Genomic DNA, 55,742 nt, shown 5'->3' on the forward strand with positions numbered 1-55,742 from the left:
GTCGACGGCCTCGGTTTCCATGCGGCTCTCGATGTTCGAGAACCGCGCGGCCATGCTCTTGATAGAGACGCCGATCGTCTCCAGCGCCAACGCGACGCGGCGGTCGCTCTCCACCTTGGCCTCGCGCAGCGCGGTATCGTAACCGCTGCGATAGGCGTGGGCCTCGGCTTCGGCAATCTTCTGGGCGACTTCCGCGGGCGTCGCGGGGCGCTCGCGCACGGGGGCCGCGAAGTCGGTGTCGAACAGGAATTTTGCGGGTGAGGCCATCAGTACACCAGCTCGTCGTCGGCGCGGTTCTTGGTCAGCGTGATTTCGCCCTTGGCAGCGAGGTCCTTGGCGAGATTGACCAGCAGCGCCTGCGCCTCGTCGACGTCGCGCAGCCGCACCGGTCCCATTGCCGCCATGTCGTCGAGCAGCATCTTGCCGGCGCGCGAGGACATGTTGCCGAGGAAGAAGCCGCGGACCTCTTCGTTGGCGCTCTTGAGCGCGATCGCAAGCTTGTCCTTGTCGACATTGCGCATCAGGGTTTGCGCCGAGCCTGAGTCCAGCTTGATCAGGTCGTCGAAGGTGAACATCAGCGCCTTGATCCGCTCGGCGGATTCGCGGTTCTCTTCTTCCAGCGAGGTGATGAAGCGGGTTTCGGTCTGGCGGTCGAAATTGTTGAAGATTTCGGCCATCACCTCATGGGCGTCGCGCCGCCTGGTCTGCGACAGGTTCGACATGAATTCGACGCGCAGCGTCTGCTCGACACGCTCAATGACTTCCTTTTGCACCGCTTCCATTTTCAGCATGCGGTTGATGACGTCGAGCGCCATGTCTTCGGGCAGGATCGCGAGCACGCGCGCCGAATGCTCCGGCTTCAGCTTCGAGAGCACGACCGCAATCGTCTGCGGATATTCATTCTTGAGATAGTTCGCGAGCACCTCTTCCTGGACGTTGGAGAGCTTTTCCCACATGTTACGGCCTGCGGGCCCTCGAATTTCGTCCATGATGCCGACGACCCGCTCGGGCGGCAGGTATTGCTGCAACAGCCGCTCGGTGGCGTCGAAATTGCCCATCAGTGCGCCGGATGCCGACATCCGCGACACGAATTCGAGCAGCATGTCCTCGACGGTGTCGGCCTCGACCGTGCCGAGCGTCGACATGTGGACCGACAATTCGCGCACCTCGTCGTCGTCGAGCAGCGACCAGACCTTGCCGCCATATTGCTCGCCGAGCGCCAGCATCAGAATGGCCGCGCGCTTTGGCCCCGGAAGAACAGGGGCGTCCTTGGCCCTGTTGCTCGCACGCGCCGCGAGCGAGGAAATCACGCTCGTGATGTCATTGGTGTTGTTGGTTTGTTGCAGGGCCATTCCGGATCACGCGGCGGGTTCGGAGAGCCATTGGCGAATAATGGCTACAGTTTCGTTGGGATTGCGCTCGGCGAGTTCGCCGACGCGATGAACGGATTGGGCGTGGACCTGCCCCTGGACCTGGGCCACGTCGATCAGCGCGGCGGTGTTGTTGACGCCGGGAACGAGATTCGGACCGCCGCCGCCGGGCGCGGCAGCTTGCGCGCCGCTGCCGTCGACGATTGCGGGCAGTTTTCCCTCGTTGGCGACTGCCGCGATTTCCTCATCGGCAATGATACGTTTGACCAGCGGGCGGACCACCATGAACAGCACCACGATGCCGAGCATCATCATGACGCCGAGCTCGATGATGTACATCACGTCGTCCTTGGTGAATTGCAGCATCCCGAGCAACCCCGCCGGCGGCTCCAGCGGTGCCACGGCCGGCGCTTCGGCAAATCGCAAATTGACGACTTCCACCTGGTCGCCGCGCTTCTGGTCGAAGCCGATCGCCGAGCGCACCAGCGCGGCAATCCGGTCGAGCTGTTCCTTGCTGCGGTCCTGATAGACCAGCTCGCCCTTGTCGTTCTTGGTATAGGTGCCGTCCACCAGCACGGCGACCGAGATACGGTTGACCCGGCCCGCTTCGGTCACTTCGGTCTTGGTGGTGTGGGAAATCTCGTAATTGTTGGTTTCCTCGGTCTTCTTGCTCTGGTCGCGCGCAACCGGCGCATTGGCTGGATTGTTGGCGCCTGGAAGCTCGTTGCCGACCGAGACCTGGCCGTTGTTTTCGGCCGTGGCGCTGGATTCCTCGCGGGTTTGGCTGGAGCGCAGCACCCGGCCTTCAGGATCGAACTTGTCGGAGGTCTCGGTGATCTTGTTGTAGTCGAAGTCGGCCGAGAGCTGGACGCGGGCGCGGCCTGAGCCGACCACCGACGAGACGATCGCTTCGACCTCGTTGCGCATCCGCTTTTCGAAACCTGCCCGCCGCTCGTCGCCCGCGGTGTTGTCGTTGGGCCCGCCTGCGCCATCGGCGAGAAGCTGGCCGGCCTCGTCGATGATCGACACCCGCTGCGGCTTCAGGCCATTGACGGCGGAAGCGACCAGATGCCGGATCGCCCTGATCTGTTGCGGCTCCAGGCTGCCGCGCACCCGCACCACGATCGAGGCCGACGGTTCGGGGGTTTCGCGCGCAAACAGCGGCCGCTCGGGGAGGACCAGATGAACGCGCGCGGCCTGGACGCGGTCAATGGCGCGAATGGTGCGTGCGAGTTCACCCTCCAGCGCGCGCAAATGGTTGATGTTCTGGACGAAACTCGTGGTGCCGAGCGCATCCGACTTGTCGAAAATCTCGTAGCCGACGCCGCCGCCCTTGGGCAGGCCGCCCTCGGCGAGCTTCATGCGCAGCCGCGTGACCTTGTCCTTCGGCACCATGATGATGGCGCCGTCATTGCGGAGTTCGAAAGGAATGGCCTGGCGTTCCAGGTCTTTGATGACGGCGGAGGAATCCTCGAGGCTGAGGTCGGTGAAGAGGGTGGTCATCTGCGGCGTGGTGACGCGCATGATGACGAACGCGAAGAAGCCGATCAGTGCGGCTGTCACCGCCACCATCGCCATCAGCCGCGAAGCGCCCAAGCCTCTCAGAAAGCCTACGAGACTCTGCAAACCAACCGCCCCTCAAGATTCGGTCCCAAGTCGGGATCGGACCACTGGGCAATTATTGCCTACGGTATGGTTTCGATATGGTTAACGAAGGTTAAGAGCGGGGGCGAAAGTTCGAAATGGCAAAAATCGGCTTCGCAAGGCGACGCCGATTTTCTTCAAAATGGTCGCTTTGGGTGACGACTACTGGCGATACTGCTGGATTCGCGTGGTCCGAAGCCCCGCAAGGCCGTGCTGATCGATGGAGAACTGCCAGGAGAGGAATTCGTCCACGGTCAGCGTGTAGCGGCTGCAGGCTTCCTCGAGGGACAGGAGGCCACCGCGAACTGCGGCGACGACTTCGGCCTTGCGACGGATCACCCATCGCTTCGTTCCCGGCGCGGGCAGATCCGCGATTGTCAACGGACTGCCGTCGGGCCCGATGACGTATTTTACCCTCGGGCGATGGGGCTCTGTCATGGCGTACTCACAAACTCTCAACCACTGAACTCACGTGATCAAGCTACGCCCGGCGACTTAAAATTTGGCTAAGCCCAAGGCTCTAATGCGAATCTCCTTCAAAAAGGGCGGCGCCGGCGCGGTCCAAGCCACGCGCCGGCGCCTTTTTAACCGAATCTTAAATCCTGGACCGCTTCCGCGCGGCTAATCGATGATGCTTTCGACCTGGTTGACCGTGAAAGTCTGCCCGCCGATCGACAGCAGCGGCGGCGACTGGGTGAGATCGACCGACGAGACCACGCCCGCGACCGAGGTGGTGACGGCCACCGTCTTGCCGTTGGAGTCCTTGGTGGTCGCCGTAAGCGTGTAGTTGCCGGCGGGGAGCTGGCTGCCGTCGGTGCCGAGCCCGTTCCAGTTGAAGGTCTGGTTGTTGCCGGCATTGGCGGCAAAGGTGTTGGTGTAAACGGTCTGGCCCGAGCTGTTGGCGATCGAGATGTTGACATTGGAAGCGGTGGGAATGTTGAGCTCCCAGGTGGCCTGGTTGTTGCTCAGCGCCGCGGTATTGCCTTTGACAACCGCGGTCTTGCCGACGAATTGCAATGCCTGACTGGATTGGGCGGTCTGCTGCAGCGAGACCAGCGTTGACAGCGAATCGTTGGTGTTGATCTGCTGCTGGACGCCGGCGAATTCGACGAGCTGCTGGGTGAACTGGTTGGTGTCGAGCGGGCTCAGCGGATTCTGGTTCTGCAATTGCGTGGTCAGGAGTTGCAGGAAGCTCTGAAAGTTGCCCGCAATCTGCGTGTTCGCCAGCGCGTTGGCGGACTGGGCCGCGCTGGTGCCGGACGATGATGTCTGTGGCGTCGTTCCTGAAACAACGGTCATATCGTTCTCCTGTTACTCATTACACTCTGATGTCGACGCCGCCGCTCGGTCCGAGCGAACGGCCGTAGCTGCGGCCCGCAGCCGCCGCCGGCACCGCATCTTCGTCGCTGATGACCAGCCGCTGGGCGTTGGGGTTGTTGTCGTTGGCGTTGTTCTGGCCGGAAGAAGACTGGTCGCGCAGGGAAAACTGCAGGCCGCCGCTGTCGGTCTTCAGGCCGGCATCGCTGAGCGCCTGCTGCAATTGCGGCGCGTCCTGGCGCAACATCGACAGCGTTTCAGGCTTTTCGACCGTCAGGTGCGAAGTGACCTGGCCATTCTGATCGATCTGGACGCGAACGTCGATGCGGCCAAGATCCGCGGGATCGAGCCTGATTTCAAAGCTGCTCTTGCCGCTCTTGACGTTGGCGGCGATCTCGACGGCAAGACCGCTGAGCGGAACCGCGCCGCTGGTCGCGGCTGTCGCGGTCAGGTTGTTTGTCGAAATGAGGCCCGATGCCGAATTGAGCTGCGGCGGCACCGCGCCGAGCGCTTGCGCCGAAGGATCGGCCATGTCGGCTGCGGCATGTGCTGTTGTCGCCGCGGTCGCCGCATGGTCGCGGCCCGATGCCGCCGGCGTCGTCGCCGCGGCCGAATCCGCAGGGGCGCTCTGGACGGCGAAATTCGCCGTCTCCGGCTTGCCTGATGTCGGCGTCTGCGCGGCCGCCGCGCTTTGCGTCGAATCCACAGATGTACCGGCCGCGTTTGCGTTTGCGGATGGCGCGCTGGCCGTAGAGCCTGTGGTGCCTGTCGTTGTGAGTTGCGTCTTGCCTTGCGTCTTCGGTGCGACGGGCGCGGTCGCGGCGACCGCCGTCGTCAAGGCGGACGCGTCTGACGGCGCCGTGCTGCCTGCCTGCACGTCGGCGTTGACAGTGACGGTGGGCGTGACGACGGCAACCTTTGGCGCGGTTTGCGCGGCGGCAGATCCGCTTGTTGGCGTCGTCGTGCCGGGATCGGTTTTGCCCGGGTCGGATGGTGCAGACGGCGGTGAAAGCGTTTGTGTGCTCGCGGCGATTGCGGCAGCCGCAAGCGCGAGCGGCGCCGTCGGGCCTCCCGTCGTCGGCGACGTCGAAGGCGTGTTGGTTAAGGGCGTAGATGTGAGTACCGGAGCGGCAACCGGCGTTGGCGTGGTCGGGGTGTTACCGACCTGTTGCGCAAGGAGGGCCGCGTCCAGGGTGGTCGCATCCGCTTCGGTATCGTCGCCCTGGGAATTCTTATCGCCGGATTTCGATGCGCCCGACGTGGTTGTCGAGGTCGTGGTCGTCGTGGTGGCGGTGGATGGGCTGGTGCTGTTGGCGGAAGCGCCGTTATCATTGTTGTTTCCGTCGGCGCTGCCGGACGCGCCGGCGTTGGAGCTGGCATTGGCTGACGAAGTGTCATTGCCGCCGTTACCGGAATCGCCGCTTGCCTGCGACGAGTTGGGCGCGTTGTTGTTGCTATTGTCAGCCGGCGCCGCATTGTTGTCGGCATTCGGATTGTTGTGGTGCGCAGGCGGCGGCTTGTTGGCCTGCGGATTGTTGTGATGCGCGTTCGGCGGCGGCGAGGCGTCCGCATTGTTGTGCTGGGGCGGCGAAGGGGCTGCCGCACTGGAGTCACTCTGCGTGTTCTGGCTGACCAGGTTTCCAAACAGATCCTTTGCCGGGGGCGTGCTGGAACGCGTCAGCCATGACGGCGCAGCCTGGAATGCGGCATTGGCTGAAGCATCTGGGGTAACACTGAGCACAGGACGGCCTCCGACGAAGGAACTCGAAAGAATAGTCAGCAAGGACCGGGCCATTCCGCAGCTATCAATAATATTTAATTATTTCAATGCCTTATGGATTTGACCGGGTCTGCATCCGGCCACGCCGAACCCCGTCTTTTCTGCCCGGCGGCAAGATTTGCCTTATCTGATCGGCCGCCTGTGGCCATGATTGCTTCGCGCTATATCGGCCTATATTAAAGTGCAGCTTTCCGGCGGCCCCAATGGGGGTCAGCCCCAGGGAAGCGCCCGACATTTTCGACCGCCGCCGCGGTGACATCGGTGACTTGGACAACCATGCGCAACAGTCTGGATCTCGAAGGCCGTCCCCAGGATACCCGCGTGGTCGTCGCCATGTCGGGCGGGGTCGATTCGTCGGTGACAGCGGCACTGTTGAAGTCGCAAGGCTACGACGTCGTCGGCATTACGTTGCAGCTCTACGACCATGGCGCGGCGACCCATCGCAAGGGCGCCTGCTGTGCGGGTCAGGACATTCACGACGCGCGCAACGTCGCCGAGCGGATCGGCATTCCGCATTATGTGCTGGATTACGAAAGCCGCTTCCGTCAGTCGGTGATCGACAACTTCGCCGAGAGCTATGCCTCCGGCGAAACGCCCGTTCCGTGCATCGAATGCAACCGTTCGATCAAGTTTCGCGACCTGATGGAGACGGCGCGCGAACTCGGCGCATCCGTGCTCGCGACCGGACACTACGTCGCCTCGCGCGCCACGGCTGACGGCTCGCGCGCGCTGATGTGTGCGGCCGACAGCGATCGCGATCAGAGCTACTTCCTGTTTGCGACCACCCGCGAGCAACTTCAGTATCTGCGTTTCCCGCTTGGCGACATGACCAAGCCCGAGACCCGCGAACTGGCGCGGCGCTTCGGCCTTGAAGTCGCCGACAAGCACGACAGCCAGGATATCTGTTTCGTGCCGACCGGACGCTACACCGACGTGATCGGCCGGCTGCGGCCGAACGCAATTGAGCCCGGCGACATCGTCGATCTCGACGGTCGCGTCATCGGCCACCATCAGGGCATCGTCCATTTCACCGTTGGCCAGCGCCGCGGCCTTGGGATCGCCTCCGGCGCGCCGCTCTATGTGGTGAAGCTCGATGCCGCACACCGCCGCGTCGTCGTGGGTCCGCGCGAGGCGCTCCGGATGGATCGCATCAGCCTGCGCGATGTGAACTGGATCGGCGATGGCCCGATCGATCGCGCGGTCGGTAGCGGCCTTGAGATTTTCGTGCGCGTTCGCTCGACGCGCGCCCCGCAGCCGGCATGGCTGCGCGCGACCGGCGACGGCTACGCGGTCGAACTCGTCGCCGGCGAAGAGGGCGTTTCACCCGGCCAAGCCTGCGTGTTCTACGATGCGCCATCGGGCCGCGCGCGTGTGCTCGGCGGCGGCTTTATCCAGAGCGCCAGCGCGACAGGAATGAACGACAGGACGGCGAGGGGAGCCGTGACGCCGCTCGAAGCGGTGCGCGGATAGAACTCTTAAAGGCGGGGGCATGGCGTCAGATATCGACCGCGAAGGGGTCGCGAAGGCCTATGGGCGATGGGCGCCGATCTACGACCTCGTCTTCGGTAAAGTCTTCGATCATGGCCGCCAGTCGACGATCGCGGAAGCCGACCGGATCGGCGGGCGAATTCTCGATGTCGGCGTCGGCACCGGATTGTCGCTGTCCGACTACGCCGCGACCACGAAAGTGTGCGGCGTCGATATTTCCGAGCCGATGTTGCGCAAGGCGCAGCAGCGGGTGCGTTCGCTGAAACTGACAAACGTCGAGACGCTGGCGGTGATGGACGCCAAGAATCTGGCTTTTGCGGATTCGTTCTTTGATGCGGTGGTCGCGCAATATGTCATTACCGCGGTTCCCGATCCGGAAGCGACGCTTGATGATTTTATCCGCGTGTTGAAGCCAGGCGGCGAACTCATCCTGGTCAATCATATCGGCGCCGAAAGTGGCCCGCGCCGCGCCTTCGAACTCGCGTTTGCGCCGCTTGCCCGCAGGCTCGGCTGGCGGCCCGAATTTCCGTGGGAGCGGCTGGTGAAATGGGCGGCCAAACATGGCGGTGTGAGCCTTGCCGAGCGGCGGCCGATGCCGCCGATGGGGCATTTCTCGCTGATCCGTTATCGAAAGGCCTGAAATCGTGACCTTGGGATCGCGGAACCAGCGTGCGTGACGCCCGTTTTCTTGGGATGACGAAACACGCGCTTGTTCTGACGTTCGGATTGATGGCCTCGATGCAGGCTGCGGCCGCCCAGGCGCCGCCAACGGTGACCACGCCGCCGCCGCCGACCGCCACAGCTTCGACCGATAACTGCACGCCGATGGCAAAATCGGGCGTGCCGCGCCCCAACCATGAGCCGGGCACCACGACCGGACAGGCCGGCGAGCCGCTGGCCGACAAACTCGCCAAATCCAACGGCGTGCTATGTCCGCCGTCGGGCGTCGACCCGCAAATGCGCGCCCCGACGCCGGATGGCGGGAACACGCCGGTCATTCCGCCGCCCGGCAGCCCCGGCGGCAATCCCGGCGTCCAGCCGAAATAGTGCGCCGCTTCAGGCGCTTCGGGGTGGATTCGCGCTTTGCTTGACAGGGCCGGGAGCTACTTCTTATATGCCGCGCGCTCGCGACTGCGGTTCATATATAATGTCCGCGTTGCCTGCACCGTGGCGGGGTAGCTCAGCTGGTTAGAGCACGGGAATCATAATCCTGGGGTCGGGGGTTCGAGTCCCTCCCCCGCTACCAAACGGCACGATTTTGTGCGCGAAACAACGATCTTGTGCGAGTCCGCGCGAACTGTGGTAGCGCCCGAACATGTTGCGTCAGAGATCGGCGAACACCTGATGGCGTTTGCTGCCAAGTGCACGGAAGCGCTCTCGGACGATCGAAACGATCCATCAAGCCGACTTGAATGCCACGCCGGCGATCGCATCAGCTTCTGCGCCTTTCCTCGCCGCTTCGTCGCGAACCGCGGCTGAGACGCGACCATCGCCGCGGCGAATTTCACGCACGATGCCATCGCCCATAGCGCGATGCGGTAGAGTTTTCGGCCGTTTGATCGATCATTCACCTGACGCCGTCGGCCAGATGACGGCCAGCGAACATACCCGACCGGGCTGAGTGGGCTTGGGCGCGCTTTTACTTTCGAATTAGGTTTCGAAATACTTTCGCTTTTGGTTGCATTCGCGCGTTTACGAAGATACGGTTCCAGAAAAAATCCATTTACAGGGGAGGGGAATCTTATGCTTCCGCGAGTTTCATCCTCGACGTCGCGCCGCCAGGTTCTCAAAATTGCGGCTGCAGGTGCGGCAAGCTCGATAGTGGGCATCCCGCGCGCACGTGCTGCCACAAAGAGCCTGACGCTTATTCACGAAAGCTCATTCATCAAGAACTTTGACGCTTACTTCCAGAACACGCTGGCCCCGGCGTACGAAAAACTTACGGGCGTCAAGGTCGGGTACGAGCTGGCGAGCGTTGGAAGCCTCCAGACGCGGCTCACCACCATCATCGAAACCGGCCACGGAGCCGACATCGCGCTGAATTTCTTCAATTGGCCCTTTCTCTACGATGAAAAATACATCGACGTCAGCGAGATCGCGGAGGCTGTCGGCGCGGCGCAAGGCGGATGGTACGAACCCGCAAAAGAAGCCTGCGTCGTCAACGGTAAGTGGAAGGCAGTGCCCTTCGGCAATGTAGGCCAGCTGATGAACTGGCGAATGGATTGGTTCAAGGAAGTCGGCTTCGAGAAGTTTCCAGACACCTGGGATGAATTGCTCGAGGCCGGCACCAAGCTCAAGGCGAAGGGGCATCCCTTTGGCTTCGAGCTCGGTCATGGCTTCGGCGATAATCACGGCTGGATCTATCCGCTGCTATGGTCTTTTGGAGGCCACGAGGTCGAGCCGGACGGCCAGACAATTGTGCTCGACTCTGACGAGACCGCGCGTGCATTGGACTTCGCGCGCAAGTTCTACCAACAGACCATGCTGGAGGACTGCCTGGGCTGGACCGATGTGAACAATAACAAGGCCTGGCTCAGCGAACAGATATCCTGCACCAACAACGCCGAAAGCATCCTTTGGGTCGCCAAGCGCGATTTTCCGGAGATTGCGAAGGTCACCGGTCAGGCGCTGAACCCGACCGGTCCAAAAGGCCGCTTTCACTTGCTCAACTCTTGGAGCCATTCGATCCTCGCATCGACACCGGATCATGAGGCGGCGAAGGCATTCTTGAAGTGGTTGAGCGAAAAGCCTCAGTTGGGACCCTGGTACGCAGCAGCCGAGACCTATTATCAGCCGTTCCTGCATGGATACGACGATGCGCCGATGTGGTCTGCCGAGCCGCGCAATTTGCCTTATCGCGACGCGCTCGCGACCGCCCATCTCCCTGGCTGGCCAGCTCCGGTGAGCCGTGCCCAGTCGGAGGTGATTGCGAAATACGTCGTCATCGACATGTTCGCCAAAGTGTGCTCCGGCACGTCGACAAAGGACGCCATCGCCACGGCGACGAGACAGCTCAAACAGATCTACGGCCAGGGCTGACATGACAGCGATCCTGGAAGCCGTCGGATCGCGGCCGCTCCGGCTTCGAGACGCAGTCTCGCGATGGCTTGACCATGAGGCGGTGTTCAGCTGGGTGTTGATGGCATTGCCGCTGACCTTCTTGTTCGCTCTGGTCGGATATCCCTTCCTGTACGGCGTTTATCTTAGTCTAGAGAGCCGTCCGGTAGCTCAGCCGGGCGTGTTCATTGGCCTGCAAAATTTCATCGAGGACGCGAAGGATCCGGTTTTCTGGCAGGTGACGTGGAACACCATTATCTACACGGCAATCTCGACGGCGCTCAAGATGGGGGGCGGGCTGGCGCTGGCGCTGGTGATGAATCAAAACTTTCCGATGAAGAACTTGGTCCGCGCCGCTCTGCTTCTGCCATTCATCGTGCCGACGGTGCTAAGCACAATCGCCTGGATGTGGATTCTGGATCCGGCGTTCAGCGTTATCAATTGGGCGTTGGTGCATTCGGGTTTGTCCAAGTCGCCCGGCCCGTCGTGGCTCGGCAACCCGGTTCTAGCGATGGCTTCGATCATCACGATCAATACCTGGCGGGGTCTGCCGTTCTACGCCATCACGTTGCTCGCCGGCCTTCAGACCATCCCGCAGGATCTCTATGAGGCGGCCGTGATCGACGGAGCAAGCAGGCGGGCCCAATTCTGGTACGTTACTTTGCCTTTGCTGAAGCCAGTGATTTTGATCGTCACCATTTTCTCGGTCATCTTCACATTCGCCGATTTTCAGCTCGTTTACGTGCTCACCCGCGGCGGGCCGGCGAACGCCACGCAGCTATTCGCCACCTACGCGTTCGACATTGCCATGAGCGGCGGCCAACTCGGCCGCGGTGCGTCGGTGGCACTCGCCATGCTGCCGCTTCTTGGATTGCTGATCATCGCTCTGACGGCCTACACGCGGAGCCGCGAATGATCGGACATCGCGGATCCAACTCCCGTATGCTGAGCCTCTGGCTCCCGCTTGGCTTTTTCGTGCTGATGGCGCTCGGTCCCTTTTATTGGATGCTCATCACCTCTCTGAAGCCGAACGCAGAGCTTTATAATACGCGCATGATGCCGTTGGTCGTCCACCATCCGACTCTCAAGCACTACGTAGATCTCTTGACCGAGACCAGCTTTCTCACCTGGACCTACAACACAACGGTTGTCGCTGTGCTTTCGACAGCGATCTCGCTGGTGCTGGGAATCATGCTGGCCTATCCGTTGGCGCGGATGCGGTTCGCGGGCGCGGGACTCATCGCGGCGACAGTGGCGGCGACCTATCTCGTACCCCAACCCTTTCTGTTCATCCCGCTTGCCGACATCATCAACAACTTAGGGCTTTCCGACACACTGACATCCGTCATTCTCACTTATCCGACGATGCTGATACCGTTCTGCGCGTGGCTGCTCATCGGATATTTCAAGACGGTACCACGCGAGCTGGAGGAGGCCGCGCGCATCGACGGGGCGAGCCGCTGGCAGACCATGGTGCGGGTTGTGCTGCCTCTGTGTATCCCCGGCTTTATTTCGGCGGGTATCTTCGCCTTTACGCTATCGCAGAATGAGTTCCTTTATGCGTTGATCTTTCTGAATAAGACCGATGTTCGCACAGTCCCCGTTGGCGCGATAGCTGAACTTATCCGCGGCGACGTGTTCTACTGGGGCCAGCTGATGGCGGCTGCTTTGCTCGGGTCACTGCCCGTCGCCTTCCTCTACTCGTTCTTCGTAGAGCACTATGTTGCCGGCCTGACTGCCGGATCGGTAAAGGCTTGAGATATCACCTTTGCCGAGCAGATGAAGCGCCCAATCAATCTTCCCGAGGATGATAGATCTTCGCTAACATCAACGGACGCTGAAGGCATCAAAACACTCCTTTGAGCATGAAGCATCCACTCCCGGACCGGATGCGCGCAGGATCTCAGCCTCGACCATGACTACGTTTGGAAGATCGCTTCCGAAGAAGCCTCGCGGCCAATTCCTGGCCCGCTCGAATCAGATTGTCCATCGCCTGCGCGAACAGGCGGGCGTCCCGCACCGCCAGCCACTGGTTGAGCATGCCGACGAAACTCGTGTAAATAAAATTGGCGAGCTCCATGATCTGCGCCTCATCCTCGGGGCGAACATCCGTCGCCGCGCGCAGCCAGTCGGCGTAGAGCAACAGGAATTCGTGATCCTTCTCCCGCGCCATGTGCTCCGCATGGGGGTGTCGAAGGACGTAGAGCGTCATCTCCTGAAGGGCGAGCTGCTCGCCGGGAGCTTTTTCGATCTCGCTCCAGATGAACCGCAGAAGATCCGCGATGCGATCGTGCAGTGTTTGGGGTGCAGAAAATTGCTTCGCCAGCGTGGCGCGATAATTGGCGACGAGAACCTCCATGACCTTAAAAAGGATCTCTTCCTTGTCGTGGAAATGGTAGTGCAGAGTTGCCACATTGACGCCCGCAGCTTCGGCGATCTTGCGTGTTGTGGCGTGGTAGACACCGTCACTGATCATCACCTTGAGCGCCGCATCGATGATCTGCTCGCGTCGGCCGTCGCTGTTGGGACGTGCGAAGCTCTTTCTTATGACACGCTGATTCATGGCGGTTATGTTGCTTTGCAGTGTCAACAAATCAAGTTGTTTTGGAGTCTATGGGCGGCGATATTCCGCTCCTTTACATCATGATCTGCGCTGCCGCGCGGCAGCAATAATGGCCCGCGCTTCGATTGTGTTCCCGCTGGCGGCGGGCCCGACTGAATCGATGGACACTGAGACCGCCGGCACTGCCTCCTGCGATGGATTACAACGAGAACGATAGTCCATTCCTCGTAATCCGAGAGCCGTTGCCCCAAGCTTGGCTGGAAACCCGACGCGTCGAGCACGAAGAAAACGCTAACCGCTGACCTTTAAGCCGCGCTGTTTGAGCTGCCATGCGAATGACATTGACTCAAGAATGATCAAATCGTACGATTTGGTCAAGTGATTGGATTTGACAAGGTCCAACACGTGGCGGGAGGAGACAGCATGAAGAACGTGAAGAAGCGCCTGCAGGCTTTTGATCGCGTGGCTCGCGATCCGGCCTGATCAAAGCCGAGCGACGCATAGGCAGCGGAGCGGCGATCACAAGACCAACCGACTAATCTGAAAAAAAGCAGCAGCCCCTTTTCTTGACGGGTGCGGAGGGCGCTGCCGAGGCGACGCTGCACGCAACGAGGCGCGTACGAGCGCCTTCGAAGTGCCATGGGAGGAGGAGCAAATGAAAGCACTAATGGGCATTTTTGGAGTTTCCCTGATCGCAGTTGTCGCGGCGTTCTCGATTGCCCCGGCCATTGCCGGAGACGACGTCCAGCTGTTACCCCCGGAATTACTAGCGCCGACAACCGACAAGAAGACTCCGCCGGACAAGTACAAAAAAGCGCCGCCTTGGACGATCGGAATGGTGTTTCCCGGAGTTGGAAACACGTGGATCATTCAGATGGCCGAAGAAACCAAATATGAGGCGGCACACACTCCGGGGATCAAGCAGTTCATCTTTACGGAGGCCAATTGGGATCCGACAAAACAGGTTGCGAACATGGAGGACATGATCTCGCGCAAAGTTGACGCGATAATCATTGCGCCCATAGCGATGCCTCTCCTGAAGAAGCAGGTCGACGCGGCGCTGGCGGCCGGCATTCCTGTAATTAACCTGGGATGGAGCAAGGGCGCGCTCCCCAGCACCGTCGAGGTCATGGGCGGTGGCGGCCCGTTCGGCGAAGTTGGTGGAAAATGGCTCAGAAATAAACTTGGCGGCAAGGGCACGGTCTGGGCTTTCCGTGGGGTCGCCGGCGTTCAGGAGGAGACGGACCGCTATGAAGGGTTTAAGAAAGCGATAGCAGGTTCAGATATCACCATAGGCGCGGAAGTCTTTGGCGACTGGAATTATGCGAAGGCCAAGGGGCTTTGCGAAAATCTCGTTCTCTCGGGTAAGCCGGTGGATGGCATCTGGTTTTCCGGCGCCGAAATGACTCGCGGTTGTATCGATGTCTTCAAGGAGGCCGGCAGGCCGCTCGTGCCGATGACAGGAGAAGGCAACAACGGCTTCCTGCGGGCGTGGAAGGAGTCGAAGTTGGACAGTGTTGCCGCGGTGTTCACGCCGGAGCTCGGTCCTGCTGCGTTGCGCGCGACTGTAGCCATTTTACAGGGGAAGTCCTTGTATGATCACTACTTCTCGGATCCCGCACCAATTACGAACGTAAACCTCGACAAGTATTATCGGCCGGATCTGAACGATGCCTTCTGGATGCCGTCCGAGCTGCCCAAGGCAGAAATCGAAAAAATGTTCAAGAAATAAGAGCGCGCGAGGGCGATGATCACGCCAGTGGCGCACTCTTCTCCCAGGAACGCGCTTGTCGCATTCCAGTCTGTCAACAAGAGCTTCGGGTCGACCCGGGCTCTTGTTGACCTTTCTTTGCAAGGATCTGCGGGCTCGGTGCATGCGATCACTGGCGAGAACGGTGCTGGAAAATCAACCCTCATGAATTTGCTTGCAGGTGTTCATCAACCCGACTCGGGCGAGATTAGAGTTCGCGGCCAGGCCCTCAGAATCGAAAGCCCAGCCCAGGCGCAGCGCGCTGGCATATCCACCATATTCCAGGAGCTGTCTCTCGTCCCCAACCTGACGGTCGCCGAAAATCTCTTTCTCGGCCGGGAGCCTCACCGAGCGGGAATCGTCGATCGTTCTTTCATGCGCCGTCGTGCGGAGCAGGCCCTCGACCTGGTCAAATGTCGCTTGGACGTGAACACCTTTTGCCAAACCCTTTCGGTGGCGGAGCAGCAGCTCATTGAAATCGCAAAGGGATTGATGGCGGATGCCGACGTGTTCATTCTCGACGAACCGACCGCCGCCTTGAACGGACCGGAGGTCGACACGCTTGGGGATCTCATCCACTCATTAAAGACAGCTGGCAAACTGATTTTTTATATAAGCCACAGGCTTGAGGAGATATTCCGATTCAGTGAGGCCGTTAGCGTCTTGAAGGACGGCAGACTCGTTGGGACATTTGAGACAAGCGAACTTACGCAGGACGAACTGATATCGCTCATGGTTGGTCGCCCGCTTGGGCAGCTGTTTCCTCTCCGCAATCCGCACCCAAGTCACCTCGGCTGTGCCCTGGAAATTTCGGAACTTGTAGCTTCAGATGCCGAACACGCCGTCTCGTTTGGGATCAATCGTGGCGAGATTCTGGGGTTTGCAGGGCTGCAGGGTCAGGGGCAGCGTGAGATCATCAGGGCGGTTGCCGGGGTGGAACCTCACGTCCGCGGGCTCGTCAAAAAACGCAGTCCCAGCGACGAATTGCAAAGCGTCGATCTGTCAATCGTCGCCGTTGCTCGCTCGGGTATCGGCTTTATCCCGGAGGACCGAAAGTCCGAGGGGCTCTACTTGTCGCTTTCTATAGAACAGAATGTCGCGCTCGGCATGCTGCGGCAGCTCGCGATGTGGCGCCGCGCTCGTGTGAGGAAATCAGGTATCGCTGATCTTTTGTTGCGGATGAGAGTTCGCGCCAATGATCAAGGGCAACCCCTCTCGTCTCTGTCTGGCGGTAATCAGCAGAAGGTGATGTTGGGGCGATGGCTCGCGTCCGAGGTCGATGTCCTGCTGGTTGAGGAGCCGACGCGCGGTGTGGACGTAGGCGCCAAATCCGAAATCTACGCGCTCTTGCGCGAGTTCGCCAATTCCGGTGGCGCAGTCCTCATTGTCTCAAGTGAACTGACCGAGATTCTGGGCCTATGCGACCGAATCCTCGTAATTCGCGATGGCAAAATCACCGCCGAACTTGATGGCGTCGGGGCGAGCGAGGAGGAGATAATGCGCTACGCGCTGGCCGGATCGGAGGCCGAGGCCAGGAAAGAGCTGTGATGGTCGCTTCAATTACGAAGTCCAGTCGAAGCGGCCTCCGCCTCGCCACGATCTCGCTTCCGGCCCTGCTTTTCGTGGCGCTTTCGTTTCTGTCGCCAGCCTTCCTGAGTGTGCAGAATCTGAGCAACGTCAATGGCCAGATAGCAGCACTCTTGATCGTCTCACTAGGGCAGCTCGTTGTAGCCCTGATCGGAGGCATCGATCTTTCCGTGGGGGCCGCTCTCAGTCTAACGACAACGATCATTGTCTCGGTAAGTCCGGATCTCGCGCTCGCGGCCGCCTTGCTCGCCGGCGCCGCGATCGGCCTTGTCAATGGAATAGGGATAACTGTCGCTGGCATACATCCGCTCATCATGACAATGGCGTCGATGACGTTCCTGCAGGGACTTGCGCTCCTGATACATCCCGTACCCGGCGGAACCGTCCCTGACTACCTTGCCGGTCTGGCATGGACCTCGGCGGCAGGCGTACCCGCCGCGTTCTTCTGGTGTGTTGGTGCGGTGATGATCGCGTCGTTCGTCTTGTCGGCGACGCGCTTCGGGTTGCGCCTGTTTGCAATCGGCGCCAATCAGGCCAGTGCGGCCCGCAACGGAATTGCGGTCAGATGGTACAGCGTTGGATGCTACGTGATCTGCTCTGTGACCGCGACGGTCGCAGGCATTTTCATCAGCGCCCGAGTCTCATCGGGAGATGCTACGGTCGGAGCTCCATTCGCTTTGGATTCGATCACCGCAATAGCTATGGGAGGAGTCCAGTTGGCCGGGGGTACCGGCAGCGTTGCAGGTGTGGTCCTTGGCACCATCACGTTGGGTTTGCTGACGAACGGAATGAATCTAGTCGGGATTTCTCCATTCCTGCGCACCGCTGCAACGGGATTCTTGCTGCTTATCGCAATCAGCATGCAGCGCCGAAGTGTGATCGGCGTGTGAGCGATATGACCACCAATTCGTTCCCTCGGGCGGTTCATCCCCGCAGAATAGCGCGCTTGCTCTTGAGCGTTCCGCTTGCTTACGCCGGAACAGCCGCCTTGTTGGTGTTTGCCTATGTGACCAGGCCGGCTCTCGTTTCACCTGTGTTGCTCTTGCTCATCGTTCGCCAGGCTGCTCCGTTGGCTATCGCCGTCCTTGGTCAATCGGTTTGCATGAGGGTTCTTTCACTCGATCTTTCGGTCGGCGGCGTCATTCTCGCAGTCAGTTACATCCTCACGAGCGGCATTCTGAGATTTCCCGAGCCGGTGCTGCTGATCGTTTGCGTGCTCTTCGGAGCAGCCGTCGGCGCCGCAAACGCATTCTTTATCACGCGCATCAGAGCATCATCCGTCATCGTGACTCTGGCGACCGCCCTGATCTTAAGTGGTGTCGTCTTTTCGCTCAGCCAGCTGCGTGCGCCCGGGGAAGCTCCAGCCATCCTGCGTTACCTAGGGCAAACGAGAATAGGCATTGTGCCGATCTCTCCGCTATTTTGGCTCGCGTTATTCGTTCCGGTCGCGCTATTTCTCCGCATGTCAGTGTTTGGGCGCTATGTGGATGCAATCGGCGCCAACCCACGGGCAGCTTTGATGTCCGGCATTCCCTATGTTCGTATCGTGACGATTGCGCATATTGCGTCGGGCATTCTCGCGGTTTTCAGCGGTTTCGTGCTCATCGGCTTTGTTGGGGCCGGCAGCCTGGATATCGGTCGTGACCTGCCCTTGAATTCGCTCGTTGCAGTTATTCTCGGTGGAGTCACCTTTGGCTCGGGCAAGGGAGGTTCGCTCGGGCCCGCTGTGGCCGCTTTCATGCTCACGTTCAGCTTCAATCTGCTCACGAGCCTTGGCATCGGCGAGCCGGGGAAATTGATGTTGCAGGGAGCGATCATTGCCCTTGCCGCCACACGGCGAAGTCCTGACTGAAACAAGTGAAGATGGAGAGACGCATGCCGCGCGTGATGATGGAAGCCGAGCCGTTCTTTTTCGATGGCAATGATATTGCCGTGCTCGTCTTGCATGGTTTCACGGGGACCACGCAGAGTGTGCGCTATTTCGGGCAGGAGCTACACCGGAAGTATGGCTTCACAGTCCGAGGTCCGCGCCTCGCTGGACACGGCACCACACCCGATGACATGGAAAAGACCGGCTTTCACGATTGGGTCTCTTCGTGCGAAGAGCCACTCCATGAACTAGCCGCAGGTGGCAAATCCGTTTTTGTCGCAGGCTTATCCATGGGCGGTACCCTGGCGCTCAACCTGGCTGCACGCTTTTCCACGATCGTCCACGGCATTATTCCCATAAACAGTCCAGTCGGCATTTTCGAACCGCCGCTCGCGGAATTGGTCCTGAGCAAATCGGCTCCGGCGCGGGTCCCGGGAATAGGTTCGGATATAAAGGATTCGAGGGCGTCCGAACTCGCCTATTCAGAGCTGCCCGTCAGCTGCGCACGCGAGGTGTTTATTCTGGTTGCGGCGACTTCGGCACTTCTTTGCAGGGTAACTTGCCCAGTCCTTGCGATGCACTCCCGAGAAGACCATGTGGTGCCTCCGCGAAATGGGCAAAGAATCCTCGAGAGCGTTGGGTCCGATGACATAAGGCTGTTGTGGCTCAACAATTCCTATCATGTCGCAACTCTCGACAATGACAGGGATCTTATCGTCCAGCGCGCCGGGCGATTCATTGAGGAAGTAAGCGGATAGCCATCCATGAAAAAGAGCGCGACAGCCTTACGCCGTCTCGTCCCTTCGCCATCCGTTGGCGCGCGCCGAGCGAGTCCAAGAACCGGACGCGAAAAACCATTGGTTGCCATTTTTCAGATAGGGAAACAGCTTACACCTCAGCAGGGACACTTGATCAGCGCGTCCAGAATCATTTGATACCCCCTTACGCGGGGCCGGATCGTTCATGAACGGCGCTTTTGGTAGACGATTAACTCGGCCTCGCGACTTGGGTCGTCCTACGACAGAAAAACAAGTTGCTGGCTAGTAGTGCAGCCGACCTCCGCCACAATGCAAGCGTTCACGCCACCATGATAAGGACAAACAGCGGTTCGTCGTGTCGGTGGTTGCGTAAGATTCCCTGCCTAGGCACCAACGCTCCAAGTACTGCGCCAGGGACCCATTTGAACGAGCCGGACGCTAGGCGGCTTTTCGTTGCCGTATGATGGTATAATCAAGCGGTAGGGCGGAGGGGGGAGTCAGGTGAATCGCCCCCCCCCGCTACCATCTTCCGGAAAGACCCTCCGCCTACGAGCGCGGCTAGTTTTCCTTTCACTTCGACCTCAAAGCCTTGCCGGGGATCCCTCGGGTGGACGAGGACGCTATGAACGAGCGCCCTGAAATCGGCGATGACGGGTCCGCTGCGCTGTCGCTCGCCTTCGATCCGGTCACGTTTCGCCTCCAGCCGCGTGCGCACCGCGACCGCGCCCCGGCAAGCCGCTCTCACTCACTGTTGTAGTTGCGCACATAGGTCTCGATCAGCCGATGATCCTTCAACTCTTCGGCCATCCAGCTGAGCACAAGCCTTTCGACGTCGGGGAGGTAATGATCCTGCAATTTGAACAACTGCCGCTCTCGCGGACAGCTGAGCAACGAATCCTAGGCCTGTGCCTGGCCGCGCCGGGCTATCTGAAAGCAATGTAACTTTCATCGGGCTCTTATGATCAAGTTGTCAGTGCAAAGCGTTTTGCCGCCTCTGCGGCCATCAGATACGACAATGTGACGGTCGCGATGATTAGCGTCAGGGAGATCGAAAGTCCGGTAAATCCGAACAAGCTTCCCCATGGACCAAGGGCGACAACGACACTCGCAACGAGAGCGCCGATTGAGGTCACAAGAAGGACAGGATTGGGTCGATTGGCGCGCCAGGGCAACCGGCGCGAGCGGATCAAGAAGATCACGAGTATTTGGGTGGCGATGGACTCGACAAACCAGCCGGTTTGAAAAATCGACTCATCCGCATGAACGACCTTGAGCAGAACAGCAAAAGTGATTGCATCGAACAACGATGAGACCGCGCCCATGATGATGGTGAAGCGAAGGATCTTTCGCATGTCCCAAACTTCCGGGCGCGCGACATCCTCGTCGTCGACCTCATCGAAGGGAATGCCGACTTCTGAAAGATCATAGAGAAGATTGTTGAGAAGGATTTGCAGCGGCAACAGTGGCAGGAATGGCAATACGACGGACGACAGCGCCATCGACAGCATGTTGCCGAAATTCGAACTTGTTCCCATACGAATGTATTTGAGAATATTCGCGAAGGTCCGCCGACCTTCGCGAACGCCGGCCGCGAGCACCGACAGATCGGGGGCCAGCAGGATCATGTCGGCTGCGGCGCGTGCGACTTCGGTGGCGCCGGTGACGGACATGCCGACATGGGCCGCATGGATCGCAGGCGCGTCGTTGACGCCGTCTCCGAGAAAGCCGACCACATGTTTCCGGCGGCGAAGCGCCGTGACAATCCGTCGCTTCTGGTCAGGATCGATCCGCGCAAACAAGCCGATATCGTCAACCCTGGATTCCAGGGCCGCGTCTGTGAGATCGGAGATTTCCGTTCCGGTCAGTATGCCGTGATTGGAGAGTCCGACTGCACCTGCCACATGCGCGACGACCGCGGCGTGGTCGCCGGAAATGATCTTGATTCCGACACCAAGCACAGTGAGATTTTTCACTGCGTCGGCGGCATCCTGCTTCGGAGGATCGGCGAAAACGCAGAAGCCGATCAGGGTGAGATCGGCTTCGTCGTCGACCGAAACGCTGGTCTGGCCGATCGAGATCGATTTGATCCCGACCGCCAGCAGGCGAAGACCGTCACGAGAATAGCTGTCCTGTAGCTCTGCAAGGCGCTCGTGCCACAATTCATCGAGAGGATGCGCGAGACCCTCGATTTCGGCTGCGACACATCGGGCCATGACCGATTCGGGTGCGCCTTTGGTGATCAGAACGTGCTCGTCTTCGCGTGCCAGCAGCACCGAAAGGCAACGACGTTCGAAATCGAACGGTACCTCGGAGATGCGTTTCCAGGCACCCGTGCCTTTGTTGTCGATCGCCAGGATCGCGTCATCGAGCGCACTCCTGACGCCGCCCTGAAACGCGCTGTTCAATCTTGCAAGATCGAGCACGCGCTCGCTGACTTTCCCGGTACAATCGACGTTCGTCGTCAGCGTAATCCGGGCCTCCGTCAATGTGCCGGTCTTGTCCACACACAGCGTATCCATGGCGCCGAGGTCGTGAATGGATGACAGTCTCTTCACGATGACCTTGCGATTTGCCATGCGCTGCGCTCCCCTCGCCAAGGTGACTGTCATCACCATCGGCAAGAGCTCAGGCGTGAGGCCGACAGCCAGGGCAACAGCAAACAGGAAGGATTCCATCGCTGGGCGATGGCCCAGCAGCTGGACCAACAGCACAAACAGCGTGAGGAATAGCGTCAGGCGAAGGATCAAGAATCCAAGCCGCCGCACGCCCTGTTCGAGCGCAGTGGGCGGTGCATTGGCTGCCAAGGCAGCCGCAATCGCGCCGAAGCGCGTGCGGCCGCCGGTCTCAACGATCAGCATCGTACCGTCGCCTCCGACAACGCTTGTTCCGGCGAAGAGGGCGTTGGTAGCGTCAGCAGGCGAGACGGCGGAGCAGGGCGCATTGGTCTTGCTTGCAGGAAACGGTTCGCCCGTCATCAGCGCTTCGTTGATCTGCAGTTCACGGGCTTCGAGAACCACACCGTCGGCTGGAATGAGATCGCCGGTTCGCAGTTTGACGACATCGCCCGGAACAAGCGTTGTCACCGACACGGCCGAGACCAACCCGTCACGCAGGACGTCGGCCTCGATGGCGACCGATTCCCTCAGTGTCTCGGCCGTCAATTCGGCGCGATGTTCCTGGACGACGTCCAGCGTCAGGGACAGCGTGACGACCGTAACGATGATGACAAAGCTGCCAAAGTCGCCGCTCAGTCCCGAGATCGCGGCGGCGGCCAGAAGGATTGCGACAAGGGGATTCAAGAGGCGCTGAGCGAGTTTCCGCAAAATGGAGCGGCTTTGCGATGCCTCCATCCGGTTTGGACCAAAGGTCGAGAGCCGCTTCTCGGCCTCAGACATCGACAGCCCGTTGGGGCTACTGGCAAGTGCCGAAAAAAGGGCGTCGAATGGCGTATGCCAGAAATCGAGATCGATGGCGCTATCACGCGCATCTTCTCTTTTGGGTCGAGCCGCTCGCCGTGCAAAAGTCCAATGACTCCTTTCTGGGTTGAACAGGCGGTCTTGCATCAACCCGCTCTCGCCCATTCCTCGTCCTCGGGCGATTCAAGATGATTGCCGGTCACAAGATCCATCCAGAAAAGATGGTCGTGGACCTTGACGACTCCCTGGACGTTTTCCGCGGCGACAATGACCGCCTGTCGATAGCGCTCGCTGGTCAGCACGCCACTCAGGTGGACGATGCCGTCGCGTACGACGACGTTCAGGTCGATCGGACACCAATCGTGCTTTTCGATCTCCGCGATGATTCGCTCGCGGATGTGATCGTCGTCGGCTGTGGGATCGGGTACATCGCGGGAAAGACTTGCCACCGCCTGGATCAGATTGGACCGCGAAACGATTCCAACGAGCTTGTCGTCACGCACGACAGGGACTCGCTTGATGCGGTGCCGCTCCATGAGTGAAACGATGTCTGAAAGTGGAGCGTCTTCGCCGACGGTGATTGGCGACGGCGTCATCACTTCAGAGATTTTGCGGCCGCGTTCACGGACGTAGTCATCTGCCGCAGGGCCATGACCGAAAATGAAGCTCAGCAGACGGTTGTGCTTGCGCGGGGTACCGATTTCGGTCCGGCGCAGGAAGTCTGCCTCCGACACGATGCCTACGACAGCTCCAGCCCTGTCAACCACGGGCAGGCCGCTCACATGGTTACGGAGCATGAGGTTAACTGCTTCCAAAATCGTCTGTTCGGGCGTGACCGATACGACCTTCCTGGTCATGATTTGACGTGCGCGCATGTGAGCCTCCAGCTTTTAGGCAGCCAGACTAAGAGGCTCAGATCGATCCCGTTTTGATGTCGATCAACAGCTCGAGCCGGTAATCGTCCCATCAAGAAGCCTGACATTTGATCCAGAACAATCGCAGCTGGAGTCTGACGGCTAAATTACGGAGCTGTCGAAACCGGAAATACAAATGAAAGACGAGCCGTCGATACAAAGGGGTGTGCCATATCTGTTACCCGTTGCCCTTGCCGGGATCGGGTTGCTATTCCTGCAATGGCTTGTTGTGGCTCACAACACGATCGAGACAATCCCCTATAGCCGGTTCGAGGAGCTTGTTGGACAGGGGGCCGTGTCCGACGTTATCGTCGGGAAGGATACGATCCAAGGCAACCTGAAGGAAAAATTTCCGAGCGGAAAATCTGCTTTCGTAACGACGCGCGTGGATGCATCGCTGGCGGACAAGCTTGGGTCCAAGGGAATATCAGTGTCCGGCACTGCGTCCGACGGTCTTCTCGGCAGTATTCTTTCTTGGATCGCACCGCTGATACTGATCTACGGGTTCTGGTTCTTCATGGCGAGGCGCATGGGTGCTGGCCAGGGCACGAGCGGCCTCATGGCGATCGGAAAATCCCGCGCCAAGGTCTACGTCGAGCAGGATACGAAGGTCACTTTTGCGGACGTCGCCGGCGTCGATGAGGCGAAGTTCGAATTGCAGGAGGTCGTCTCCTTCCTGAAGGACCCCAAGAGCTATGGGCGATTGGGCGCGCATGTGCCCAAGGGAATCCTGCTGGTTGGACCTCCCGGCACCGGAAAGACCCTGCTCGCACGGGCGGTTGCCGGTGAAGCCGGCGTACCGTTTTTTTCGATATCAGGATCGGAATTTGTCGAGCTGTTTGTCGGCGTTGGTGCGGCGCGGGTCCGCGATCTGTTCGAGCAGGCGAGAAAAGCTGCGCCTTGCATCATCTTCATCGACGAACTCGATGCGCTTGGCCGAAGCAGGACAGCGAATGCCCTCGGCGGCTATGACGAAAAGGAGCAGACGCTTAACCAGCTGTTGGCGGAACTTGACGGTTTCGACCCGCGTGCCGGCGTCATCCTTCTGGCGGCGACCAACCGGCCGGAAATACTGGATCCCGCCTTGTTACGGGCCGGCCGATTTGACCGTCAGGTGCTGGTCGATCGTCCCGACAAATCAGGTCGGCTGGCCATCCTCAAGGTGCACATCAAAAAGATCACGATTGGGTCCGACGTCGATCTTGAAAAGATTGCCGGTCTCACAGCCGGCTTTACCGGCGCCGATCTTGCGAACCTCATCAATGAAGCGGCGATCGCGGCGACAAGGCGCAACGCCGATCAGGTGACGTTTGATGATTTCACCGTTGCAATCGAGCGTATCGTTGCCGGAATCGAAAAAAAGAGCAGGACTCTGAGCAAGGGTGAGCGCAAGCGTGTAGCCTATCACGAGATGGGGCACGCCTTGGTTGCCGCCAGCCTTCCCGGTGTCGACCCTGTGCAGAAGGTCTCGATCATCCCGCGCGGCGTTGGGGCGCTCGGTTACACCATGCAGCGGCCCACGGAAGACCGCTTCCTGCTGACGATTAGCGAACTGAAAAATCGGATCGCGGTCCTGATGGGCGGGCGCGCCGCCGAGCGGCTGATCTTCGACGGCGATGTCTCCACTGGCGCTGCCGACGATTTACAGCGCGCCACCGAGATTGCGATCGAAATGGTGACGAAATACGGGATGGACGCCACCGTCGGACAGCGGACTTATGCACCGAAGCCGCAGGCGTTCCTGCCAGCGATGCAGGACGCGATTGCGAGCGCCGCCGAAGCGACCGGGCGGGAAATCGATCTTGCCGTCCGGCAATTAATCGAAGCGGGCGATGGCTGCGCGCGCGAAATCCTGCAAAGGCGGCGGAAGGAATTGGAAGAGGGCGTCACGCTCCTCATCGACCGGGAGACGCTGACAGCCGAGCAGTTTGCGCCGCTCCGTTCTTCGGGCGCGGTGGGCGGCGTTCAAGCGGTTGCCTAGCTGATCCCAGCTCTTTGTGGCACCCACTCGTCACCAATCTTGACGTAGGACCGCTTCACCGCCGCCCAAGCGGTGCGGTGCGCGATTTCTTCTTGACGAGTTTCTTCCCGGTGCGAGGCAAAAGAATGGTTGAAGGCCTCGCGATAGATATCCTGGGCATGCTGCGGCAGGTGGTGGCGAACGGAAGCGGGAAGATCTTCGTTTGAGCGGTAGGGCATCCGTTCTTGACCTTTGACTAGAGCGGTCGTTCGAATTCTTCCACCGAGTGGCCAAATTGCGTGAAAGCCTCTTCAAGCAGGTCACCAAGAAGCGGCATTCCCAGAAGGTATTCGGCGGTGCGCTTGTTATGAGCGCGGGCGGCCTCGGCGCGAATATCGCTCCAATCGGCGAGCTCGCCATCGCCTCGCCCAAGCCAGCTGAGCGCAACCAGGTCGATCTGCTCGTCGGCATTGAGGCCACGGATGATTGCGGTCAATTCGGTTCGAACAGGATCATCGCTGTGGTCTTCCAGCACCGATAGCATTCCGTCGTCGCTGGCGTTCGAGCCGGGGTCCGGATCGGTCACGACATCCTTGACATCAAATTGCCTGGCCTTGGCAATGATGGCCGCAACCTTCTCGGCAGAAATTGCAAGTTCGGGAATTTTTTTCATGCTCGCTTGGCCTGGAATATCCGATTGAGATAGCAGCAACTTAGCCGACTGGAAAAATGGCATCGTTGACAAAGGTCAAAGCCGGCGCCAAACGCGCCCGAGCAATCAAATCCGGCGCGTCGAGGGCAACGTCGTTGCAGCTTCTTTGCCGTTAAACTCCAAACCATGAGACTTGCCCGCTTCCACGATCGCTGGCGCGGTTACCATCGTGCCGAGTCTGGCCGACAGGGCAAACCCCATGATCGCGATACTGCCAGCGAGCGCGACGACGACGATACGCAGGTGTGTCGCGCGGTCAGCACTGTAGATCGAGGAGTTCATGGATAGCCTCCTGTGGCAGAAAAGTGCCAGTAGGCTCTTCCTACCAGGGCGGGGTGGTTCCCGAAATTTCGCTTCTCTCCTTAAGTGAAAATACGGATGCGTCCGGGCGGTCGGCGCCTCCCGGTGTTGATTGATCTCGCGCAACTCGTCTCCGGCTAATGCGCCTAAGTTACCGAGGTGTCGGAGATCTTACTGCATTCATCCACTCCTGAGTCTGCCCAGCCGGCGAGCCGTAAGTCGGGCCTGTCGAGTGAAGAAGCGGCGCGTCGTTTGAGGCAGTACGGACCAAATACGACGTCGTCGAGCACCGATACGCCTGCCTGGCGCGTGCTTGTCGGCAAATTCGCCGCGCCGGTGCCGTGCCTGCTTGCGGCGGCTATCGTCCTGCAATTATTTCTCGGCGAATATATCGAAGCCGCCGTCATCGGCTTGCTGCTGCTTTTTAATGCCGCGCTTGGCTTTTTTCAGGAAGGGCGAGCGAAAGCGACACTCGCTGCGCTCAGGTCGAGGCTCGCGCTGAACGCATCGGTTTTGCGCGACGGCAGCTGGTCGATTGTGCCCGCTGCCGCCCTTGTCCCGGGTGACCTGATCAAGCTGACGCTTGGCAGCGTGGTTCCTGCGGACGCGCGGATCGGTGAGGGCACCGTGCTGCTCGACCAATCTATGCTCACCGGCGAGTCGATGCCGATCGAGGCTGACGCGAGCTACAGGACGTTTGCCGGGGCGTTGGTTCGCCGTGGTGAAGCCCTGGCCGAAGTGACCGCGACCGGTCCGAATACCAGGTTTGGCCGTGCCGCGGAGCTCGTTCGCACGGCGCACGTTACCAGCACGCAACAGAAGGCGGTCCTGCGGGTTGTCCTGTATCTCGCCGGCATCAATGGCACTCTGGCGGCACTCCTGATCGCCTATGCCTGGTACATCGGGCTTCCATTTGGCGAAATAATTCCGCTCGCTCTCATTGCGATCCTTGCATCGGTGCCCGTGGCGCTCCCCGCGACCTTTACCTTGGCCACAGCGGTCGGTGCGCAGGCACTCGGAAAGCGCGGTGTGTTGCCGACGCGGCTTTCGGCAGTCGACGAAGCGGCCAGCGTGAATGTGCTGTGTGTCGACAAGACGGGTACGCTGACAAAAAGCGAACTGACGGTCGCGGCCGTGGTCCCGTTGGGACAGTCCAGCGAACCTGACGTCCTGATGTGGGCGCGCCTTGCAAGCTCGGATGCCGGGCTCGACCCTGTCGACGCGGCCATCCGCCACGCCGCGGCTCGCTATTCATTCGCTGCGTCGCCAAGAAGAGAGGAGTTCGTTCCCTTCGATCCAGCAGCGAAGATTGCAGAAGCACAGGTCACGGACCAGGACGGAGCGAGGCTGCATGCGGTCAAGGGCGCATTCGCGCATGTCCAGGCGATGGCGCGTCCTTTGCCAGAGGCGTCTATGAAGGCTACCGCGCTCGAAGCCGAAGGCTTTCGAGTACTTGGGGTTGCGGTCGGAACCGCCGGCGCCATGCAACTGATCGGGCTGATCGCACTCAGCGATCCACCGCGTCCCGAGGCCGCGAGTTGTCTGGCGCAGCTGAATTCAATGGGCGTTCGGGTGGTGATGGTGACCGGCGATGCCCCCGCGACGGCGGCAGCCGTCGCGCGCGCTGTGGGCCTGGAAGGTGCAGTTGCTCCGCCCGGCGCGATCACCGAAATCGCCTATCCGGAGGATTATGCCATTTTCGCCGGCGTGCTTCCGGAAGACAAGTTTGCGCTGGTGAAGGCCTTGCAATTGGCCGGTTATACGGTCGGGATGTGTGGCGACGGCGCGAACGATGCGCCGGCATTGCGTCAGGCACAGCTTGGTATTGCCGTCTCAACTGCAACCGACGTTGCGAAATCAGCGGCTGGCATCGTTCTCACGGAGCCCGGGCTCGACGGGATCGTTGGCGCGGTGATCGAAGGCCGCGTGGCCTTCCAGCGCATCCTGACTTACACGCTCCGTTCGATCCTGCACAAGGTTCCGCAGGTCGCCTACCTTGCGATCGGCCTTCTGCTCACCGGTCATGCGATCCTGACGCCGATGCTGGTAGTGATCTCAATGATCACCGGTGATTTTCTGGCAATGTCGTCGACGACAGATAATGTGCGGCCGTCGGAAAAGCCCAACACGTGGAAAATCGGCCAGCTTACCATCGCCGGCGTTCTCCTGGGCTTGTTCGACCTGGTCTTTTGCGTCGGCGTTCTGCTTGTTGGAAAGGACTATCTCGAGCTTGACCTCGATACATTGCGGACCCTGATGCTGGTCAATCTCGTGATCAGCGGTCAGGCGATTTACTATGTCGTCCGCGAGCGGCGCCGCATCTGGTCGTCCAGGCCGAGCGAGATCGTGCTCGCATGCTCGCTTGCAGACCTGTTGATCGTGCCGACGCTCGCATTCGCAGGCGTTCTCATGGCGCCGCTGCCGCTTTCCATCATTCTGAGTGTCTTCGCCACAGCTATCGTGTTCGCGTTCGCACTCGATGAGGCAAAGGCACGGCTATTCCATGCGCTGGGCATGAGGTGAGGGATCCATGTACGAAATGACGATCAGCCGCCGATGGGCCCGATGGGAATGGAGCGTCTGCGATTCCACCGGAAAAGCGATCGTCACCGGCCGGGAAATGTCCCGGCCGGCGGCCAGATACAAGGCCGCGCGCGCTCTGTTCGAGTTGCTGCTGTCAAGCAGGCTTTGTGACCTTTCGAAGGACTGAGGCGCAAGGAGTGTCGCCAGGGGTGCAAGCGGTTTTGAGAGCATGAAATGCTGGACGTAAGCATCTCATTGCTCGCGACGTATCCCGCAGTATCAATCTTAGTAGAGATACTCAGCTCGCATCAGATGATCGTTGACGGCGGCTACGCCGGCAATTGACTCGGCAGCTACCCGGATCGCCCGCCGCTCTGCGTCGGACTCGGCAAAACCCCAGAGGTCGACCACGCCGTTCGCGACCGTCACATTCAGCTGATGAACATGCGACCAGGAGTTCTTCTTCAGCTCGGCCATCAAGCGCTCCCTGATCATTGCATCGGGCGCGCTGATCTCGAGCTTCGGGCGCGCAGTCGCCAGAGCCTGGATGATATTGGCCCGGCTAACGATGCCAACAAGGTTGCCGCCATCGCTCACGATTGGAATGCGCTTGATGTGATTTCCCTCAAAAAGATCCGCAATTTCGTTGAGTGGCGTGTCGGGTTGAGCGGTTTGGACGTTCTTCGTCATGACGTCCTTTACTTTCATCGCGTGCGACTTGACGTATTCCTCGGCGACAGCGCGTTCGCCGGAAATGAGCGATAGCCACCAGGAGGCAGGTCGGTCCGTACCAGCTTCCGGCCGATGCATCAGGTCGGCTTCGCTGACGATGCCAACGACCTTTCCGGCACGATCGACCACTGGAACGGCGCTGATGTGCTTTTCAATCAGAAGTTTCGCCACGTCGCGAACGGTGCAGTTCTCGCCGATGGTAATCACCGGCGCGGTCATAATATCGCGCGCTTTCATACCGTACCTCCTTCGGCAGTTAGTCCAGGGTGATGAGGGCCACAAAAGCTTGGAAGGCCAGCCAGCCCGCCGCCGCGCCCACCATCATTGCAGCCAGCAGCCATTTCATCCGGCTGGAGAATCGGGGCCATCCATGCTGGGCTCTCGCGCGAGGCTGAGCAACGGTTACCTCTGATCTGCCGAGGTCCAGATCGGGTTCTCGACAAGAACAGCCAGGATGATTTTCGTGATGCACGATCGCCATCGTCCAAGGGCTTCCCTGCTTAAATGGCCATATCCGTCTCAGGCGACCGTTCGCGCTTGGGCTCCGGGATTTCGGTCATGGTTGCCTCGGTCAGCAGTAAGACGCTTGCGACCGAAACCGCATTCTCCAGCGCCGTCCTGACCACTTTGGCCGGATCGACGATGCCTGCCTCGAAGAGGTCGACATACTCCTTGCGCGCGGCGTCAAATCCGACGTTGCCTTGACTGCCCAGCATCCGGGCCACCACGACACCTCCATCGACGGCGGAGTTTTCGGCGATTTGGCGGGCAGGGGACTCGAGCGCGCGCTTGAGGATCTGGATTCCGGTCTTCTCGTCGCCTTCGCAGGTTGCTTCTTCTTTGGTGACAGCTTCCGTACACCTGAGGAGCGCTAATCCGCCACCTGGCACCATACCTTCCGCGACCGCGGCCTTGGTCGAACTGATGGCGTCGTCCAAAGCCTCTTTTTTGGCCTTCATCTCCGCTTCTGTCGGCGCACCGACACGGATCACGGCAACCCCTCCCGAGAGTTTTGCAAGCCGCTCTTCGAGTTTTTCCTTGTCGTACTGGCTTGTGGTCTTTTCAATCTCGCGGCGGATCTGCTGCAGCCGGCCGTCGATATGGGCGCGATCGCCCTTGCTGCCGATCAAGGTCGTGTTTTCCTTGTCGCAGACCACGCGCGCGGCATGACCAAGCTGCGCCACGGTCACGTTCTCCAGCTTCAGACCGACTTCGCCGGAGATCACCTGACCTCCGGTCAGAGTCGCAATATCTTCCAGCATCGCCTTGCGACGGTCTCCAAAACCCGGTGCCTTTACCGCGCAAATCTTCAGTACGCCGCGCAGCCGGTTGACCACCAGGGTTGCCAGCGCGTCGCCTTCAATGTCCTCGGCGATGATCAAGAGCGGGCGGCCGGATTTCGCGACCTGTTCGAGCAGCGGCACCAAGTCGTTCAGTGCGCTGATCTTCTGATCGCAGACGAGAATGAAAGGGTCTTCAAGAACGGCTTCCATTCGTTCTGCATCAGTGACGAAATAAGGGGACAGAAAGCCGCGATCGAATTTCATTCCCTCGACAACGTCGAGCACAGTCTCGGTCGTTTTGGACTCCTCGACCGAGATCACGCCGTCACCCCCGACCTTTTCCAGCGCGGCCGCGACCAGTTCGCCGATTGCCGGATCATTGTGAGCTGAAATCGTGGCTACCTGCGCCTTTTCTGCCCTGGTCTTGACGGGCCGAGCCATGGCGTGCAGTGCGGCGGTTGCGGCATGGACCGCCCGGTCGAGCCCGCGCTTCAGATCGATTGCGCTCGCGCCCGCAACCACGTTCCTGACGCCGTCAGCCAGAATCGCATGCGCCAGGATCGTTGACGTGCTGGTGCCGTCACCAACGACGTCGCCCGTCTTTTCGGCCGCCTGCCGAAGCACCTGCGCGCCGAGATTTTCTTCGGGGTCCTTGAGGTCGAATTCCTTGGCGATTGTCACACCGTCGTTGCAGACAATGGGGGTGCCCCAGCTCTTCTGGATCAGGACCGACTTCGACTTCGGGCCTAGGGTGACGCGCACGGCGTCCGCGAGGAGCGAGGCGCCCCGAAGGACCTTTTCGCGGGCAGCGGAATGAAACAGAACTTGCTTGTGCGGCATATGATGTCTCCAGGTCATAAGAGAGCGGCCTCGCCATCCAAGGGGAAAGCGAGGCCAGCGCTGGCTTACTTCGTGGTGATCGGGATCACCGTCTGCTTCTTCTGGGCTTCCGCGGACTTCGGAAGGGTGACCGTGAGAATGCCGCTCTTGTAGTTTGCCTCGATCTTGCCGGCATCGACGCCGGCGGGAAGCTGAACGGAGCGGCGGAAGGAGCCATAGCGACGCTCGGAAACGTAGCGGTCCTTGGTCTTCTCTTCCTTCTCTTCGTTTTTCTCGCCTTTCACGGTCAGCACATTGTCCGAAAGGCTGAGCTCGATGTTCTTGGCGTCGAGACCCGGCAGTTCGGCAGTGATCTCGAAAGCATTGTCCTTATCGACAATGTCCATTGCGGGTGTCACTGGAAGCGTGAGATCTCGGCGCCAGAAATTGTCGACATCCCGATAGAGCGGCGATTGCAGGAAACCGGTTTCGAACTCGCGAAACAGACGGTCGACCTGATTGCGCAAGCCCTCGAACGGTCTCCAATCAAGGACCGACGGCGTGGCTGATGATTTCTCTGTCTTTACAGGTAGCTTGGTTGCAGCTTCTGCCATAGGAATCCTCCTTTGCTCGACTTTGGCGAAGCAAAGGTAGGAGCTGCGGGAGGTTTTCGTTTGATCCTCGTCAAACCATGCGATGCGTCGTCGAGTGGGATGCAAATTCTTCGAGAGGCAAGGTCTCGCGAGGCCGATCTGCTCATCTGGCATTGAACGAAGAGGCCATTTGTTCTGTTTAGCAGACGCGCCAAAAACGGGGCTTGGGGAGGACGATCCGTAAAATTACGGGCTCTAAGGGTTTCTACTTAAGGGGACGACCCGAATTTTTTATTTTTCGCAAAGCGGCACAGTGGCGGCGGGTCAACCAACCAATCAACCCGGAGTTTCGCCATGCGCACCACCGCAAACGTTACATTCGCGATGCCTTCCCGGTCGCCTGTTTCGGCTCTTTCTACCAGAATTCCGGAAGGGCCGCTCGGCCTCATGGGTGCATCGATGCGATTTGGCCGAAACGAGGAGATCTACGGCGAAGACGAGCCGGCGGAGTTTCTCTACCAGATCGTGACCGGAGCAGTTCGCACCTATCGCATGCTTGACGATGGCCGGCGCCAGATCGTCGCATTCTATCTTCCCGGCGACATCTTCGGTGTCGAAGCGGGCGAAGCGCATCTGGCCTCGGCAGAAGCCGTCAACGACTCTCAGGTTCTGGTCGTGAAGCGCGCGAGCGCAATGGCTCGCGCCGAGCTGCAACGCGATCTCTCCAAGCAGCTCTGGATGCTGGCGGTGCGTGAATTACAGCGTGTGCAGCAGCATTCCCTGGCCCTGATCAAGAGTGCTGATGAGCGTGTCGCGGGCTTTCTCCTGGAGATGGCCGGCCGCTGCGGCAGCAGCGCCTCCGTGGACCTGCCGATGTCGCGCCAGGACATTGCCGACTATCTGGGATTGACCATCGAGACCGTGTCGCGAACGTTCACCCAATTTGCCCAGTCGGGAATGATTGCGCTCGAAACGTCGCGCCGCGTTCAGCTTCGCAATCGCGTGGCGCTGGGCCGGCTCAATGCTTGAGCTGCCCAATCGAGGGGGCCAGGATGATGCTTGCGACCGGGGTGATGCGAAGCTCCTTCGCAACGATCGGACCTGCGGCGTCACTGTTGGATGCCGTGCGGCTGTTGTTGCAGACGAACCAGCGAGGCCTTGTACTCGACAAGATAGGAATCTTCTCGGCATAATTTCGGAGGGAGACCTCCTTCATCGAGACGAGTTGGGCGTGACGCCTCCCGCCGGCAATTGGCTGGAAGAGCTGCTGGGCATAGAGGAGGGTGGCCCGGCTCGCGAACGAATGCGCACGCTAAATGTCGCGAAGATCATGACCCAAAATCTCGTTTGTGTTGACGAGCATGCGACCGTGAATGACGTGATCGCGGCGATGGATCAGCGCAGGATCGCTCAGGTCCCTGTCGTATGCGCGGGAAAGATGATTGGATCCATCAGCCGCTTCGAGTTGCTGGCTGCTTTAGAGTACAAGCCGAGCCCCTACCAGGAAAAGTAAGTCAGCGGCCCCGAGCGCAGATTGCTCTCCGCAAAGGCGGCGCATGCGTCAACGGCAGCAGCGAGACCAAGCATCCGCTAAGCGCGCGGCGAAGCAGGCGTCAGTCAGTCAACCCACTTGATGATCGGCTCCTTGCGCGGAACGGGAGCAGCGGGAGCCGCCGGGTGTCCAATGATGATCGGTGCAACCGGGATCCACGGCGATGGACATCTAATGAGAGACTTCCCGGCCTCGGTGCCCAGGAATTTCTGGGCGAAGCCAATCCAGCAGCTGCCAAGGTTGGCGGCAAACGCCGCAAGCATCAGATTCTGGGCGGCAAGTGCGCAGTCTTCGACTGCCCATGGGCCGGGACCGTCTGCCGAAATGATGATCAAGGCCGGCGCGTGGTAAAAGATCTGGAATTCAGGATTGCGCAAGTGCAACATCATCTGCTCGGAAAGGCCATTAGCCGGCGTCGTCGCGAGCATGTAGACCTTTGCTTCATGCGAGATCCGGTCGAGCAGGCTCTGATTCCGGACGATGGTAAAGCCCCAAGGCTGTTGATTGACGGCGCTCGGCGCCTGGATGGCTGCGTCGATCAATCCGCGGATGGTCTGCTCGCTGACGCTGTCCCGGGTATACTCGCGCACCGCGCGGCGGCCATTGATCGCCTTATCGAGATTCATTCGGTTTTCTCCATCAAGTGCCTGATGCGGCAGGCCAGAAGCCTGCGAAGCGCAACCAAAGCCGATCGGGGAAAAGCTGGATTGATATGAGTCAATGGGAGCGCCATCGAATTTTGTTCGACTTCACGGGTCTCGAGCTTGATGATTTGTGGCTTGGCAGCGTCGCTGCGAATGAGCAGACGAGGGGGGTCTATGAAACGCTTATTGCTGTTGGCCTGCCTCAGCCTGATAGCTGCCCTTCTCGTTCCGGCAGTCGGTGTATTTTCGCAGACTGCGGCCCCGGGCAGCGGGCACGGGTTCTTGATCGACAAACATGTCGCCGCCCACATTGGCTGCGGCCAATGTCATACCGCGGGAATTTCTTCGCCGCCGACAGTGGTGACATGCTTGTCATGTCATGGCGGGACGTACCAAAAACTTGCCGCGAGCACGGCGAACGATACGCCGAACCCCCACGAGTCGCACCAGGGCGAGATCCCTTGCGCAGAGTGCCACCACGTCCACAAGGCGTCGGTGACACTCTGCAACCAATGTCATACCTTCGACATGAGTACTCCGTGATGGTAGAAGGCGGCTCTTCTATTCCGCCTTCAGACGTGCCCGTTGCTGCCTTCAGCCCGCGCGACAAAATCGCGGGTGATATTCTTGATGGCCGATGTGCCGGCCAGCCTCATGACCATGGTTAGCTCATTTTTGAGATGAGTATGCGCGGCCTGAACGCCTTGCGCGCCTCCCAGCGCCGAGGCGTAGAGCAGCGGACGGCCCAGTGCGACTGCAGTTGCCCCGAGCGCGATCGCCCGGAAAACATCCTGGCCGCGGTAAATGCCGCCGTCGATGATGATCGGCACTTTTCCTTTTACGACGGAAGCCACGGCAGGCAACGTGGTCATCGGCGCAGCCATGTTGTCGAGCTGACGGCCGCCGTGATTCGAAAGCCAAATCCCGGAGCAGCCAGCATTGAGCGCTTGCTGGGCGTTGGTGGGGGAGAGGATGCTTTTGATGACGACAGGCAGCCCTGATTCCTTTCGGCAGAACTCGATGTCCTTCCAGTCCATATTTCCTTTCATGTCCATTGCGCTGCCGGTAACGCCAGGTGTCTTTGGCGCGTTGCCCATTTTCAGATTGGGAAGCGCTGCGCCGTGCAGCCGCATCGAGCGCTCACGATTGCTGGTGACGTTGACATCAGCAGTGACGACAATGGCCTTGTAGCCTGCCGCCTTCGCCCGTTGCAGCATCTCGCGAGCGAAGCCTGGGTCTCGCGGAATATAGAGCTGAAACCACTTCGGTCCTTCGGCGGCAGACGCAATCTCCTCAACGCTGAGCTGGGACACCGAACTCACGCAGTACAGCGTGCCGGCAGCATTCGTCCCTTTGACGTTCGGCAGATCGGCCTGCGCGTGAACCGACCCTTGATTGCCGATCGGCGCGGCAATGACGGGGTAGGAAAGCTTGGTGCCGAGCAATGTTGTCGTCGTATCGGCGCTACCCGTGCCGTTCATGAAATCGGCATTGATTACCCACCTGTTGAAGGCGGCCTGGTTCTCGCGCATCGTCCATTCGTCGCCGGCACCACCGGACACGTACGCGAAACCAAAAGGCGCCATGACCTTCTGCGCGTCGACTTCCAGATCGCGCAGCGTGACGATGTTGATCTTCTTTTCGCTGTTCGGCACCCCGCTGGCGTCTGTCGGCGCCTTCGCGATCGATTCGGCCGTGGCATTTTGCGCAAGCAGGGGCCCCGGCTCGCCGATAGCCGCAGCAACGCCCGCGGTCAGAAGCAAATTCCTGCGATTGAGACCTGTGGCCATTTCCTCACCTCCGGGTTTTGAAAGCCAAACCTTGGTTCGGTTGGTGGAGGCTGCGTTTGAGGCAGGTCAAATCCAATCACGAATTGCAGCGACTGCGGCGCAGCAATTCTGTCATGAAAACTTCATGCTCGCCGCGACGTGGCAGGAAAATGTCGAGCGAGCTTTCATTGACCAAAATCAAACAAGGCGAGACCGGGCGGTCTCACAATTAATTTGGCTTGCGGCCTGCCGTCGCAGTGCGAACGATTGGGAGACGCCGAAATGAAACGCCAATTACGCGTTTACAGCTTTGTGATCTTGGCTTCAGTCACGCTTTCCGCGGCCGCGGCGCTTGCGGGAAACTGCGAAGATCTCGCCTGGTCGAAGGATCGCCTCTCCATGTTTGATGCCGCCGTTGCTTCGGGCCCGGAAGCCGCCAAAAAGCCGGCTCTCGTGAAGCAAGCGTCGGAGATCGACGCTGCCATTGCAAGTCTGGAGCAGGACATTGCCTCCCGCAAAGGTGATGCCGCCGCGAAGGGCGAAGCGGTGCTGAAGGACCTTCGCGCTGGTCGAGGTGCTTACCGTGCCAAGCTTACCCAACCGGTCACTCAGGTGATGTCGGCCGCAACTGCGGACGCTGGCCATGCAGCCGACGAGACCGCGACTGCATTGTGGGACAAAGTGGATGCGTATCTCGATGCGGTCGGCGCGGATCTTTCGTCCCGTCAGGCCGCCGCGCTGTCCAGGTTCGTTGGCAATTGATCAGCGTATCGCCTCCAAAGGCTCGCTGCGCACCGATGCGGCGCGTCGCATGCGCGACCTCTCGATCAATGGAAAAATACGCGTTTCACAAAACAAACGAGCTGGATGCATCGGTTGACCTACATCAAAGCGGTCGGCGTCTTTTCGAACTCAGATATCTAACAAGCGAAAATCATTCTTGAAGATATTGCGGAAGGAGACGTTCAAATGTCGGATCATGATCGATCGGCTCGCGGCTTTGCAGAGCGCGTACCGTCGTCAACGCGTCGTAGCCTGCTGAAAGGTTTCGCTGCTGCTGGAGCAGCGGTTTCACTGAGCAGCAAGCTTGCGTGGGCTGATGGCGAAATCGGGTACTGGGCAAAAGACCTGCCCAATGAAAAACTGATCGAGATGTATTCGACGATCCTGCGTATCAGGTGGTTCGAGCGCACTCTGGCCGACAAGCAGCTCAGCGACCGCAGCTTCCGCAACCTCATCCATCTTTATGCTGGCCAGGAAGCCGTCGCAACTGGCGTCTGCGCTGCACTCAACAACAAAGGTCCGTTCAGTGAAATCGACGTGATCTACGGCACGCACCGCCCGACCGGACATGCGATTGCCAAAGGCGTCGACATGAAGAAGCTGGCGGCCGAATATAATTTCAAGGCGACCGGCCTTAACCGCGGTTATGCGGGTGAGATGCATCTGGCCGACAAGTCGGTCGGGTACATGGGCGCCGACGGCATCGTCGGCCCGTCAGCGGTGATTGCCGCCGGCTCAGCGTTCGCATTCCGCGCCAGAGGCAGCAAGCAGGTCGCTGTCGCCTTCGGCGGCGACGGTACCTACGCTACTCCAGCATTCCACAGTTCGCTGAACAACGCATCGCTGCTCAAGCTGCCCTTCATCTACGTGGTCGAGAACAATCTCTACCATCAGTTCGCGCATTACTCCTACTCCTGCCCGATGAAGGACATCGCGACGGCCGCGAACACCTACCGAATTCCGGGCGTTGTCGTAGACGGTCAGGATGTGACGCAGGTCTACAACAAGATGAAAGAGGCCGTCGAGCGAGCTCGGGCCGGCGAAGGGCCGACCCTGATCGAAGCGAAGACCTATCGCTACTACGCCCATTGGGGCGCGCCCGGCGCCGAAGTCGGCAAGCTCGGCTCGTTCGGTTATGACCCACAGGCAATTACCTCATGGCGTCCGGAACGCGAACTGCGCGATTGGCTGCAGCGCGACCCGGTCGACATCTGTCGCAACATGCTGATCTCGTGGGGGGTGATCGATCAGGCCAAGGCCAATGCGATCGAAGCCGCCATGAAGCAGGAGGTCAAGGAAGCTTTCGAGTGGGAGGCTCAACAACCGCTGTGCAAGCCCGAAGACGCCGTAAAGAACGTATTCGTCCAGGGCAGCGTTCCTGCACGTCAGTTTGGCTAGGCGCAGGACCGATCGCAACAACTCTCAAGGATCAGGAAAACGACCATGGCAAGCAAGAGCTTTATGTACGCGGCGTACGAGGCGGTGCAGTACGAAATGCGCAAGCACAAAGACATGTGCTGGCTGTTCGAACTTACGCCGGCGGTCGCATCCACCCCCGGACTGCCGGTCATCAATCTGGAAAAGGAATTTGGTCGTACACGCGTCACCAACACCGGCATTGACGAGATGTGGATGGCTGGCGCGGCGCTTGGCGCAAGTTTGGTCGGCACCCCGGCCATCACCTACATCCCGTACCAGGGCAGTCAGATCTGCTTCGAGATGATCCAGAATCACGCCGGCAAGCTGCATCACATGAGCGGCGGCGACGCCACCATGCCGGCCGTTTTCATCATCGAGTTATCGGGACAAAGCCCCGGCTTCGCCGGTCAGCACTCGGACTACGAGGCCGACAGCTATTACGCGCATATTCCCGGCGTCAAAGTGGTTATGCCATCCAGGCCCTATGACGCCAAGGGAATGATGGCGTCGGCGATCCAATCGCCGGATCCGGTCGTTTTCCTCTATGCGGCGGGGTTGCGGCAATTGAGCGAAGAAGTTCCCGACGAGCAGTATACCGTTCCGCTCGACAAGGCGGCCGTGCGCACCACTGGCAGCGATCTCACCATTGTCAGCTCCGGCGCCGGCATGCCTGCAGTGCTTGAGGCGGCCGAGCAGTTGCAGAAGGCCGGAATGAAGGTCGAAGCGATCGACCTGCGGTCGTTCAAGCCCATGGATACCGAAACCCTGGTCAAGTCGGTGCAGAAGACCAAGCGCCTGCTGACCTTCGATCAGTCGTACTACACCCTCTGCCCAGGCGCCGAGGTCATTGCCCGCGTCGCCGAGAACGTGGACGGCGCGCGGTTCAAGCGTATCGCCTTTCCCGACGCCCCGCCGCCCGCATCACCTGAGATGTTCAGCTGGATGCGTCCCAATGCCAGCCACATCGTGGGGGCTGCCCGGAAACTGGTGAGCTGATCTCGGCACCCACGAGCAAATCCGTTGGCAGAACAGAACCATCGGCAAGCTCTTAGAAAAAAAGGAATCCGAAAAATGGACGACGCCGCTCAAACTCTATCGGCCCCTTGCCCGGAGTGCCAAAGCACCGACACTCGCCATGCCCACGTCCGTACGGCATTCTGGCATGATGACCGGCTGGTCGTGATCGAAGATGTGCCCGCGCTGGTCTGCTACGCCTGCGGCGAGCAGTTTTATGACGATGCCACGGTCCGGTTGATCGACCGGATGCGTCAGAACGGCTTTCCGCCTGAGCAAGCCATCCGCGAATTGCGGGTGCCGGTGTTCTCCTGTAGGGCCGTCGCATCGCCGCAAATGCTGCCTGACGAAATCATGTTGTCAAAGTTGTTTGCATAGGCCGCCACAAAGCGGGCAGGGGAAAGGCATCAACATGCGTTTCAATTTATCAATGGCTGTCGGTGCGTTCGCTGCGATATTCAGCGGTTCGACAATTCGGCCGCTCGCCGCCCAGACCGCCGAACAGCTGGCTTTCATTCCCTCCGGCGGCCGGACGCTCCTGACCGACGTCGTAGCCAGCAAGCCGCCGGCGGGGGAGATCAAGTCCTTGCTGACGGCGAAGCATTCGCGGGATGAATGGTCGAGCTATCTGGCTGCGCACAGCAAGACCGTTTCCGCGATCCAGAAGCTGGGTGAGAAGGAGCGGCTTACGCTTGCCGACTATCTTTCCTGGCACATGCCGCTCCCTCCCAATCAGGTCCCGGCAAATCCGGTCAGCACCGATTGGACGCGCAATCTGCCAAAGGACGGGCGCGACTTGTCACTCAACAATTGTCAGGGCTGCCACATCATCACGGTGGTAGTGACCCAACAGCGTAGCCATACGGCATGGATGGGGACGCTAAGCACGCCCAGCCATGCCCCCATCAAGATGACCGCTGACGAACGGGAAGAACTCGCGAGCTATCTCGAGCAGAATGCAGGAATCCCGATCGAGCAAGTCCCGGAAGAGCTGCGCGCGTCCGGTGCGACCTATTGATATCGGTTAGTAAACGGAGATCTCCGGCGAGGTAAATGATAGCCCATGCTGTTCACCTCGCTCCAATTTTTCGCTTTCCTTCCACTCGTACTGCTGATCTTTGCGGCATGTCCGGTACGACAACGCTGGATCATATTGCTGCTGGCGAGTTGCGTTTTCTACGGCCTTGCCCAGCCCACCAACCTGATCTATCTCGGCGCTGTAACCGCGGTCGTTTATGCAAGCGGACACGCCATCGCGCGGGCAGAGTCAGAGGCATGGCGCAGGCTGGTGCTCGGCGCGGGACTTGCCCTTGTCCTCGGCTCACTCTTCGCCCTTAAATTTTATGATTTTATCGCCGGCGAGCTATCTCGCGTCGTCGGTCAATTGCTTGGCACAGAGCCATTGGCGATTCCGCGCATCGGGGTACCGACCCCAGTCGGCTATTCATTCTACGCCTTTTCCGCCGCCAGCTACCTCATCGATGTCTACATGGCGAAGCTGCCGAAGGTCGGCGGTGCGGCCGATGTCGCGCTTTACGTCGCGTGGTTTCCGAAAATCCTGGCCGGCCCGATCGAGCGAGCCACCACCTTTCTACCCCAGCTCTGGCAGGGGTTGCGCACCAATCCCGAGCGGCTGGTCCTTGGGCTTCAACTCATCGTCTGGGGTCTGTTCAAGAAGGTCGTCATTGCCGAGAACCTGGCGCCACTGGTCGATCGCAATTTCAAGATTGCCGCCTTCGCTTCGCCGATGGAACTGTTGATCAGCGTCTATTTCTTTGCCTTCCAGATCTATTGCGACTTTTCCGGCTACACCGATATCGCCATCGGCATTTCCGCGATGTTCGGTATCCAGTTGATGGAAAATTTCCGTCGTCCATACCTGGCACGCAGCACGAGCGAATTCTGGGGCGATCGCTGGCACATCTCGCTCGCACACTGGTTCCGCGACTATCTTTATATCCCGCTCGGCGGCGGCCGCAGGGGCGCGGTTCGGCGCTATCTCAACGTCATGGTTGTATTCCTCGTCAGCGGCCTCTGGCATGCCGGGCTGGGTTATGGCGTCGGCTGGACATTCCTGATCTGGGGCGCGCTGAACGGCTTCTACAATTGGGTTGGACTCGCGACCCGTGGGCCTTGGCAGCGTCTTGGCGCGCGTATGCCGCGGCTCGCCGCGAGTACGACACTCTGGGTGCTACGCGCGCTCCTGACCTTTCACCTCGTCGCTATCGCCTGGGTCTTCTTCCGCGCCAAGTCGATCGGCGACGCGGTGACAATCTTGAAGAAAATCGCGACGCGATTGCCAGAATTGCCAGGCCTCATTCCCAGCTACCCGTTCACGTCGGAACATTACCTCGGCTTCGGGCTGATCTTGTTCCTGCTTGTCGTCGAAATCGCCGATGAGGGGCGTTCGATCCTGCAGCGTTTGCAGTTGTCGCCTGTATGGCTGCGCTGGGGCGCAAGTTATGCCGTGATCTTCGCGCTGCTCGTGCTGGGGCGCTGGGGCACGAATGAATTCATCTACATGCAGTTTTGACGGCGAGCACCCCATGCGACTTCAGGCAAAATCGGCTACTCTCTTCATCGCCATAGGGCTCGCACTTTACGCTGCGCTGTTCTATGCGGCCGACCGGCTCGTCTATCGGACCGGAAAGAGCAATCCGCTCTACAAGATCGCGGTCGCCGAGCCGACGCACTTCGATTGGGTGATCCTCGACGCCTCGCATGCGATGCCGCTCGATTTCGCCGATTTCAATGGGTTCATGGAGAAGGAGACCGGACTGCACATCGTCAACCTGGCATCACCGGGCTCAGGCCCGCTCTACAATCGTTTCGTCTTCGAGCAGTTCCTGACGAAGCACCGCACACGCAATCTGCTTTATATCGTCGATTCCTTCGCCTTCTATCATGTCACCTGGAACGAGGAACGCTTCACCGACGCCAAGCTGCTTGGGCGTACGCCCTTCGACGCCGCGATCGCCAGCCGCCTGCTTTCGTACTGCCTGAACGAGGGCGTCGATTTCCGCGCGTTGCTCGACTATGTGACCGGGTTTTCCAAGATCAACAATCGCGCTCGGTTCGAGCGGGATATTTGGGAGGGAGAGAAGCAATTCGGCCGGGTCTTCCGGCCGTCTCCGGCAATGACCAAAAGCAGGATCTCCTACCTTTATCCGAAGCTTCCAACGCCGGCCGGTCTCGCGCGTTATCTAGAGGTGTTCGATGGTCTTGTTGCGCTGGCGCAGCAGCAAGGCGTCCATGTCCTCGTCATCAAAGTGCCTGTGCCGCCTGATTTCCGCGGCCAGATTCCGAACGAGTCCGAATTCGATGCGGCGCTCAGTGGCCTGCTCGCCAGGCGGCAGATCGCATTCCTCGATCTCTCGGCCGAATTGCCCGAGCCGCGCTTCTACTTCGATACCGACCATCTCAACCGGGCCGGCGTCACAGAGCTCTTTGAAAAACACCTCAAAACAATCCTTCTCGCGACATCAGTGCGGCAATAGCCCGTTCAACGATCAGAACACATATCCGGCTATTCATATCGTAGTGCTTCGATCGGATTCAGGTGAGAGGCCTTTCGCGCTGGATAGTAACCGAAGAAGATGCCGACAGCGGCGGAGAAGAGGAAGCCGCCCAGCACGGCCGAGGCAGACAAAGGTGCAGGCCAGCCAGTGAGCACAGGCAGGCTGAGCGAGAAAATGACGCCAACGAGAATTCCCGCGATGCCACCGCTCACGCTCAGGAACACGGCTTCAGCAAGGAATTGCAACAGCACGTGAATGCGGCGGGCGCCGATCGCCATTCGCAGGCCGATCTCGCGCGTTCGCTCTGTCACGGATACCAGGAGTATGTTCATAATGCCGATCCCGCCGACAAGCAGCGAAATGGACGCAACGGTCGCAAGCAAGATCGACATGGTGCGGCTACTGTCCGCGGCTGTTTCGGCGATCTGGCTCAGATTTCTCACCGCGAAATCACGTGGCTGACCCGGCCGGACATTGTGGCGCCGGATAAGGATGCGGTTTACCTGGGATATTGCTTCTTGCACGTCGCGCAGATCCGGCGCCTGGACGTAAATCTGGTTGACGAACCCGGTCAGACGCGGCTGCAGATTGTAGGGATTGGGATTGGGCGGGTAGGGCCAGTTGAGCGGCGTCTGATTTTGCGAGGGTGCCGCGACCCCCAGAATCTTCCGCTCGGCAGTGGTAAACGGCACCATGATAACGTCGTCCTGGTCCTGGCCATAAGCTGTTTGCCCCTTTGACGCAAGCAACCCGACGATACGAATTGGCACGCTGCGAACCTGAATGGTCGCGCCGACAGGGCTTTGCTCGTCCGGAAACAATTGACGGAATGCCGATTGCCCGATGACGGCAACCAGCGCCGTTGCGCGCACGTCGTCGCTCGTGATGCCGCGGCCGTCCGCGATCCGCCAGTTCGTGATCGGCGGATAGTTGGAGCTGACCCCCTGGATGACGGTCGTCCAGTTGCGGCTCATGTATTGAATCTGCCCAGTTTGCCTGATCAAGAAGCTGACACTACCAACCGCGGTCGCTTCGCGGCGAATCGCTCTCACGTCTGCCGTGGTCAATGTCGACGCGCTACCGAACCCGGCGCGCGCGCCTCCCAGGCTGCTCGCTCCGGGGACGACGACGAACAGATTTGTGCCAAGGCTTTCGATCTGCTTGCGAACGGCGTCGTTGGCCCCCTGGCCTATCGCCACCATGACGATGAGGGCAGCCACCCCTATGAATACGCCGAGCATCGTGAGCAGAGATCGTGTGACGTTGCGGGCCAGCGCCTGAAGGGCCGCGGCGGAAACCATCCGGGCAAATCCCCAGGCCGAATGAAGCGATAGTCGGGGTGGGGAAGAACGCAAATCTTGAAGAGGAGGCGGCGTTTCGGTTTTAGCGATTCCGGCCGCGCGACGCTCGTCGGAAATGATACTCCCATCTCTCATCGTCACCGTTCGATCGGCATATTCTGCAATATCGGGCTCATGGGTGACCATGACGATGGTAACGCCGCGCTCACGATTGAGCGCTTTCAGCGTATCCATGATCTCGTAAGAGGTGCGGGTATCGAGATTTCCGGTCGGCTCGTCGGCGAGGATCAGGCCGGGATCGTTGATCAAGGCGCGCGCAATTGCGACGCGCTGTTGCTGTCCACCGGAAAGCTGGCCCGGCGTGTTCTTTTCGCGGTTGCCCAGGTTGAGCAGCTGCAACGCCTTGCGGGCAAGGCGATATCGCTCGTTGCCGCTTGCGGGCGCGATCTCGGAATAGAACAAGGGAAGTGCGACGTTCTCGATCGCGGCGGTACGGCTAAGCAGGTTGAAGCTCTGGAACACAAAGCCGATCCGCTGGCTGCGAATACGAGCCAGCGCGGGTTCGGGAAGGCGCGCGACGTCGATACCTTCAAACAGGTATCTCCCGCCGGTCGGCTGGTCCAGGCAGCCGAGGATCGACATCAGGGTCGATTTACCCGATCCTGATGAACCCATAATCGCGACGAATTCGCCGTGCTCAACTGTAAGACTGACCTCTTTCAACGCGGTCACATCGACATCGCCGGCGTGATAGATCCGCGTCAGGTCGACTGCTTGGATGACCGGAGGTGGCATCTATTGGCTCCGGTTCAGGAGCGCGGCGAGGCCGCCGGCGTTGTCGCACTGGTGCGTTCGCCGATTGCCACCTGGTCGCCCGCTTTCAGACCATCGCTTCTGATTTCGACAAAGTCGTCATCGCTTAGTCCCGTCTCGACATCGACAGCCTCCAGCCTGGAATTCTCGAGTATCCAGATCCGAGGATGGTCGGATCCAGACCTCGTCGTGCCTTTGGGGGTGTAACGTAGCGCCTGGCTCGGCACGCGCAGAACGTTATCGTGCTGATCGATAATGATACGAGCCGCCGCTGTCATGCCCGGTTTGAGCGCCAGATCAACGTTGCCGACACTGACCACCACGTCATACGTGACGACATTCTGTACGGTCTGCGGAGACTGACGGATCTGAGTGACCGTCCCCTCGAAAATTCGGTTCGGAAATGCATCGACCGAAAACAGGACCTTGTCGTCCAGTTTGACGCCGCCAATGTCGCCTTCGCTGACATTGGTATCGACCTGCATCTTGGTGAGGTCGCTGGCGATCAGAAAGAGCGTTGGGGTCTGAAAGCTCGCTGCAACGGTCTGGCCGATCGTGATGTTGCGCGACACCACCGTTCCGTCAACCGGCGAGATGATATCGGTATAGTCCAGATTCACCTGCGCTGCGTCGAGCTCAGCCTGGCGTTGCTCGATGCTTGCTTGATCGAAGGAAACTTGCGCCTGGGCCTGTTCGAAATTGCTCCTGGCGTTGTCGGCGACATCCTGGCTGACGGCATTGCTCTTGGCCAGCATTGCGTTGCGGTCATAATTTGACTTCGCGTAGGAAAGCGCGGCTTGATCCTTTTGCAGTTGCGCCTTGCCGACAGCGAGATTGGCCTTGGCTTGATCAACCGCGGTTTGGTACGGGCGTGGATCGATCTTGGCGCATACTTGTCCAGTCTTAACCTGGGTGTTGTAGTCGCAATACATGTCCTTGATGACGCCGGACACGTAGCTGCCCACGATAATCGTCAGCTCCGGATTGACGGTCCCGGTGGTCGACACGATACGTGTCACCGAGCCCGACGTCACCGCAGAGGTGACATAGCTGTTCGTGGGGGCCGCATGCGAGAGCTTCCAAACGACCGCCGAAAGCAAACCGAGTGCGATCAGCACGCCGACGGCGACGTAGAGCGTCTGCGGCCGTCGGCGCCCAGCGAAGGCTCGGGCCGGCGCCTGCCGTTCAGATGATCCGGGAGAGGGGGAGGCGAGCTCGGTCATGGGTATCCGGCAATGAGAGCACGGACATCCCCTCTAGCGGAGCAACCGGCATATGCAATTGACGTAACTCAATTCCGGCGGCAGCCGGCGAACTATCATTTGTTTACGGCTGTCAGCCGAAAAACAGGAAGAGGCGTCACTGTGAGAGCAACACAAAGAATGATCCGGCTGGCGCTGCTCGCGAGCCTGTCGATTCCGTTTACCCTGACAAGTTTCCGGTCGGCTCAGCCTGCGCAGCCGCCCGAAGACTATGCCCCGCATCTCGGCGACATCATGAACACGATCCAGACGCGACACGTTAAACTATGGTACGCAGGCAAGGCGACCAATTGGGACCTCGCCGGTTTCGAATTGCGGCAGCTCACGGAGAGCTTGTTGCAGGCTGCCATCCTTTATGCCGGCATCCCCGTCAGCAACGTGACAACCATGGCGAGGCCTCTGCGTTCAGTCGAAGAGGCAATCGGAAGAAAGGATGCCAAAGGCTTTTCGAAGGCATTTACCGAACTCACTGGAGACTGCAATAGGTGCCACACATCTATGGCTCGCGCCTTCATCGTCATTCGTACGCCGACCGAGCAGCAACCTCTGGGCGACCAGACATTCGCACCTAACGGAAAACCCTGAGCGTCGGCAGCTAACGGGACTAAACGCATCGACCGTTGCCGGCGCTCCCGTGATTTAGAGGGAGGTTCAAATCGAGGAGCGGATTTTCTTTCTAAATATAATAGCGTGGTCGGCAAAGCTCGCCACGCAGGAATGGGTCTTGGCAAAGTTGCGCAGGCGTCCCAGTGCCACGTCATTCAAGCCAAACAGGCGCTCGTAGTCGCTGCGCGTGATCTGGTGCAGCGTCCCCTCCGGCATGTCGTCAAGCTTTCGATCGAGGTCGGGAAGCGTAAGAACTTGAGGCCGCATTTGATGCCCTCCAAGCTGCTATTTTAGAGCTCGATCGGCCGGCAACGTTGATCTAACTCAAGGTGAAAGTGGCCACGATAAACCCGCCTTTGCTGCCGTTTCGCGATGTCATCCTGACAGGTTTTGTTTGATTTTCGTCAACTGCCCGGCGGTCCAGGCTTGGTATGAAACGAAATGATCCGACGTCAGACATCGTGGCAAACCCGTTCGGCTATAAGCAGGGCGGCTCATATTTTCGAACGGACCGGCTTGGCGCTTACGGGCGCGTCGTGTGCGCTGTTCGTCGCTGCATATGTCGGGCGTTCGGAAGTTGTTTTGATTGCATCGACCACGACGGTGCTTACCATGGTCATCTACGGTGCGGCCGGATTCTATCTCGGGATCGATTTGCCGCACGCGCCGCCCGATCATCGAATGCACCTTCCCTTGCGCTACGGCTGGGGTACGCAAGCCGATGCCGTGGAGCTGTTGAGCGCGGCCGGTACATTTCTGGCGGCAGTCGCCGCCATCGTCTCGGTTTCAAACATAATCCTGGACGAACCCGCCGGCGCCGACGCCGTTCTGATCTGGTTGAGCTGGGTGGCCGGCGCCACGATGCAGATCGCGGCTGGTGCCGTTGCGCGACGCAAGGTGAACGAAGCCGAAAAGCTTTAGCACTCCCTCGACGGCCGCCGCAGGTGATTGGCCCTTGATGACCGGCAAAGGACCTCGCTATGGCAGGGGTGTGCAGAAGACAATCCGACGAGGCATGTCAAACGCTGGTGTGATTTTTCGCGTGCCACTTCGGTCCTGGCCCGCGCATATAATGCCGCTCGGGGCGATAGGGATCACAGACGTTCGTCGCCAGGCTACGCCAGCCCGACGTGATCGCATTCAGAAGAAATACGATAGCTGCCGCTTTCTCGATTAGCATGACACCCTCCTTAATTCGGCTTGCCAATAAAGGATGCGAAAGGCAGCACAAAAATCTCTTCGCCCGCGTCATCGCTAACGTGCAGGATCCAGCCGCGCCAATCTTCCAGACTGGGCGAGGCGATAAGCGACTGCACCACATTGGCTGCTTGCTCGCGTGCCTCGACCAAATCGGCAACGGTGGTGCCGCATTGGTCAATCAACACCCCTTGCTTATGGGAGCAGTGGAAATAGACCTGGGCCATCTTTCGTCTCCTCCGATAACGGTGCAGACACATTGATAACCGTTGGCGTATTGGCCGGAAATTCGGGTTGTTGCCCTAAGGGAAAGTACGGACGGCTGCTCAGGAACTGACTTTTGCGATAACAGGAGGACGAACCAGGCGCATGACCGGTTCTTTGGAGCGATATCGATCGGGGGAGCCTAAAGACTAAGATGACGTCATCGTTACGGTCGATCGGAAGCGCAGAAGCGATAATGCAAAAAACAGCGCACCGATACCGGCGACGGCGAAAAATTGCGGCCAAACCACATCGAGGCCCGCACCTCGATACAGGATCGCCTGGGCGAACGAGACAAAATGTGTCGAGGGCGAAGCCTGCATGGCCGTCGCGAGCCAGGGCGGCATGCTTTCGAGCGGCGTCGCATTCCCTGACAGCACATTCATCGGGACGCCGACCAGCATATAGAGGAGGCCAAGCTGCGGCATTGATCGCGCCACCGTCCCCAGAAACAGTCCGACCGAGGTAGCGAAGAACAGATAGAGAATTGCGCCGAACAGGAAGAGCGGGATCGAGCCGGCGATCGGAACACCCAGAAGGAGACGCACAACAAAATAAAGCGAGAGACTAATTGCAAGCGCGATGACAAAGCCATTGGCCCAGATTTTCGACATCGCGATCTCGAACGGACTTAAGGGCATTACCATCAGGTGATCCATCGTTCCATGTTCGCGTTCTCGAACGAGAGCGGCACCGGCCAGGATAATCGCAAGAAGCGTGGTGCTGGAGATGATGGCCATCACGCTGGTGAACCAGGCAGTTGCAACATTTGGATTGAACGCAATCCGGATGGCGAGATTTGCAGGCGATAGCGGAACAGACTCCGCATGCGACAGGAACTGGGAAATTTCGGTGCCGATGATCTGCTCCGCATAGCCTGAGCCGAGCCCTGCCTGCACCATGGCCGTCGCGTCGACGTTGACCTGGATTTCAGGCCGATGACCGGCAAGCACGTCGCGCTGAAAATTCGGCGGAATATCCACGACGAACGTGTAGTTGCCCATGTTCATCAGATGCTCGATATCGGCTTGGTCGAGCGCGACGGGCGGTTTGAAGTAGGGCATCAGAAACGCATGACCTATACGTCTCGACAGTTCGGAGTGATCCTCATCGACAATGCCGATCGACGCGTGATGCAGCTCCTGGGAGTTGCTTTGTGCCTGGCTAACGACAGCAAGCGAGAATGAATAGATCACTAGACCCAGCAGCACCCAGTCGCTCAATAGACTGCGCAGTTCCTTGGTGCCGAGCCAGAAGATGTTGCTGAGTGTGCGCATCGGACTCTAGCGCTCCTGCTTGCGAAGCAACAGCATGCTGATCATCGTCAGCACAGGAATGAATACCGTCAGCATCAGTATACTGGAGCCGAGATCTTCAAGTCCAAGGCCCTTTGTGAAGGTGCCCACGGCGATCGGGCGGTAGTAGCTCATCGGAAAACAGAGCCCGATGATCTGGGCCATGCCCGACAGTGACGATACGGGCGTCATCATGCCGGAGAATTGCTGGGCAGGCAGAATCGTGAGAATGGCAGTCCCGAACAGCGCGGCGATTTGCGACTTGCAGAATGTCGATATCAGCATGCCGTAACCTGTTGTCGTAAAGACGTAGATGGCGGTGCCGATGAGAAGTGCGAGAAAGCTGCCTCTCAGAGGAACGTTAAAGAGAAAGATCGCCATGGCAAACATGACAACAAAATTGATCATGGCGACGGCAACGTAGGGAAACTGCTTGCCCAGCAGGAATTCGAGCCGCGTCACCGGCGTCACGTAGAGGTTCGTGATCGATCCCAGTTCCTTTTCACGGACAACGGCAAGCGCCATCAGGATGGCTGGGAACAAGGCAAGCATCATCGCCACCGTCGACGGCACCATGGCAAAGACGCTGTCAAAGTCCTGATTGTACTTGAATCTGACTTCGATATTGGCAGCCGGCGCGGAAGCCTGTTGCGTGGTTTTGATCGCAGGGTCGCTCAGATAGAGCTGATGCATAGCTTGCAAGTAGCCGCGTATCGTCTCCGCGCGGAACGGCATTGCGCCATCGACCCAGGCCGACACCCAAACCGGCCGCCCTTTCTTGAGATCCATGCCGAAATTCGGCGGGATTTCGATGCTGGCATCGATATCGGCGTTCTTGAGACGACGATCGACGTCCACATAGTCAATGAGGGGCGGTTTCTCGACGAAATAACGCGACCCTCTCAGCTCTTCAAGATATGCCCGGCTTTCCGGGCTCTGGTCGCGGTCGAGAACGGCGAAGGTCAGGTTGTTGACGTCCGTCGAGATCCCGAAGCCGAAGACGATCATCAGAAGCGCCGTGCCGAACAGCGCGAACGTCAGTCGAATCGGATCGCGCAGCAGTTCGAGAGTTTCCCGAATCGTATAGGCGAACAGTCTCTGGAGGCTGAATGACGCGCCGCGCGACTGGTTCTTTGTGGGGCCAGCTGCCGGCTTGGCCGGTGAATGCCGTTCAAGCGTGAGCGTGGGAGCCGTGGTCGGCGCTTCCTGCTCGAGAAAGCTGATGAATGCATCTTCCAGATTAACCGAACCGCGGGCTTCGATCAGTTCCGCTGGAGTCCCCGTCGCAAGCACACGTCCCTCATGCATGAGGGAGAGCCGGTCGCAGCGAGCTGCCTCGTTCATGAAATGCGTAGAGACGAAGATCGTGATGCCCTGATTGCGCGACAGGTCGAGTAGCAGCGCCCAGAACTGGTCACGCGCCAGAGGATCGACGCCGGAGGTCGGTTCATCGAGGATCAACAGCTCCGGTTTGTGAACGATGGCTACGGCAAGCGACAGTCGCTGCCGGATACCCAGGGGAAGCTCGGAGGCGAGCTGGTCCATATTGTCGGCCAGGCCGCATTTCGCAACGAGATCGGCAATCCGCTTATTGGCGAAGGCGCGAGGCAATTGAAAGAGACGGGCGTGCAACGAAAGGTTCTCGCGGACTGTCAGCTCGCCGTAGAGAGAGAAAGACTGCGACATGTATCCGACGCGGCGCCGCGCCGCGAGATCACTGGCCTGCATCGCTTGGCCGAATATCAGCGCCTCGCCGTCCGAAGGTGGCAGCAGTCCCGTGAGCATCTTCATTGTCGTGGTCTTGCCGGATCCGTTCGAGCCGACAAAACCGAAGATCTCTCCGCGGCGTATAGAAAAGCCCACCCGGTTGACTGCGGTAAAGTCACCGAACCGGCAGGTGAGCTGTCTGGCAACGATGACGGGCTCGTCGGCCACATCTGTTGGTAATTTCATCGCCATTAGGTTGGCGACGCCGTTCCGGTGTGGGAGGAGGGCGACGAAGGCTTCTTCGATCGACTGCGTTCTGGTTCTGGCTTTCAGGTCCGACGGTGACCCGGTCGCGAGGAGTTTTCCGTCATTCATGCCGATTAGCCAGTCGAATCGTTCGGCTTCTTCCATATAGGCGGTCGCAACGATTACACTCATTCCCGGCCTGCGACCGCGCAACCGATCGATGAGGTCCCAGAACTGCCGCCGGGACAAGGGATCGACGCCGGTCGTGGGTTCGTCGAGGATCAGCAGATCAGGGTCGTGAATGAGCGAACAGCAGAGCCCGAGCTTCTGTCGCATTCCGCCGGAGAGTTTTTTTGCCGGCCGATCGGCGAACGGCGCAAGCCCCGTGCTTTCGAGAAGTTCCCGAATTCGCCAGGCGCGCTCCTCGCGGCGCTGCGCGAACAGCCTGGAAAAAAACTCGATATTCTCTCTGACGCTCAGATCGGGATAAAGATTCTTGCCGAGTCCTTGCGGCATGTAGGCGATGCGCGGGCAGATCGCGGCGCGCGCCGTGGCGCTTGAGATATCCACGCCCAGAACCTGCACGTTGCCTTGCTGGATCTGGCGCGCGCCAGCCAGGATCGCGAGCAGCGATGATTTGCCCACACCATCGGGGCCGATCAGCCCGATCAGCTTGCCTGCCGGCAGGGAAATCGAGATCTGATCGAGTGCCGTCACCGAGCCGTAAAGATGAGATAGATCCGTGACAACGGCGACCGCATCGTCGCCGACAGTCATGGCTTGGCCTGCAAGGTACCAGGCCATTCGGTTGTCGGGTCCCAGTGAACATAGCCGACGCCGGGGAGTCCGCTTCTCACAGCATCCGCATGCGCGATCAGGCGGTCCTGATCAATGCGCAGCCGGATGCGGAACATCAGCTTGTCGCGCTCGCTCTGGGTTTCTACGGTCTTCGGCGTGAACTGCGCCTGGCTTGCGACGAAAGAGACTTTTGCCGGAATTGGATGATCGGGATAGGCGTCGAGAACGATCCGCGCATCCGTGCCAATCTTGACTTTGCCCGCTTCCAGCGTCGGCAGATAGACGTCCATATAGACGTAGGACAGGTCCAGCATGGTGAAGACCTTGCCGCCCGCCGGCAGGACTTCACCGATATTGGCCAGCCGATATTGGATCCGCCCCCCCTTGGGCGCCACCAGCGTGTTGTCGGCGATCTGGACTCTGTAAAAGCCGGCGTCGTGTTCGGCAGCCTGCAATGCATGCCGGAAAATCGAGACCCTGGCATTTGCCGCATTGAGACCCGCAACCGCAGCGTCAAGCCCCTGCTTACGCTGATCGGCAACTTCCTGCGTTGTCCAGCCGTTCTTCAGCAGAGTCCGGGTGCGATCCATCTCCTGCTCGGCCAGTTTCCTCTGTGTCTCCTGTTGGACAAGATTAGCCTCGGCTTCATCAACGGCGCGCTGCGCCTGTCTGATCTGCGCTTCCGACTTTGAAAGAGACTGCTGGAGATCACCGGTATCCATTCGCGCCAGGACCTGGCCGGGTGCAACCCGATCGCCAATGTCGACCAAAAGCTCGGCCACGCGGCCGGCGAATTTCGTGTCGATATCGATCTCGTCGGCTTCGATCCGGCCGTTACCCATGCTGATCCCAACGGGAAGAGGAGGATGCGTCTGCTTCCAGACGTAGTATCCAGCGCCGCCGATGCCACCCGACAGAAGAAGGAGTCCGATCCATATCCACAGGGCTCTGCGTCTGCGTGGAGCTTTCTGAACGGCCGGGAGGTGCGGGGTGTCGAGCGGCACCAGCGATGGTGACGACGCCTCCGTCGATGTCTTCCGTGCGAGCTCTTCAGAAATTTGCATTTTCATGGCCGTGATTTTGCGGACCCAAGCTTAATCTTTGCACGACCGGGTACTCCGCCGTTTGACCTGTCTCAAAAGCAGTTGACGTTGGCTCCTTTTCGGTAGCGCGGGGCGTTCTATTCTTCGGTGGTATGAGGCCAAATCCAATAAGGCACCACGAGGTGACCATCTGCGAGATAGCTGAGGTCTCGCTCAGCGCTTCCAGCGTATAGTGACGTCATCGACCGCCTTCCAGGTCGATTGCCATAAGGAGCCCTTTGAGCCTCACGGTTGGTTGGGTTGAAACCAGACGTAATCTGGTGAGCGCGCACGACTTAGTTTCCGTCGTTAGTGCGACATCAGTGTCGGGATCGTCATCGTTTGCAGCATCTCTCTCGCAATTACCACTTTCGCCAATGGGTCGGGTGTATTTGGACCGTCGCCCCCGACTTGGCGTTGACCCACCCGTGAACGTTACGCCGACACGGAAATACAAGCGCGTAGATGACATCGCCGTCAACGACGGCAACTTCCAAATCAACGCCATACGGCGCAGTCGTTATGGGCTGCCATTCCATAGAACAATCATCGAGTAGTTTTTGAATAGAAGCGTTGATGCTCATCAAAAAAACCTACCTGTCGGTAGTTCGGAGGGCGACTTGTTTTGCCGTGTCCAGCTATCGAATGCCGAACAGACCGACGAACCGCGAATACACCAGCGTCATTGACGCTTCTCCGCCCCGCGCGTGCCGCTTTCCAGTCAACGGCCTGTTGTGCAAGGTCTACGGCCCAAGCCTCGTCCATGGCTTGTCGGCCGTGAGACGGAAGAATTTCGTGCATTGAAGTTCTCCATCGGAATGCGTTTGGTGCAATCAACCGTCATCCGCTACCAAAGGTTTCCGGTTCTCGAAATTTCGGGCGTTTGCTTAAGGGATTATCCGAAGGGCATTACCAAAAAAATGGCCGCCAAGGATGGGGCATCCTTGGCGGCCCGCGCGCGATCCGCTCGGTACGTGCGCCGACAATCCAAGCCGCGCCGGTGAGCTCTTTCTCCAGTGAGCGACGGATGCGACTCGCCGGCGCCCACGGACCTTGGCCGGCGATAGCTTGTCCAATGCCTTCCGACGGGGATTGGTGCACAGTATAGATTGGCGTTCAGCGCCCCCACGATGCACCCGTCGAAGGACAAGCCGCCGCAATCCTGGCCCAGCCTTGCGGCGGCCGTTTTTAACTTATGTTAAAGTCGCGCGCGGTGTGTTACTCAGCCGTTCTGCTCCGTCCCAACAGCCGGGCGAATGACATGGCGGACTTCATTTTTCTGGCGAACATTGCGCATTACAAAGGGCTTTTGGCCGCCGAGACCGATGCCCCAAAGATTGCTGCGTTGCGCAAGTTGCTGGCAGAGGAAGAGGCCAAACTAGCCGAATGGCGCAAAAAGAAGTCGGGTCCCAAAGCATCCGAGTGATGCTGATGCAGCTATCTTCAGTCCACGACATGGACACGCCGATCGAGGCCTACAGCACTCTTGTGACGCGGTGAACCGGCCGTACGTTGATGCCGAGCATCTGGGCACGGATCCTGTTCCACAGGCGTGCCGCTATCGAACCGAGCGCGAACCAAATGATGCTGGAGATAGCCACAAGCGTTAGGGCCCGCGCCCACTGAAAAGGCTCGACCAGATCGATCGGCTTGATGAAATACATCCAGAAGAAGAAGTTCAGGATTGACTGCCCCCATCCCACTGCGACGGATAACGACCATATTAAGTGTAGGCCACCCATCATGCCTGCAGTCACGAGGCCCATCATGGTGGGACTCAGCTTTTCCAACTTGTGGCCCTTTCGGTTTCGAGATCAGCCATTAGACATCATGTGGCTGTGAATTCGAACGCGGCTTGATATGAGTCAAAAAGGTGGGCAGCAACGACACTGATCATTGTGCCTTATTTGAACGCCTTGACCACCGCGTTGAAATCGACCTGCAGCGACTTGTCATAATGCAGGAGGGGCGGGATCTCGCGATCGATCCCAAGCAGCTGGTAGACCGCCATCTGGGCGACGCGAACCGAATATTCG

At 59.4% G+C, this 55,742-nt stretch carries 56 protein-coding genes and 1 tRNA gene (2 of these 57 running past the window's edge); 27 read left to right on the top strand and 30 right to left on the bottom strand.

Going from position 1 to position 55,742, the window contains the following annotated elements; genetic code table 11:
- From VFB05_RS06120 to VFB05_RS06145, 6 genes are all read right to left on the bottom strand, one after another.
- Positions 1–267 carry the beginning of a FliH/SctL family protein gene (locus VFB05_RS06120; RefSeq protein ID WP_325009912.1) on the bottom strand. The gene continues 357 nt to the left of window position 1, outside the view, so 267 of the gene's 624 nt are visible here — the first part of the coding sequence; its start codon is at positions 265–267; the stop codon falls past the left edge of the window.
- Positions 267–1,352 carry a flagellar motor switch protein FliG gene (gene fliG, locus VFB05_RS06125; RefSeq protein ID WP_325009914.1) on the bottom strand — a complete coding sequence of 362 codons (1,086 nt, stop codon included), beginning with the start codon at positions 1,350–1,352 and terminating at the stop codon, positions 267–269. The genes VFB05_RS06120 and fliG overlap by 1 nt, the downstream gene beginning before the upstream one ends.
- Before the next feature lie 6 nt (positions 1,353–1,358).
- On the bottom strand, positions 1,359–2,996 hold the full coding sequence (gene fliF, locus VFB05_RS06130; protein WP_325009917.1) for a flagellar basal-body MS-ring/collar protein FliF: 1,638 nt from the start codon (positions 2,994–2,996) through the stop codon (positions 1,359–1,361).
- Positions 2,997–3,176: 180 nt separating this feature from the next.
- Positions 3,177–3,452: a DUF1153 domain-containing protein gene (locus VFB05_RS06135; RefSeq protein WP_002714638.1), complete on the bottom strand. Its 276-nt coding sequence runs from the start codon at positions 3,450–3,452 to the stop codon at positions 3,177–3,179.
- A 183-nt stretch (positions 3,453–3,635) separates the two neighbouring features.
- Complete coding sequence (locus VFB05_RS06140; protein WP_325010029.1) at positions 3,636–4,313, bottom strand: flagellar hook assembly protein FlgD; 678 nt, start codon at positions 4,311–4,313, stop codon at positions 3,636–3,638.
- A 19-nt stretch (positions 4,314–4,332) separates the two neighbouring features.
- Positions 4,333–6,072, bottom strand: a complete 1,740-nt coding sequence (locus VFB05_RS06145; protein ID WP_325010031.1) for a flagellar hook-length control protein FliK — start codon at positions 6,070–6,072, stop codon at positions 4,333–4,335.
- A gap of 315 nt (positions 6,073–6,387) precedes the next feature.
- Here VFB05_RS06145 and mnmA point away from each other — a divergent pair, with 315 nt between their 5' ends.
- From mnmA to VFB05_RS06180, 7 genes are all read left to right on the top strand, one after another.
- A complete protein-coding gene (gene mnmA / locus VFB05_RS06150; RefSeq protein WP_325010033.1) occupies positions 6,388–7,581 on the top strand; it encodes a tRNA 2-thiouridine(34) synthase MnmA in 1,194 nt (397 codons plus the stop codon).
- A gap of 19 nt (positions 7,582–7,600) precedes the next feature.
- Positions 7,601–8,239: a class I SAM-dependent methyltransferase gene (locus VFB05_RS06155; protein WP_325010035.1), complete on the top strand. Its 639-nt coding sequence runs from the start codon at positions 7,601–7,603 to the stop codon at positions 8,237–8,239.
- A gap of 53 nt (positions 8,240–8,292) precedes the next feature.
- Positions 8,293–8,646 (top strand): hypothetical protein, encoded by a 354-nt coding sequence (locus VFB05_RS06160; protein ID WP_325010143.1) that lies wholly within the window; start codon positions 8,293–8,295, stop codon positions 8,644–8,646.
- 122 nt (positions 8,647–8,768) lie between these two features.
- Positions 8,769–8,845, top strand: a tRNA-Met gene (locus VFB05_RS06165).
- A 428-nt stretch (positions 8,846–9,273) separates the two neighbouring features.
- Positions 9,274–10,638, top strand: coding sequence for an ABC transporter substrate-binding protein (locus tag VFB05_RS06170; protein ID WP_325010037.1), 1,365 nt, complete (start codon positions 9,274–9,276; stop codon positions 10,636–10,638).
- A 100-nt stretch (positions 10,639–10,738) separates the two neighbouring features.
- Positions 10,739–11,572, top strand: a complete 834-nt coding sequence (locus tag VFB05_RS06175) for a sugar ABC transporter permease (protein WP_325010039.1) — start codon at positions 10,739–10,741, stop codon at positions 11,570–11,572.
- Entirely contained in the window at positions 11,569–12,414 is an 846-nt protein-coding gene (locus VFB05_RS06180) for a carbohydrate ABC transporter permease (protein ID WP_325010041.1), read from the top strand. The genes VFB05_RS06175 and VFB05_RS06180 overlap by 4 nt, the downstream gene beginning before the upstream one ends.
- 145 nt (positions 12,415–12,559) lie before the next feature.
- On the opposite strand, the gene VFB05_RS06185 is transcribed toward VFB05_RS06180, so the two are convergent.
- Entirely contained in the window at positions 12,560–13,219 is a 660-nt protein-coding gene (locus VFB05_RS06185) for a TetR/AcrR family transcriptional regulator (protein ID WP_325010043.1), read from the bottom strand.
- A 655-nt stretch (positions 13,220–13,874) separates the two neighbouring features.
- Here VFB05_RS06185 and VFB05_RS06190 point away from each other — a divergent pair.
- From VFB05_RS06190 to VFB05_RS06210, 5 genes are read left to right on the top strand one after another with little or no spacing between them, the layout of a single operon-like run.
- A complete protein-coding gene (locus tag VFB05_RS06190; RefSeq protein WP_325010045.1) occupies positions 13,875–14,951 on the top strand; it encodes an ABC transporter substrate-binding protein in 1,077 nt (358 codons plus the stop codon).
- Positions 14,952–14,966: 15 nt separating this feature from the next.
- The gene (locus tag VFB05_RS06195) at positions 14,967–16,517 is read left to right on the top strand and encodes a sugar ABC transporter ATP-binding protein (protein ID WP_325010047.1); all 1,551 of its coding nucleotides are present in this window, start codon (positions 14,967–14,969) and stop codon (positions 16,515–16,517) included.
- On the top strand, positions 16,517–17,446 hold the full coding sequence (locus VFB05_RS06200) for an ABC transporter permease (protein ID WP_325010049.1): 930 nt from the start codon (positions 16,517–16,519) through the stop codon (positions 17,444–17,446). The genes VFB05_RS06195 and VFB05_RS06200 overlap by 1 nt, the downstream gene beginning before the upstream one ends.
- 5 nt (positions 17,447–17,451) lie before the next feature.
- Complete coding sequence (locus tag VFB05_RS06205; protein ID WP_325010051.1) at positions 17,452–18,408, top strand: ABC transporter permease; 957 nt, start codon at positions 17,452–17,454, stop codon at positions 18,406–18,408.
- A 23-nt stretch (positions 18,409–18,431) separates the two neighbouring features.
- Positions 18,432–19,184, top strand: a complete 753-nt coding sequence (locus tag VFB05_RS06210; RefSeq protein ID WP_325010053.1) for an alpha/beta hydrolase — start codon at positions 18,432–18,434, stop codon at positions 19,182–19,184.
- 741 nt (positions 19,185–19,925) lie between these two features.
- On the opposite strand, the gene VFB05_RS06215 is transcribed toward VFB05_RS06210, so the two are convergent.
- The 3 genes from VFB05_RS06215 to VFB05_RS06225 all read right to left on the bottom strand — a co-directional run bounded on the left by VFB05_RS06215 (position 19,926) and on the right by VFB05_RS06225 (position 23,475).
- Positions 19,926–20,048 (bottom strand): hypothetical protein, encoded by a 123-nt coding sequence (locus VFB05_RS06215; protein WP_325010055.1) that lies wholly within the window; start codon positions 20,046–20,048, stop codon positions 19,926–19,928.
- Positions 20,049–20,146: 98 nt separating this feature from the next.
- Positions 20,147–22,747, bottom strand: a complete 2,601-nt coding sequence (gene mgtA / locus VFB05_RS06220; RefSeq protein WP_414643154.1) for a magnesium-translocating P-type ATPase — start codon at positions 22,745–22,747, stop codon at positions 20,147–20,149.
- On the bottom strand, positions 22,747–23,475 hold the full coding sequence (locus VFB05_RS06225; protein ID WP_325010057.1) for a CBS domain-containing protein: 729 nt from the start codon (positions 23,473–23,475) through the stop codon (positions 22,747–22,749). The genes mgtA and VFB05_RS06225 overlap by 1 nt, the downstream gene beginning before the upstream one ends.
- Positions 23,476–23,650: 175 nt before the next feature.
- Between VFB05_RS06225 and ftsH the strand changes: the two genes are divergently transcribed.
- Positions 23,651–25,495: an ATP-dependent zinc metalloprotease FtsH gene (ftsH, locus tag VFB05_RS06230; RefSeq protein WP_325010059.1), complete on the top strand. Its 1,845-nt coding sequence runs from the start codon at positions 23,651–23,653 to the stop codon at positions 25,493–25,495.
- Here the strand turns inward: ftsH and VFB05_RS06235 are convergent.
- From VFB05_RS06235 to VFB05_RS06245, 3 genes are all read right to left on the bottom strand, one after another.
- Complete coding sequence (locus VFB05_RS06235; protein WP_325010061.1) at positions 25,492–25,713, bottom strand: ChaB family protein; 222 nt, start codon at positions 25,711–25,713, stop codon at positions 25,492–25,494. The two genes, ftsH and VFB05_RS06235, sit on opposite strands and share 4 nt — an antisense overlap.
- 17 nt (positions 25,714–25,730) lie before the next feature.
- Positions 25,731–26,147, bottom strand: a complete 417-nt coding sequence (locus tag VFB05_RS06240) for a DUF3775 domain-containing protein (protein ID WP_325010146.1) — start codon at positions 26,145–26,147, stop codon at positions 25,731–25,733.
- 105 nt (positions 26,148–26,252) lie between these two features.
- Positions 26,253–26,468 carry a hypothetical protein gene (locus VFB05_RS06245; RefSeq protein WP_325010063.1) on the bottom strand — a complete coding sequence of 72 codons (216 nt, stop codon included), beginning with the start codon at positions 26,466–26,468 and terminating at the stop codon, positions 26,253–26,255.
- A gap of 177 nt (positions 26,469–26,645) precedes the next feature.
- Between VFB05_RS06245 and VFB05_RS06250 the strand changes: the two genes are divergently transcribed.
- Complete coding sequence (locus tag VFB05_RS06250) at positions 26,646–29,009, top strand: HAD-IC family P-type ATPase (protein WP_414643155.1); 2,364 nt, start codon at positions 26,646–26,648, stop codon at positions 29,007–29,009.
- Between the two features lie 285 nt (positions 29,010–29,294).
- Here the strand turns inward: VFB05_RS06250 and VFB05_RS06255 are convergent, their stop codons facing one another.
- The 3 genes from VFB05_RS06255 to VFB05_RS06265 all read right to left on the bottom strand — a co-directional run bounded on the left by VFB05_RS06255 (position 29,295) and on the right by VFB05_RS06265 (position 32,457).
- Positions 29,295–29,978, bottom strand: coding sequence for a CBS domain-containing protein (locus tag VFB05_RS06255; RefSeq protein WP_325010065.1), 684 nt, complete (start codon positions 29,976–29,978; stop codon positions 29,295–29,297).
- Between the two features lie 263 nt (positions 29,979–30,241).
- Positions 30,242–31,864 carry a chaperonin GroEL gene (gene groL / locus VFB05_RS06260; RefSeq protein WP_325010067.1) on the bottom strand — a complete coding sequence of 541 codons (1,623 nt, stop codon included), beginning with the start codon at positions 31,862–31,864 and terminating at the stop codon, positions 30,242–30,244.
- A gap of 65 nt (positions 31,865–31,929) precedes the next feature.
- Positions 31,930–32,457: an Hsp20/alpha crystallin family protein gene (locus VFB05_RS06265; RefSeq protein WP_325010069.1), complete on the bottom strand. Its 528-nt coding sequence runs from the start codon at positions 32,455–32,457 to the stop codon at positions 31,930–31,932.
- A gap of 438 nt (positions 32,458–32,895) precedes the next feature.
- Here VFB05_RS06265 and VFB05_RS06270 point away from each other — a divergent pair, with 438 nt between their 5' ends.
- On the top strand, positions 32,896–33,465 hold the full coding sequence (locus VFB05_RS06270; protein ID WP_325010071.1) for a helix-turn-helix domain-containing protein: 570 nt from the start codon (positions 32,896–32,898) through the stop codon (positions 33,463–33,465).
- Here VFB05_RS06270 and VFB05_RS06275 read toward each other — a convergent pair.
- Complete coding sequence (locus tag VFB05_RS06275; protein WP_325010073.1) at positions 33,455–33,607, bottom strand: hypothetical protein; 153 nt, start codon at positions 33,605–33,607, stop codon at positions 33,455–33,457. The two genes, VFB05_RS06270 and VFB05_RS06275, sit on opposite strands and share 11 nt — an antisense overlap.
- Positions 33,608–33,667: 60 nt before the next feature.
- Here VFB05_RS06275 and VFB05_RS06280 point away from each other — a divergent pair, with 60 nt between their 5' ends.
- Positions 33,668–33,949 carry a CBS domain-containing protein gene (locus VFB05_RS06280; protein WP_325010075.1) on the top strand — a complete coding sequence of 94 codons (282 nt, stop codon included), beginning with the start codon at positions 33,668–33,670 and terminating at the stop codon, positions 33,947–33,949.
- Positions 33,950–34,053: 104 nt separating this feature from the next.
- Here the strand turns inward: VFB05_RS06280 and VFB05_RS06285 are convergent, their stop codons facing one another.
- Both VFB05_RS06285 and VFB05_RS06290 read right to left on the bottom strand, forming a co-directional pair.
- On the bottom strand, positions 34,054–34,614 hold the full coding sequence (locus tag VFB05_RS06285; RefSeq protein ID WP_325010077.1) for a nitroreductase: 561 nt from the start codon (positions 34,612–34,614) through the stop codon (positions 34,054–34,056).
- Positions 34,611–34,925, bottom strand: a complete 315-nt coding sequence (locus tag VFB05_RS06290; RefSeq protein ID WP_325010079.1) for a hypothetical protein — start codon at positions 34,923–34,925, stop codon at positions 34,611–34,613. Before VFB05_RS06290 ends, VFB05_RS06285 begins: the two co-directional genes overlap by 4 nt.
- Here VFB05_RS06290 and VFB05_RS32115 point away from each other — a divergent pair.
- Positions 34,807–35,175, top strand: coding sequence for a cytochrome c3 family protein (locus VFB05_RS32115; protein ID WP_414643156.1), 369 nt, complete (start codon positions 34,807–34,809; stop codon positions 35,173–35,175). The two genes, VFB05_RS06290 and VFB05_RS32115, sit on opposite strands and share 119 nt — an antisense overlap.
- Positions 35,176–35,204: 29 nt before the next feature.
- Here VFB05_RS32115 and VFB05_RS06295 read toward each other — a convergent pair whose 3' ends face one another.
- Positions 35,205–36,422: an alpha-hydroxy acid oxidase gene (locus VFB05_RS06295; RefSeq protein ID WP_325010081.1), complete on the bottom strand. Its 1,218-nt coding sequence runs from the start codon at positions 36,420–36,422 to the stop codon at positions 35,205–35,207.
- 246 nt (positions 36,423–36,668) lie between these two features.
- Between VFB05_RS06295 and VFB05_RS06300 the strand changes: the two genes are divergently transcribed.
- The 7 genes from VFB05_RS06300 (at position 36,669) to VFB05_RS06330 (ending at position 43,114) form a co-directional block, all read left to right on the top strand.
- Positions 36,669–37,163: a hypothetical protein gene (locus tag VFB05_RS06300; RefSeq protein WP_325010083.1), complete on the top strand. Its 495-nt coding sequence runs from the start codon at positions 36,669–36,671 to the stop codon at positions 37,161–37,163.
- A 207-nt stretch (positions 37,164–37,370) separates the two neighbouring features.
- On the top strand, positions 37,371–38,582 hold the full coding sequence (locus VFB05_RS06305; protein ID WP_325010085.1) for a thiamine pyrophosphate-dependent dehydrogenase E1 component subunit alpha: 1,212 nt from the start codon (positions 37,371–37,373) through the stop codon (positions 38,580–38,582).
- A 45-nt stretch (positions 38,583–38,627) separates the two neighbouring features.
- Positions 38,628–39,599 carry an alpha-ketoacid dehydrogenase subunit beta gene (locus VFB05_RS06310; RefSeq protein ID WP_325010087.1) on the top strand — a complete coding sequence of 324 codons (972 nt, stop codon included), beginning with the start codon at positions 38,628–38,630 and terminating at the stop codon, positions 39,597–39,599.
- Between the two features lie 75 nt (positions 39,600–39,674).
- The gene (locus VFB05_RS06315) at positions 39,675–39,995 is read left to right on the top strand and encodes a type II toxin-antitoxin system MqsA family antitoxin (RefSeq protein WP_325010089.1); all 321 of its coding nucleotides are present in this window, start codon (positions 39,675–39,677) and stop codon (positions 39,993–39,995) included.
- A 34-nt stretch (positions 39,996–40,029) separates the two neighbouring features.
- Positions 40,030–40,635 (top strand): hypothetical protein, encoded by a 606-nt coding sequence (locus tag VFB05_RS06320; RefSeq protein WP_325010092.1) that lies wholly within the window; start codon positions 40,030–40,032, stop codon positions 40,633–40,635.
- A gap of 45 nt (positions 40,636–40,680) precedes the next feature.
- Positions 40,681–42,150 carry an MBOAT family O-acyltransferase gene (locus VFB05_RS06325; protein ID WP_325010095.1) on the top strand — a complete coding sequence of 490 codons (1,470 nt, stop codon included), beginning with the start codon at positions 40,681–40,683 and terminating at the stop codon, positions 42,148–42,150.
- 13 nt (positions 42,151–42,163) lie between these two features.
- Entirely contained in the window at positions 42,164–43,114 is a 951-nt protein-coding gene (locus VFB05_RS06330) for a hypothetical protein (protein WP_325010097.1), read from the top strand.
- Between the two features lie 29 nt (positions 43,115–43,143).
- Here the strand turns inward: VFB05_RS06330 and VFB05_RS06335 are convergent, their stop codons facing one another.
- Both VFB05_RS06335 and VFB05_RS06340 read right to left on the bottom strand, forming a co-directional pair.
- Complete coding sequence (locus VFB05_RS06335; RefSeq protein WP_325010099.1) at positions 43,144–45,231, bottom strand: ABC transporter permease; 2,088 nt, start codon at positions 45,229–45,231, stop codon at positions 43,144–43,146.
- A gap of 14 nt (positions 45,232–45,245) precedes the next feature.
- On the bottom strand, positions 45,246–46,472 hold the full coding sequence (locus VFB05_RS06340; RefSeq protein ID WP_325010102.1) for an efflux RND transporter periplasmic adaptor subunit: 1,227 nt from the start codon (positions 46,470–46,472) through the stop codon (positions 45,246–45,248).
- A gap of 159 nt (positions 46,473–46,631) precedes the next feature.
- Here VFB05_RS06340 and VFB05_RS06345 point away from each other — a divergent pair, with 159 nt between their 5' ends.
- Positions 46,632–47,096 (top strand): hypothetical protein, encoded by a 465-nt coding sequence (locus VFB05_RS06345; RefSeq protein ID WP_325010104.1) that lies wholly within the window; start codon positions 46,632–46,634, stop codon positions 47,094–47,096.
- A 66-nt stretch (positions 47,097–47,162) separates the two neighbouring features.
- Here VFB05_RS06345 and VFB05_RS06350 read toward each other — a convergent pair whose 3' ends face one another.
- Positions 47,163–47,384: a hypothetical protein gene (locus VFB05_RS06350; protein ID WP_325010106.1), complete on the bottom strand. Its 222-nt coding sequence runs from the start codon at positions 47,382–47,384 to the stop codon at positions 47,163–47,165.
- A 315-nt stretch (positions 47,385–47,699) separates the two neighbouring features.
- Between VFB05_RS06350 and VFB05_RS06355 the strand changes: the two genes are divergently transcribed.
- Positions 47,700–48,038 (top strand): hypothetical protein, encoded by a 339-nt coding sequence (locus tag VFB05_RS06355; RefSeq protein WP_325010108.1) that lies wholly within the window; start codon positions 47,700–47,702, stop codon positions 48,036–48,038.
- Positions 48,039–48,135: 97 nt separating this feature from the next.
- On the opposite strand, the gene VFB05_RS06360 is transcribed toward VFB05_RS06355, so the two are convergent.
- The 5 genes from VFB05_RS06360 to VFB05_RS06380 form a co-directional block, all read right to left on the bottom strand.
- Positions 48,136–48,297, bottom strand: a complete 162-nt coding sequence (locus VFB05_RS06360; RefSeq protein ID WP_325010111.1) for a hypothetical protein — start codon at positions 48,295–48,297, stop codon at positions 48,136–48,138.
- A 10-nt stretch (positions 48,298–48,307) separates the two neighbouring features.
- A complete protein-coding gene (locus tag VFB05_RS06365; protein WP_325010113.1) occupies positions 48,308–48,541 on the bottom strand; it encodes a DUF6894 family protein in 234 nt (77 codons plus the stop codon).
- A 186-nt stretch (positions 48,542–48,727) separates the two neighbouring features.
- Positions 48,728–49,855 (bottom strand): ABC transporter permease, encoded by a 1,128-nt coding sequence (locus tag VFB05_RS06370; RefSeq protein WP_325010115.1) that lies wholly within the window; start codon positions 49,853–49,855, stop codon positions 48,728–48,730.
- Positions 49,856–49,861: 6 nt separating this feature from the next.
- Positions 49,862–52,603, bottom strand: a complete 2,742-nt coding sequence (rbbA, locus tag VFB05_RS06375; RefSeq protein ID WP_325010150.1) for a ribosome-associated ATPase/putative transporter RbbA — start codon at positions 52,601–52,603, stop codon at positions 49,862–49,864.
- Complete coding sequence (locus VFB05_RS06380) at positions 52,600–53,688, bottom strand: HlyD family secretion protein (RefSeq protein WP_325010117.1); 1,089 nt, start codon at positions 53,686–53,688, stop codon at positions 52,600–52,602. Before VFB05_RS06380 ends, rbbA begins: the two co-directional genes overlap by 4 nt.
- A gap of 1,279 nt (positions 53,689–54,967) precedes the next feature.
- On the opposite strand from VFB05_RS06380, the gene VFB05_RS06385 reads away from it, so the two are divergent.
- On the top strand, positions 54,968–55,132 hold the full coding sequence (locus VFB05_RS06385) for a hypothetical protein (protein ID WP_325010119.1): 165 nt from the start codon (positions 54,968–54,970) through the stop codon (positions 55,130–55,132).
- 49 nt (positions 55,133–55,181) lie between these two features.
- Here VFB05_RS06385 and VFB05_RS06390 read toward each other — a convergent pair whose 3' ends face one another.
- Positions 55,182–55,475: a hypothetical protein gene (locus VFB05_RS06390; RefSeq protein WP_325010121.1), complete on the bottom strand. Its 294-nt coding sequence runs from the start codon at positions 55,473–55,475 to the stop codon at positions 55,182–55,184.
- A 134-nt stretch (positions 55,476–55,609) separates the two neighbouring features.
- Positions 55,610–55,742, bottom strand: partial view of an oleate hydratase gene (locus tag VFB05_RS06395; protein ID WP_325010123.1) — the 3' portion only. It continues 1,583 nt past the right edge of the window; the window shows 133 of its 1,716 coding nt (coding positions 1,584–1,716); its start codon lies off the right edge, out of view; the stop codon is at positions 55,610–55,612.

Source organism: Bradyrhizobium sp., assembly GCF_035652035.1.
In the GTDB taxonomy this organism is placed as follows: Bacteria; Pseudomonadota; Alphaproteobacteria; order Rhizobiales; family Xanthobacteraceae; genus Bradyrhizobium.

What these genes read in the sequence shown, in the direction of transcription:
- VFB05_RS06175 (WP_325010039.1), top strand. Translation starts at nt 10,739, where the DNA reads ATGGCATTGCCGCTGACCTTCTTGTTCGCTCTGGTCGGATATCCCTTC.
- VFB05_RS06380 (WP_325010117.1), bottom strand. Translation starts at nt 53,688, where the DNA reads ATGCAAATTTCTGAAGAGCTCGCACGGAAGACATCGACGGAGGCGTCG.
- VFB05_RS06245 (WP_325010063.1), bottom strand. Translation starts at nt 26,468, where the DNA reads ATGAACTCCTCGATCTACAGTGCTGACCGCGCGACACACCTGCGTATC.
- VFB05_RS06360 (WP_325010111.1), bottom strand. Translation starts at nt 48,297, where the DNA reads ATGCTAATCGAGAAAGCGGCAGCTATCGTATTTCTTCTGAATGCGATC.
- VFB05_RS06225 (WP_325010057.1), bottom strand. Translation starts at nt 23,475, where the DNA reads ATGCGCGCACGTCAAATCATGACCAGGAAGGTCGTATCGGTCACGCCC.
- VFB05_RS06155 (WP_325010035.1), top strand. Translation starts at nt 7,601, where the DNA reads ATGGCGTCAGATATCGACCGCGAAGGGGTCGCGAAGGCCTATGGGCGA.
- VFB05_RS06265 (WP_325010069.1), bottom strand. Translation starts at nt 32,457, where the DNA reads ATGGCAGAAGCTGCAACCAAGCTACCTGTAAAGACAGAGAAATCATCA.
- VFB05_RS06185 (WP_325010043.1), bottom strand. Translation starts at nt 13,219, where the DNA reads ATGAATCAGCGTGTCATAAGAAAGAGCTTCGCACGTCCCAACAGCGAC.
- VFB05_RS06240 (WP_325010146.1), bottom strand. Translation starts at nt 26,147, where the DNA reads ATGAAAAAAATTCCCGAACTTGCAATTTCTGCCGAGAAGGTTGCGGCC.
- VFB05_RS06285 (WP_325010077.1), bottom strand. Translation starts at nt 34,614, where the DNA reads ATGAATCTCGATAAGGCGATCAATGGCCGCCGCGCGGTGCGCGAGTAT.
- VFB05_RS06305 (WP_325010085.1), top strand. Translation starts at nt 37,371, where the DNA reads ATGTCGGATCATGATCGATCGGCTCGCGGCTTTGCAGAGCGCGTACCG.
- VFB05_RS06295 (WP_325010081.1), bottom strand. Translation starts at nt 36,422, where the DNA reads ATGGCCACAGGTCTCAATCGCAGGAATTTGCTTCTGACCGCGGGCGTT.
- VFB05_RS06160 (WP_325010143.1), top strand. Translation starts at nt 8,293, where the DNA reads ATGACGAAACACGCGCTTGTTCTGACGTTCGGATTGATGGCCTCGATG.
- VFB05_RS06315 (WP_325010089.1), top strand. Translation starts at nt 39,675, where the DNA reads ATGGACGACGCCGCTCAAACTCTATCGGCCCCTTGCCCGGAGTGCCAA.
- VFB05_RS06135 (WP_002714638.1), bottom strand. Translation starts at nt 3,452, where the DNA reads ATGACAGAGCCCCATCGCCCGAGGGTAAAATACGTCATCGGGCCCGAC.
- VFB05_RS06335 (WP_325010099.1), bottom strand. Translation starts at nt 45,231, where the DNA reads ATGCCACCTCCGGTCATCCAAGCAGTCGACCTGACGCGGATCTATCAC.
- VFB05_RS06390 (WP_325010121.1), bottom strand. Translation starts at nt 55,475, where the DNA reads ATGATGGGCCTCGTGACTGCAGGCATGATGGGTGGCCTACACTTAATA.
- VFB05_RS06255 (WP_325010065.1), bottom strand. Translation starts at nt 29,978, where the DNA reads ATGAAAGCGCGCGATATTATGACCGCGCCGGTGATTACCATCGGCGAG.
- VFB05_RS06325 (WP_325010095.1), top strand. Translation starts at nt 40,681, where the DNA reads ATGCTGTTCACCTCGCTCCAATTTTTCGCTTTCCTTCCACTCGTACTG.
- mnmA (WP_325010033.1), top strand. Translation starts at nt 6,388, where the DNA reads ATGCGCAACAGTCTGGATCTCGAAGGCCGTCCCCAGGATACCCGCGTG.
- VFB05_RS06330 (WP_325010097.1), top strand. Translation starts at nt 42,164, where the DNA reads ATGCGACTTCAGGCAAAATCGGCTACTCTCTTCATCGCCATAGGGCTC.
- VFB05_RS32115 (WP_414643156.1), top strand. Translation starts at nt 34,807, where the DNA reads ATGAAACGCTTATTGCTGTTGGCCTGCCTCAGCCTGATAGCTGCCCTT.
- VFB05_RS06140 (WP_325010029.1), bottom strand. Translation starts at nt 4,313, where the DNA reads ATGACCGTTGTTTCAGGAACGACGCCACAGACATCATCGTCCGGCACC.
- VFB05_RS06235 (WP_325010061.1), bottom strand. Translation starts at nt 25,713, where the DNA reads ATGCCCTACCGCTCAAACGAAGATCTTCCCGCTTCCGTTCGCCACCAC.
- VFB05_RS06195 (WP_325010047.1), top strand. Translation starts at nt 14,967, where the DNA reads ATGATCACGCCAGTGGCGCACTCTTCTCCCAGGAACGCGCTTGTCGCA.
- VFB05_RS06205 (WP_325010051.1), top strand. Translation starts at nt 17,452, where the DNA reads ATGACCACCAATTCGTTCCCTCGGGCGGTTCATCCCCGCAGAATAGCG.
- VFB05_RS06310 (WP_325010087.1), top strand. Translation starts at nt 38,628, where the DNA reads ATGGCAAGCAAGAGCTTTATGTACGCGGCGTACGAGGCGGTGCAGTAC.
- VFB05_RS06350 (WP_325010106.1), bottom strand. Translation starts at nt 47,384, where the DNA reads ATGCGGCCTCAAGTTCTTACGCTTCCCGACCTCGATCGAAAGCTTGAC.
- rbbA (WP_325010150.1), bottom strand. Translation starts at nt 52,603, where the DNA reads ATGACTGTCGGCGACGATGCGGTCGCCGTTGTCACGGATCTATCTCAT.
- VFB05_RS06370 (WP_325010115.1), bottom strand. Translation starts at nt 49,855, where the DNA reads ATGCGCACACTCAGCAACATCTTCTGGCTCGGCACCAAGGAACTGCGC.
- VFB05_RS06385 (WP_325010119.1), top strand. Translation starts at nt 54,968, where the DNA reads ATGGCGGACTTCATTTTTCTGGCGAACATTGCGCATTACAAAGGGCTT.
- VFB05_RS06270 (WP_325010071.1), top strand. Translation starts at nt 32,896, where the DNA reads ATGCGATTTGGCCGAAACGAGGAGATCTACGGCGAAGACGAGCCGGCG.
- VFB05_RS06190 (WP_325010045.1), top strand. Translation starts at nt 13,875, where the DNA reads ATGAAAGCACTAATGGGCATTTTTGGAGTTTCCCTGATCGCAGTTGTC.
- VFB05_RS06180 (WP_325010041.1), top strand. Translation starts at nt 11,569, where the DNA reads ATGATCGGACATCGCGGATCCAACTCCCGTATGCTGAGCCTCTGGCTC.
- mgtA (WP_414643154.1), bottom strand. Translation starts at nt 22,747, where the DNA reads ATGCAAGACCGCCTGTTCAACCCAGAAAGGAGTCATTGGACTTTTGCA.
- VFB05_RS06210 (WP_325010053.1), top strand. Translation starts at nt 18,432, where the DNA reads ATGCCGCGCGTGATGATGGAAGCCGAGCCGTTCTTTTTCGATGGCAAT.
- VFB05_RS06320 (WP_325010092.1), top strand. Translation starts at nt 40,030, where the DNA reads ATGCGTTTCAATTTATCAATGGCTGTCGGTGCGTTCGCTGCGATATTC.
- VFB05_RS06345 (WP_325010104.1), top strand. Translation starts at nt 46,632, where the DNA reads ATGATCCGGCTGGCGCTGCTCGCGAGCCTGTCGATTCCGTTTACCCTG.
- VFB05_RS06200 (WP_325010049.1), top strand. Translation starts at nt 16,517, where the DNA reads ATGGTCGCTTCAATTACGAAGTCCAGTCGAAGCGGCCTCCGCCTCGCC.
- ftsH (WP_325010059.1), top strand. Translation starts at nt 23,651, where the DNA reads ATGAAAGACGAGCCGTCGATACAAAGGGGTGTGCCATATCTGTTACCC.
- fliG (WP_325009914.1), bottom strand. Translation starts at nt 1,352, where the DNA reads ATGGCCCTGCAACAAACCAACAACACCAATGACATCACGAGCGTGATT.
- VFB05_RS06340 (WP_325010102.1), bottom strand. Translation starts at nt 46,472, where the DNA reads ATGACCGAGCTCGCCTCCCCCTCTCCCGGATCATCTGAACGGCAGGCG.
- VFB05_RS06365 (WP_325010113.1), bottom strand. Translation starts at nt 48,541, where the DNA reads ATGGCCCAGGTCTATTTCCACTGCTCCCATAAGCAAGGGGTGTTGATT.
- groL (WP_325010067.1), bottom strand. Translation starts at nt 31,864, where the DNA reads ATGCCGCACAAGCAAGTTCTGTTTCATTCCGCTGCCCGCGAAAAGGTC.